The 48,073-nt window shown below is 69.7% G+C and carries 42 protein-coding genes and 1 pseudogene (1 of these 43 running past the window's edge); 15 read left to right on the top strand and 28 right to left on the bottom strand.

Features of this window, described 5'->3' with window-relative positions:
• Positions 1-21: 21 nt before the first annotated feature.
• The 5 genes and pseudogenes from hpaD to FFS15_RS07640 all read right to left on the bottom strand — a co-directional run bounded on the left by hpaD (position 22) and on the right by FFS15_RS07640 (position 6,712).
• Positions 22-1,188, bottom strand: coding sequence for a 3,4-dihydroxyphenylacetate 2,3-dioxygenase (hpaD, locus tag FFS15_RS07660; RefSeq protein ID WP_137844418.1), 1,167 nt, complete (start codon positions 1,186-1,188; stop codon positions 22-24).
• Position 1,189: 1 nt separating this feature from the next.
• Entirely contained in the window at positions 1,190-2,692 is a 1,503-nt protein-coding gene (gene hpaE / locus FFS15_RS07655; protein ID WP_137844417.1) for a 5-carboxymethyl-2-hydroxymuconate semialdehyde dehydrogenase, read from the bottom strand.
• 33 nt (positions 2,693-2,725) lie between these two features.
• On the bottom strand, positions 2,726-3,409 hold the full coding sequence (locus FFS15_RS07650) for a GntR family transcriptional regulator (RefSeq protein ID WP_137844416.1): 684 nt from the start codon (positions 3,407-3,409) through the stop codon (positions 2,726-2,728).
• Positions 3,406-4,955: pseudogene (locus FFS15_RS07645) on the bottom strand (fumarylacetoacetate hydrolase family protein). Before FFS15_RS07645 ends, FFS15_RS07650 begins: the two are co-directional and overlap by 4 nt.
• Before the next feature lie 104 nt (positions 4,956-5,059).
• On the bottom strand, positions 5,060-6,712 hold the full coding sequence (locus FFS15_RS07640; RefSeq protein ID WP_137844415.1) for a thiamine pyrophosphate-binding protein: 1,653 nt from the start codon (positions 6,710-6,712) through the stop codon (positions 5,060-5,062).
• 145 nt (positions 6,713-6,857) lie between these two features.
• Here FFS15_RS07640 and FFS15_RS07635 point away from each other — a divergent pair, with 145 nt between their 5' ends.
• The gene (locus tag FFS15_RS07635; protein WP_137844414.1) at positions 6,858-7,169 is read left to right on the top strand and encodes a hypothetical protein; all 312 of its coding nucleotides are present in this window, start codon (positions 6,858-6,860) and stop codon (positions 7,167-7,169) included.
• 9 nt (positions 7,170-7,178) lie between these two features.
• Here FFS15_RS07635 and FFS15_RS07630 read toward each other — a convergent pair whose 3' ends face one another.
• Positions 7,179-7,880, bottom strand: coding sequence for an IclR family transcriptional regulator (locus FFS15_RS07630; RefSeq protein WP_137844413.1), 702 nt, complete (start codon positions 7,878-7,880; stop codon positions 7,179-7,181).
• 151 nt (positions 7,881-8,031) lie between these two features.
• Between FFS15_RS07630 and FFS15_RS07625 the strand changes: the two genes are divergently transcribed.
• Positions 8,032-9,939 (top strand): FAD-dependent monooxygenase, encoded by a 1,908-nt coding sequence (locus tag FFS15_RS07625; RefSeq protein WP_137844412.1) that lies wholly within the window; start codon positions 8,032-8,034, stop codon positions 9,937-9,939.
• Between the two features lie 234 nt (positions 9,940-10,173).
• Positions 10,174-11,646 (top strand): NAD-dependent succinate-semialdehyde dehydrogenase, encoded by a 1,473-nt coding sequence (locus tag FFS15_RS07620; RefSeq protein WP_137844434.1) that lies wholly within the window; start codon positions 10,174-10,176, stop codon positions 11,644-11,646.
• A 73-nt stretch (positions 11,647-11,719) separates the two neighbouring features.
• Here the strand turns inward: FFS15_RS07620 and FFS15_RS07615 are convergent, their stop codons facing one another.
• Positions 11,720-12,085: a DoxX family protein gene (locus FFS15_RS07615; protein WP_137844411.1), complete on the bottom strand. Its 366-nt coding sequence runs from the start codon at positions 12,083-12,085 to the stop codon at positions 11,720-11,722.
• Positions 12,086-12,209: 124 nt separating this feature from the next.
• On the opposite strand from FFS15_RS07615, the gene FFS15_RS07610 reads away from it, so the two are divergent.
• Together FFS15_RS07610 and FFS15_RS07605 are read left to right on the top strand one after the other, a co-directional pair.
• Positions 12,210-12,626 carry a helix-turn-helix domain-containing protein gene (locus tag FFS15_RS07610; RefSeq protein WP_137844410.1) on the top strand — a complete coding sequence of 139 codons (417 nt, stop codon included), beginning with the start codon at positions 12,210-12,212 and terminating at the stop codon, positions 12,624-12,626.
• Positions 12,627-12,681: 55 nt separating this feature from the next.
• Complete coding sequence (locus FFS15_RS07605; protein WP_137844409.1) at positions 12,682-13,749, top strand: winged helix DNA-binding domain-containing protein; 1,068 nt, start codon at positions 12,682-12,684, stop codon at positions 13,747-13,749.
• 31 nt (positions 13,750-13,780) lie between these two features.
• On the opposite strand, the gene FFS15_RS07600 is transcribed toward FFS15_RS07605, so the two are convergent.
• Positions 13,781-15,217 carry an XRE family transcriptional regulator gene (locus FFS15_RS07600; protein ID WP_137844408.1) on the bottom strand — a complete coding sequence of 479 codons (1,437 nt, stop codon included), beginning with the start codon at positions 15,215-15,217 and terminating at the stop codon, positions 13,781-13,783.
• A gap of 123 nt (positions 15,218-15,340) precedes the next feature.
• Between FFS15_RS07600 and FFS15_RS07595 the strand changes: the two genes are divergently transcribed.
• Complete coding sequence (locus tag FFS15_RS07595) at positions 15,341-17,221, top strand: phosphoenolpyruvate carboxykinase (GTP) (RefSeq protein WP_137844407.1); 1,881 nt, start codon at positions 15,341-15,343, stop codon at positions 17,219-17,221.
• Between the two features lie 246 nt (positions 17,222-17,467).
• Here the strand turns inward: FFS15_RS07595 and FFS15_RS07590 are convergent, their stop codons facing one another.
• Both FFS15_RS07590 and FFS15_RS07585 read right to left on the bottom strand, forming a co-directional pair.
• Complete coding sequence (locus FFS15_RS07590) at positions 17,468-19,453, bottom strand: ABC transporter ATP-binding protein (protein ID WP_137844406.1); 1,986 nt, start codon at positions 19,451-19,453, stop codon at positions 17,468-17,470.
• Positions 19,454-19,480: 27 nt separating this feature from the next.
• Positions 19,481-19,696, bottom strand: coding sequence for an AsnC family protein (locus FFS15_RS07585; protein WP_137844405.1), 216 nt, complete (start codon positions 19,694-19,696; stop codon positions 19,481-19,483).
• Positions 19,697-19,825: 129 nt separating this feature from the next.
• Between FFS15_RS07585 and FFS15_RS07580 the strand changes: the two genes are divergently transcribed.
• Genes FFS15_RS07580 through FFS15_RS07570 form a run of 3 tightly spaced genes read left to right on the top strand, consistent with a single transcriptional unit; the run spans position 19,826 to position 22,520 of the window.
• The gene (locus FFS15_RS07580) at positions 19,826-20,785 is read left to right on the top strand and encodes an ABC transporter ATP-binding protein (protein WP_137844404.1); all 960 of its coding nucleotides are present in this window, start codon (positions 19,826-19,828) and stop codon (positions 20,783-20,785) included.
• The gene (locus FFS15_RS07575; protein ID WP_137844403.1) at positions 20,782-21,681 is read left to right on the top strand and encodes an ABC transporter permease; all 900 of its coding nucleotides are present in this window, start codon (positions 20,782-20,784) and stop codon (positions 21,679-21,681) included. Before FFS15_RS07580 ends, FFS15_RS07575 begins: the two co-directional genes overlap by 4 nt.
• Positions 21,678-22,520 carry an ABC transporter permease gene (locus FFS15_RS07570; protein WP_171013121.1) on the top strand — a complete coding sequence of 281 codons (843 nt, stop codon included), beginning with the start codon at positions 21,678-21,680 and terminating at the stop codon, positions 22,518-22,520. Before FFS15_RS07575 ends, FFS15_RS07570 begins: the two co-directional genes overlap by 4 nt.
• A 21-nt stretch (positions 22,521-22,541) precedes the next feature.
• On the opposite strand, the gene FFS15_RS07565 is transcribed toward FFS15_RS07570, so the two are convergent.
• The 7 genes from FFS15_RS07565 to FFS15_RS07535 all read right to left on the bottom strand — a co-directional run bounded on the left by FFS15_RS07565 (position 22,542) and on the right by FFS15_RS07535 (position 28,181).
• Positions 22,542-22,895 (bottom strand): Fe-S protein, encoded by a 354-nt coding sequence (locus tag FFS15_RS07565; protein WP_137844402.1) that lies wholly within the window; start codon positions 22,893-22,895, stop codon positions 22,542-22,544.
• Positions 22,896-23,068: 173 nt separating this feature from the next.
• Positions 23,069-23,377 carry a hypothetical protein gene (locus FFS15_RS07560; protein WP_137844401.1) on the bottom strand — a complete coding sequence of 103 codons (309 nt, stop codon included), beginning with the start codon at positions 23,375-23,377 and terminating at the stop codon, positions 23,069-23,071.
• Positions 23,378-23,450: 73 nt separating this feature from the next.
• Positions 23,451-23,933: a 6,7-dimethyl-8-ribityllumazine synthase gene (gene ribH, locus FFS15_RS07555; RefSeq protein WP_137844400.1), complete on the bottom strand. Its 483-nt coding sequence runs from the start codon at positions 23,931-23,933 to the stop codon at positions 23,451-23,453.
• Complete coding sequence (ribA, locus tag FFS15_RS07550) at positions 23,930-25,207, bottom strand: GTP cyclohydrolase II (protein ID WP_137844399.1); 1,278 nt, start codon at positions 25,205-25,207, stop codon at positions 23,930-23,932. The genes ribH and ribA overlap by 4 nt, the downstream gene beginning before the upstream one ends.
• Positions 25,204-25,878: a riboflavin synthase gene (locus tag FFS15_RS07545; protein ID WP_137844398.1), complete on the bottom strand. Its 675-nt coding sequence runs from the start codon at positions 25,876-25,878 to the stop codon at positions 25,204-25,206. The genes ribA and FFS15_RS07545 overlap by 4 nt, the downstream gene beginning before the upstream one ends.
• A complete protein-coding gene (ribD, locus tag FFS15_RS07540) occupies positions 25,878-26,915 on the bottom strand; it encodes a bifunctional diaminohydroxyphosphoribosylaminopyrimidine deaminase/5-amino-6-(5-phosphoribosylamino)uracil reductase RibD (RefSeq protein ID WP_137844397.1) in 1,038 nt (345 codons plus the stop codon). Before ribD ends, FFS15_RS07545 begins: the two co-directional genes overlap by 1 nt.
• 273 nt (positions 26,916-27,188) lie before the next feature.
• A complete protein-coding gene (locus FFS15_RS07535; RefSeq protein ID WP_137844396.1) occupies positions 27,189-28,181 on the bottom strand; it encodes a sugar-binding domain-containing protein in 993 nt (330 codons plus the stop codon).
• Positions 28,182-28,272: 91 nt separating this feature from the next.
• On the opposite strand from FFS15_RS07535, the gene FFS15_RS07530 reads away from it, so the two are divergent.
• Both FFS15_RS07530 and glpK read left to right on the top strand, forming a co-directional pair.
• On the top strand, positions 28,273-29,982 hold the full coding sequence (locus FFS15_RS07530; protein ID WP_137844395.1) for a glycerol-3-phosphate dehydrogenase/oxidase: 1,710 nt from the start codon (positions 28,273-28,275) through the stop codon (positions 29,980-29,982).
• A 74-nt stretch (positions 29,983-30,056) separates the two neighbouring features.
• Positions 30,057-31,616, top strand: coding sequence for a glycerol kinase GlpK (gene glpK, locus FFS15_RS07525; protein ID WP_171013120.1), 1,560 nt, complete (start codon positions 30,057-30,059; stop codon positions 31,614-31,616).
• Here the strand turns inward: glpK and FFS15_RS07520 are convergent.
• Positions 31,609-32,469, bottom strand: a complete 861-nt coding sequence (locus FFS15_RS07520; protein WP_137844393.1) for a DNA-formamidopyrimidine glycosylase family protein — start codon at positions 32,467-32,469, stop codon at positions 31,609-31,611. The two genes, glpK and FFS15_RS07520, sit on opposite strands and share 8 nt — an antisense overlap.
• A gap of 4 nt (positions 32,470-32,473) precedes the next feature.
• The gene (locus FFS15_RS07515; protein ID WP_349290455.1) at positions 32,474-33,079 is read right to left on the bottom strand and encodes a GNAT family N-acetyltransferase; all 606 of its coding nucleotides are present in this window, start codon (positions 33,077-33,079) and stop codon (positions 32,474-32,476) included.
• A 250-nt stretch (positions 33,080-33,329) separates the two neighbouring features.
• Here FFS15_RS07515 and FFS15_RS07510 point away from each other — a divergent pair, with 250 nt between their 5' ends.
• Positions 33,330-34,175 carry a DUF559 domain-containing protein gene (locus FFS15_RS07510; protein WP_137844392.1) on the top strand — a complete coding sequence of 282 codons (846 nt, stop codon included), beginning with the start codon at positions 33,330-33,332 and terminating at the stop codon, positions 34,173-34,175.
• Positions 34,176-34,349: 174 nt separating this feature from the next.
• On the opposite strand, the gene trpS is transcribed toward FFS15_RS07510, so the two are convergent.
• The 8 genes from trpS to sdhC are packed head-to-tail and all read right to left on the bottom strand — an operon-like array spanning position 34,350 to position 42,349.
• The gene (gene trpS, locus FFS15_RS07505; RefSeq protein ID WP_137844391.1) at positions 34,350-35,354 is read right to left on the bottom strand and encodes a tryptophan--tRNA ligase; all 1,005 of its coding nucleotides are present in this window, start codon (positions 35,352-35,354) and stop codon (positions 34,350-34,352) included.
• A 55-nt stretch (positions 35,355-35,409) separates the two neighbouring features.
• Positions 35,410-36,258: an exodeoxyribonuclease III gene (locus tag FFS15_RS07500; protein ID WP_137844390.1), complete on the bottom strand. Its 849-nt coding sequence runs from the start codon at positions 36,256-36,258 to the stop codon at positions 35,410-35,412.
• Positions 36,259-36,303: 45 nt separating this feature from the next.
• On the bottom strand, positions 36,304-37,533 hold the full coding sequence (locus tag FFS15_RS07495; protein WP_137844389.1) for a YihY/virulence factor BrkB family protein: 1,230 nt from the start codon (positions 37,531-37,533) through the stop codon (positions 36,304-36,306).
• A gap of 19 nt (positions 37,534-37,552) precedes the next feature.
• A complete protein-coding gene (locus FFS15_RS07490) occupies positions 37,553-38,770 on the bottom strand; it encodes an MFS transporter (protein WP_249353827.1) in 1,218 nt (405 codons plus the stop codon).
• 10 nt (positions 38,771-38,780) lie between these two features.
• Positions 38,781-39,566 (bottom strand): succinate dehydrogenase iron-sulfur subunit, encoded by a 786-nt coding sequence (locus FFS15_RS07485; protein ID WP_137844388.1) that lies wholly within the window; start codon positions 39,564-39,566, stop codon positions 38,781-38,783.
• Positions 39,566-41,395, bottom strand: coding sequence for a succinate dehydrogenase flavoprotein subunit (sdhA, locus tag FFS15_RS07480; RefSeq protein ID WP_137844387.1), 1,830 nt, complete (start codon positions 41,393-41,395; stop codon positions 39,566-39,568). Before sdhA ends, FFS15_RS07485 begins: the two co-directional genes overlap by 1 nt.
• Positions 41,396-41,447: 52 nt before the next feature.
• Complete coding sequence (locus FFS15_RS07475) at positions 41,448-41,915, bottom strand: succinate dehydrogenase hydrophobic membrane anchor subunit (RefSeq protein WP_137844386.1); 468 nt, start codon at positions 41,913-41,915, stop codon at positions 41,448-41,450.
• Positions 41,915-42,349: a succinate dehydrogenase, cytochrome b556 subunit gene (gene sdhC, locus FFS15_RS07470; protein ID WP_137844385.1), complete on the bottom strand. Its 435-nt coding sequence runs from the start codon at positions 42,347-42,349 to the stop codon at positions 41,915-41,917. Before sdhC ends, FFS15_RS07475 begins: the two co-directional genes overlap by 1 nt.
• 263 nt (positions 42,350-42,612) lie before the next feature.
• Between sdhC and FFS15_RS07465 the strand changes: the two genes are divergently transcribed.
• Entirely contained in the window at positions 42,613-44,103 is a 1,491-nt protein-coding gene (locus FFS15_RS07465) for a HAMP domain-containing sensor histidine kinase (protein WP_171013119.1), read from the top strand.
• Here FFS15_RS07465 and FFS15_RS07460 read toward each other — a convergent pair.
• Complete coding sequence (locus FFS15_RS07460) at positions 44,037-44,402, bottom strand: response regulator (protein WP_137844383.1); 366 nt, start codon at positions 44,400-44,402, stop codon at positions 44,037-44,039. The two genes, FFS15_RS07465 and FFS15_RS07460, sit on opposite strands and share 67 nt — an antisense overlap.
• Before the next feature lie 142 nt (positions 44,403-44,544).
• On the opposite strand from FFS15_RS07460, the gene FFS15_RS07455 reads away from it, so the two are divergent.
• Positions 44,545-45,222: a response regulator transcription factor gene (locus FFS15_RS07455; RefSeq protein WP_137844382.1), complete on the top strand. Its 678-nt coding sequence runs from the start codon at positions 44,545-44,547 to the stop codon at positions 45,220-45,222.
• A 260-nt stretch (positions 45,223-45,482) separates the two neighbouring features.
• Positions 45,483-48,073, top strand: the beginning of a protein-coding gene (locus FFS15_RS07450; RefSeq protein WP_171013118.1) for a right-handed parallel beta-helix repeat-containing protein. Its footprint extends 9,196 nt past the window's final position; the window shows 2,591 of its 11,787 coding nt (coding positions 1-2,591); it begins with the start codon at positions 45,483-45,485; its stop codon lies off the right edge, out of view.

Below are 48,073 nucleotides of genomic sequence, written 5' to 3'. Positions count from 1 at the left end.
AGAATGTGTATAAGAGACAAGTCACAGCTGGTGGCCCAGCTTGTACTCGCCCTGCTTCCAGCTCGGGAGGTCTTCGGGGGCGTCGGCTGGCCGCGTGTACGAGAAGCCGTCGGCGCCGATCGTCACCGCCATCTCGCTCGCGTCGGTGCGGGCGACGACCGGCTGCGGGTTGCCGTCGAGGTCGAGCACGAGCGATGCCTCGGTGTACCACGAGGGGACGACGGGGTTGCCCCACCAATCGCGCCGCTGGTTGTCGTGCACGTCCCACGTGATGACCGGGTTGTCGGGGTCGCCCGTGTAGTAGTCCTGCGTGTAGATCTCGACGCGATGCCCGTCGGGGTCGCGCAGGTAGAGGTAGAACGCGTTGCTCACGCCGTGCCGGCCGGGGCCGCGCTCGATCGCGTCGGAGCGACGGAGCGCGCCGAGCTTGTCGCAGATCGCCAGGATGTTGTGCTTCTCGTGCGTCGCGAATGCGACGTGGTGCATGCGGGGTCCGTCGCCGCCGGTCATCGCGGTGTCGTGCACTGTGGGCTTTCGGCGCATCCACGCCGCGTAGACCGTGCCCTCGTCGTCCTGGATGTCTTCGGTCACGCGGAACCCGAGGTCCTGCATGAAGGCGACCGCGCGCGGCACGTCGGGCGTCACCTGGTTGAAGTGGTCGAGACGCACGAGCTCGCCCGGCGTGTGCAGGTCGTACCGCCACGAGAGGCGCTCGACGTGCTCGGTCTGGAAGAAGAACTCGTATGGGAAGCCGAGTGGATCGGTGACGCGCACCGAGTCGCCGATGCCCTTCACGAATCCGTCCGGGCGACGTTCGACGCGGCATCCGAGTTCCTCATAGAACGCGACCGCCTTGTCGAGTTCGGCGGCCGAGCGCACCCGGTACGAGAAGGCCGCGACGGCCGCGACGGGACCTTTGCGGAGAACGAGATTGTGATGGATGAACTCCTCGGTGCTCCGCAGGTAGATCGCCTCGTCGTCCTCTTCGGTGACGTAGAGCCCGAGCACGTCGACATAGAAGACGCGGGATGCCGCGAGGTCGGTGACCACGAGCTCCATGTAGGCGCAGCGAAGAATGTCGGGCGGAGAAGCCAGTGGCGTCGGCACAGGGTCGTCGGTGCGGATCGGCGCTTCCTGGCTCACGTAGTAGCCCGAAGAGGTCAGGGTCATGTCGTCGCGGGTCGTCATCTCAAGCTTCCTTGCCGAAGGTGGGGTTGTGGGGGGCGCCGAGCGTGATGTGCACGGCCTGCTGGTCGGTGTAGAAATCGATCGAGCGGTAGCCGCCCTCGTGACCGAGACCCGAGGCCTTGACGCCGCCGAAGGGCGTGCGGAGGTCGCGCACGTTGTTCGAGTTCAGCCACACCATGCCGGCCTCGACACCCTGCGCGAAGTTGTGGGCGCGGGTCAGGTCGCTCGTCCAGACGTAGGCGGCCAGGCCGTACTTCGTGTCGTTCGCCAGGGCCAGCGCCTCGGCGTCGGAGTCGAAGGGCGTGATCGCGACGACCGGCCCGAAGATCTCCTCCTGGAAGATGCGGGCGTCGGGCGCGACGTCGGCGAACACCGTCGGTGCGACGAAGTTGCCGGTCTCGAAGCCCTGGGGTCGGCCGCCGCCGGCGACGAGCCGAGCCTCGGTCTTGCCGAGCTCGACGTAGCTCATGACCTTGTCGTAGTGCTCGGGGTGCACGAGGGCGCCGACCTCGGTCGCGGGGTCGTGCGGGTAGCCGACTTTCACGCGCGAGGCCTGCGCCGCGTAGCGCTGCACGAACTCCTCGTAGATCGACCGCTCGACGAGGATGCGCGACCCCGCGGTGCAGCGCTCGCCGTTGAGCGAGAACACCCCGAAGATCGTGGCGTCGATGGCCTCGTCGAGGTTCGCGTCGGCGAAGACGATCGCCGGCGACTTGCCCCCGAGCTCCATCGACAGGCCCTTGAGGAAGGGGGCCGCGTTGCCGAAGATGATCTGCCCCGTGCGGCTCTCGCCGGTGAACGAGATGAGGGGGACATCGGGATGCTTGACCAGCGCGTCGCCGGCATCCTCACCCAGTCCGTTGACGAGGTTGAAGACCCCCTGCGGGAGCCCGGCCTCCTCGAAGATGCCGGCCCACAGTGACGCGGACAGGGGTGTGAACTCGGCGGGCTTGAGCACGACCGTGTTGCCGGTCGCGAGCGCGGGGCCGAGCTTCCATGACTCGAGCATGAAGGGCGTGTTCCATGGGGTGATGAGCCCGGCGACGCCGATCGGCTTGCGGTTGACGTAGTTCAGCTGACGGCCTGGCACCTTGTAGGCGTCGTCGGCCTGGGCGACGATGAGGTCGGCGAAGAAGCGGAAGTTCTCGGCCGCACGCCGCGCCTGGCCGAGCGCCTGAGTGATCGGAAGCCCCGAGTCGAACGACTCGAGCTCGGCGAGACGGGCATCCCGCGATTCGACGATGTCGGCGATGCGGTGCAGGACCCGCGACCGCTCGCGGGGCAGCATTCGTGGCCAGGGGCCTTCAGTGAAGGCGCGCCGCGCCGCTGCCACCGCGAGGTCGATGTCGGCCTTCTTGCCGGCTGCGGCGGTGACGTAGGTCTCGTTGGTCACCGGATCGAGCACGTCGAACGTGTCGCCGTCCTGCGAGTCGACGAACGCGCCGTCGATGTAGTGCCGGATGCGGTCGGGCAGGCCGTCGGGGAAGTGCCGGGCGTCGGTCATGGGGTTTCCTCGTCGAAGTCGGAGGGGAGAGGGTCAGAAGTCGGGGAGGCCGAGTGCCTCGTCGGGGTGCTCATGGATCAGGTAGGCGTCGAGGGTCGCCGATCGGTGGCGGCGGGCGGCCGTCTCGATGTCTGCGAGGGGGGCGCTCGTCTCGATGAGCGACAGGATGTTCTCGTGCTCGCGCACCGACTCCGCAGCGCGGCCGGGCACGAAGCTGAAGGTCGAGTCGCGGAGGTGACCGAGGCGCGCCCACTCGGCGTGCACGAGTTCGAGCATCCGCGGGTTCGAGCACTTCTCGAACAGCGTCGAGTGGAACTCCTGGTTGAGCGCCGTGAACGCCCGCGGGTCGAAGTGGTCGAGCGTCTCGACCATGAGGTCGTTGACGGATCGCGCGCGCCGGATGTCGTCGACGGTGAGGCGCCGCGCCGCGAGCGCCGTCGCAGTGCCCTCGAGGATCGACAGCGCCTGCATGCTGTGCCGGTACTGCGTGTCGTCGACCATCGAGACACGCGCGCCGACGTTGCGCTCGAACATCACGAGGCCTTCGGCTTCGAGCTGCCGGATCGCTTCGCGCACGGGCACGACGCTCATGTCGAGTTCGCCCGCGATCGTGCCGAGCACGAGTCGATAGCCGGGGCTGAATTCCTGGCTCGCGATCCGCTCCTTGACCCAGCGGTAGGCCTGCTGCGACTTGCTGAGGCTTGTGGTGGCGGTCACTTCTGGCGCTCCGCGAAGATCGCGCGCCAGTGGGCGTTCATCGGGAAGAGTCCGTCGATCGGATGCCCCGCCCGCACCTGTTCGGCGATCCAGGCGTCCTCCTCCTCCTGCGCGAGCGCAGCGTCGGCGACCTCCTCGGCGAGGGAGGGCGGAATGACGATCACCCCGTCCGCGTCGCCGACGATGACGTCGCCCGGCTGCACGGTGGTGCCGCCGCATCCGATCGTCACATCGTGGTCCCACGGCACGTGGCGCCGGCCGAGGACCGCGGGGTGCGCGCCGGAGGAGAACACCGGGATGCCGATTGCGGCGACGGCGTCGTAATCGCGGACGCCGCCGTCGGTGATGATTCCGGCCGCTCCGCGGGCCTGGGCACGCAGCGCGAGGATGTCGCCGAGCGTGCCAGAGCCGGTCTCGCCCCGGGCCTCGATCACGATGACCTCGCCCTCGCCGACCGCGTCGAACGCGCGCTTCTGCGCGTTGTAGCCGCCGCCGTGACTGGCGAAGAGGTCTTCACGCAGCGGCACGAACCGCAGGGTGCGGGCGGTGCCGACGAGCTTGGCTTCGGGATGCAGCGGCCGTCGAGTCCGCGCTTGCGCAGTTGTGCGGACAGTGCGGCGACGGGGGTCCGCTCGAGCCTTTGCCGGAGTTCGGGCGAGAGGGCCGCGACGAGATCAGGTGCTGTCGCCGGTGATGGAGATTCCGGGGCGGTTCGTCCTGCCCCGGCGACATCACCTGATCCGGTGACAAGGGTCGCGGGCTCCGCGGGAAGCCCCGCAGCCTCGCGGGATCCCCAGGCCTCGGCGCGCTGGGTGTCGTCGACCGCGGGGAGCGACCCCAGGGAGGCATCAAAGGATGCCGCGCCCTGCGTCACGGTCGTCACGAGGCGACCGGTCGACAGCCCGAGCGCGGGGGAGTCGACTTCGACCTCGACGACATCGCCCGTCACGACCACGGAAGAGCCGGCGGGCGTGCCGGTGAGGATCACGTCGCCGACTTCGAGGGTGACGTGCTGCGACAGGTCGGCGACGAGCTGCGCCAGCGGGAAGATGAGGCCGGCGGTCGTGTCGTCCTGCGCGAGCTCGCCGTTCACCCATGTGCGCACGCGGAGCGCGGTGGGGTCGAGGTCGCCGGCCGGGAGGAGGGCGGGGCCGAGAGGCGTGAAGCCGTCGCCGCCCTTGGAGCGCAGGTTCGAGCCCTTGTCGTTCGCGCGCAGGTCGTAGAGGCCGAAGTCGTTGGCCGCGGTGACCGACGCGACGTGGCTCCATGCCTGATCGACGCTGACGCGCCGGGCTGGTGTGCCGATCACCAACGCGATCTCGCCCTCGAAGGCGAGGAGCTCGGTGCCGGCGGGGCGCTCGATCGTGCTGCCGGATGCCGCGACCGAGCTCGACGGCTTCAAGAAGTACGACGGCGCGGCGGGGCGCCGGCCGCGCTGGTCGGCGCGAGAGGCGTAGCTGAGGTGGATCGCGATGATCTTGCCGGGACGGCGCCCGAGCGCGGCGAACCGCGGATCTGCGGCATCCGATGAGCGTTGTTCGGTCATGAGCTCCCTCGCCCTAGCGTCGTATGCGAAATCGTATACGATCACACCCTCCATCGTCTACCCCCCCGGCACTGCGTCGCAACCGCGACGCCCGCGCAGCTGCGTCAGGAATTCACGCGGATGATCTCCTGCTGATAGGGCGCGATCACGGCGCCCGAGATCCGGCAGTCGAGCACGAGGAACGGGCGGGATGCCGCGGGCTCGGCGGTCCACGATTGCAGGCGATCCAGGTCGCCGAGCGTCCGCACGACGACCCCTTCGGCACCGACGCCGGCGGCCAGGGCGGCGAAGTCGACCTCGGGGATGAGCATCGGCCCCTGCGCGAGTCCTTTGAGTCCGTAGAGGTTCACCTCGGCGCCATAGGCTGCGTCGTTCCAGACGACAGCGACACCGCGGCCGCCCGCGACCCGCACCGCCGACTCGAGGTCGGCGAGCGCCATGAGCCCGCCGCCGTCGCCGGTCGTGAGCACCACCGTCGCCTCGGGTCGGGCGCGGGCGGCGCCGGCGACCGACGGCCAGCCGAGTCCGATCGACTGGAACGCCGTGCCGATCATCATCATGCGGTCGGGTGAGGCCACGGGCCAGTACATGTTCGCCCAGCCGATGAAGTGCCCGCCGTCCGAGACGACGACGCGGTCCTCGGGCAGCAGCTCGCCGATCCGCGCGGCGACCGATCGGGGGTCGAGGCGCCCGTCGGGGGCGAGATCGTCGCCCTCGTCGTAGGCCCGCAGCGCCGCGACGTCGACGGTGTCGCGCCAGCCGCTTGCGGCAGCGCCGCCGGCCTGCAGGGCCTCGGCGATCGCGCGCGCCGCCACGGCGGCATCCGCTCGCACGAAACCCGCGATGTGGGGGTGCGTCGCCGCGGGGGCGACGTCGATCTGGAACACGCGCGTCCCCGGGGCGAACAGATCGCCGAAGCGCATCGTGAACTGGTTGAGCGACGCCCCGAACACGACGGCGACGTCTGCCTGGCGCACGAGTTCCATCGCCCCTTCGGCCCCGAAGCCCCCGGTCACACCGAGTTCGAATTCGGCGCGCGGGAAGACACCGCGCCCGAGCGCGGTCGAGGCGGTGACGGCGCCGGTGAGGTCGGCGATCTCGCCGAGCGCGGCGCCCGCGCCCGAGATCCACGCGCCGCGCCCTGCCAGCAGGAGCGGACGCTCGGCGCCCGCGAGTGCGGCCGCGATCTCGCGCACCGCACCCGTGGCGAACGCTCCGCTCGGTGCGAGCGGACCGGGCACCCGTGGCTCGGGTGCCTCGGGAACCGGCCCCGCCTCGAGGGCGGCGACGTCGTACGGGATCGCCAGCACGGTCGGCACGCGATAGGTCAGGGCGTGCTCGATCGCGATGACGGTCGTGGCTGCGGCATCCGTCCGCCCGACCGTGTACGTGCGAGCGCCGACCGCCGACGCCAGCGCGATCTGGTCGACGCCCCAGGGGCGCCGCCCCGACGTCGGCTCGTCGCCGACGACCAGCACGAGCGGAACGTGTGCCTGCACTGCCTCGGCGAGGGCCGTGAGCGTGTTCGTGAAGCCCGCGCCGTACGTCGCGGTCGCCGCGGCCAGGCGTCCCGATGCGCGGTGGAAGGCGTCCGCCGCGACGACACCGCCGGCCTCGTGGCGTACCGCGGTGAAGGCGACCTCGGCGCCGCGCTCGAGCGCATCGAGGAAGTAGGCGTTGCCGTTGCCCATGACCCCGAAGACGTGGTCGATGTGGCGGGCGAGGGTGAGCGCGACGTGCGCCGAGACGGTGGGCATGCGGGAACTCCTGCAAGACGGAACGGATGCTGAGGCCGTATGTGTCTCGCGCGCTCGCGCGGCGTGCCCATTTTTCGAGCACCGACGTGATCGTTCCCGTCGGACGACTTCGAGTATAGGACCGCGCCCACGGCATGATGGAGCGATGAAGACGATCCAGCTGCGCCGGTACACGCTCGTCGATGGGGAGTACGACGCGTTCGTGTCGTGGTGGGAAGGCTGCATGCCGCGCGTACGGCCGGTCGCTGGTTTCGCGATCGAGTTCGCGTACGGACTGCCTGCGACGAACGAGTTCGTCTGGGCCGTGAGCGCCCCCGGCGACCCGGAGGCGTTCCTCGCACTCGAGAAGGAGTACATGGCCTCCGACGCCCGCGCCGAGGCGTTCGCGGGCGTGCCGCAGCGGGTCGCGGAGTACAACATCCGCTTCGTCGACGACGTCGGGGGTTCTCAGCGCTGAGCGGCCGACTCAGCCGCCGATCGCCGACCGGATCGCCGATGCCACGGCCGTGAGCCGCGCAGCGATGTCGGCATCCGGATGCGGATCCGACAGGTAGACGACCGCGATCGCGGCTCGCTCGCCCGTCGGGAGCGTCAGCGGCACGGCGATCGAACGGAGGCCCGCGATCACCTCGTCGTGGCTCGTCGCCCATCCGCGCTCGCGGCCAAGCCGCACTTCTGCACGATGCTCATCGTCCAGGTCGGCCGGCCACGCCGGCTCGGCGACGAGCGAGAGGATCGCCTTGCCGGGCGCCCCGACGGTGACCGGATGCCGCGTGCCCGGCCGTTGGGCGACCGAGGCGACCGCGTGCCGCGGCTCGACGCTCGCGAGCGTGACGCACTCGTCGCGATCGAGGATCGACAGGAAGCACGTCATGCCCAGATCGTTCGCCGCCGCAGTCAGCTCGGGGAGCGCCTCGGCCTGCAGGTCGTGAGCCACGCCGGCCGCGAGTGCCGCCATGCGGGCACCCAGTGCGAGTCGCCCGTTGCCGTCGCGCACCACCAGACCGTGCTCTTCCAGCGTCCGCACCAGGCGATACGCCACCGAGCGGTGCACCCCGAGGTGATGGGCCACGTCATCGATCGACAGCGGCTCGCGGGCATCGGCGAGGGTCTCGAGGATCCGGATGCCGCGGCTGAGCGTCTGCGACGCGGGGGCCTTCTCTTCCAACGGGGGTCCTCTCGAGCGCACTGAGGATTGTGCTGAGCATTCGCGTCGTATACGATCCGTTCAATAGTAGAACAGCATGTTCGAATATAGAACATGCTCGCTGCCTGAGCAAGACCCTCGACGCAGATGTCCGAGGAAGGGATCGACGAACATGCAGTTCCACCACCACGGGTACGTCTCGGGCGATCCGCGGGTGCAGCCCGCCGCCGGGACGGGGATCGACCGGCCCGCCGACCTCCCCGACGAGATGGACGTGCTGATCGTCGGCTCGGGCCCGGCAGGGATGCTCCTCGCAGCCCAGCTGTCGCAGTTCCCGGACGTCACGACGCGCATCGTCGAGCGCCGCGACGGGCGGCTCGTGCTCGGGCAGGCAGACGGCATCCAGCCGCGCAGCGTCGAGACGTTCCAGGCATTCGGGTTCGCCGAGCGCATCGTCGCCGAGGCCTACAACATCGCGTACATGAACTTCTGGGGGCCCGATCCCGAGAATCCCGGCAGTATCCGTCGGACGGCTCGCACCGAGGACTACGCGTTCAAGATCAGCGAATTCCCGCACCTCATCGTCAACCAGGCGCGCGTGCTCGACTACTTCGCCGAGGCCGCCGCGCACGGCCCGTGCCGCATCGTGCCGGACTACGGCATCGAGTTCATCGGGCTCACGGCGCATGACGGCGCGGATCAGGACAGCGGCGAGTATCCCGTCGAGGTGCGCCTGCGGCACACGGCGGGGGAGCGTGCGGGTGAGGAGCGAACCGTCCACGCGAAGTACGTCGTCGGCTGCGACGGCGCCCGGAGTGCGGTGCGCGAGGCGATCGGCCGTCGACACGTCGGCGCGTTCGCGGCGCACGCGTGGGGGGTCATGGACGTGCTCGTGAACACCGACTTCCCCGACTGGCGCACCAAATGCGCGATCAACTCCGAGGCCGGGAACATCCTGCACATCCCGCGCGAGGGTGGATACCTCAGCCGCATGTACATCGATCTCGGCGAGGTCGCCGAAGACGACGATCACCGGGTGCGTCAGACTCCGATCGACGAGATCATCCGCCGGGCGAACGCGATCCTGCATCCGTACTCCCTCGACGTCAAGCAGGTCGCGTGGCACAGCGTGTACGAGGTGGGGCACCGCGTCACCGACAAGTTCGACGACGTGTCGGTGGGTGAGGAGCGTGCGCCCCGCGTGTTCCTCACCGGAGACGCGTGCCACACGCACAGCGCGAAGGCCGGGCAGGGCATGAACGTGTCGATGCAGGACGGCTTCAACCTCGGTTGGAAGCTCGGGCACGTGCTCGCGGGGCTGAGCCCTGCGGCGCTGCTGGAGACCTACTCGGCCGAGCGTCAGCCGGTGGCGCAGCAGCTCATCGACTTCGACCGCGAGTGGTCTGCGCTCATGGCGCGCAAGCCCGAGGAGATCTCCGACCCACAGGATCTCGCGACCTACTACCTCGCCACGGCGGAGTTCCCGTCCGGCTTCATGACTCAGTACGGCCCGTCGATGATCGTGGCGGATGCCGACCACCAGGCCCTCGCGCCGGGCTTCCCGCTCGGCAAACGATTCCAGTCCGTGCAGGTCGTGCGCGTGTGCGACGGCAACGTCGTGCACCTCGGCCATCACGCGAAGGCCGACGGGCGCTGGCGTATCTACGCCTTCGCCGATGCCCCGGCTGCGGGCGAGCCGTCGGCTCTGGGGGAGTGGGCGGCGTGGTTGGGTTCGCCTGAGGGTCCGATCGCTCGGCACACGCCTGTCGGAGCCGACGCCGACGCGGTGTTCGACGTGAAGGTCATCTACCAGCAGTCGTTCGACGACGTCGACATCACCCGGTCGCCGGGCGTCTTCCTGCCGCAGACGGGACCACTCGGCCTCACCGACTGGGAGAAGGTGTACGCGGCCGGGCTGACCGGCTGGAACAGCGCCGACATCTTCGTCGAGCGCGGACTGTCGCGCGACGGCGTCGTGGTCGTCGTGCGGCCCGACCAGTACGTCGCCGCCGTCCTTCCGCTGTCGGCGACGGCCGACCTCTCCGCGTTCTTCGCGCGCTCCCTCGTCGGGAACCCGTGACCGTTTCCGGACGGGACGCGCCGTGTGCGCATCGGGCAGCCGCGGCGTGTTCCGTCCGTAAACGGGTCGAGGACGGGGTGTACGCGAGGGAGAGAGGCAGTGGGGGGATGTACGAGGCGTATATCGGCGGGGTGGGGGGCGGCGCGGCAGAATGGGCGCGCACGCATTGATGGAACGGATGCCGCAGACGGCGGCATCCGATGACGACGAGGGAGTCCCGTGGTGGACAGCACTGTGACCGAAGCCCGCGAGGCCGAGCTGCTGGCGAACGTGCCCGCGGGCCTCTTCATCGGGGGCGAGTGGCGCGAGTCCGAGAGCGGCGGGCGCCTGCGGGTCTTCGACCCCGCGACCGGTCGGGTCGTCAAGGAGATCGCCGACGCCACCCCCGCCGATGGCCAGGCCGCACTCGACGCCGCCGTCGACGCGTTCCCGGCCTGGGCGGCGACGCCCGCGCGCGAGCGGGCCGAGATCCTGCGCCGCGCCTTCGACCTGCTGCAGGAGCGCAAGGAGGACTTCGCCCTCCTCATGACGATCGAGATGGGCAAGCCGCTCGCCGAAGCCCGCGGCGAGGTCGGCTACGGCGGCGAGTTCCTCCGCTGGTTCAGCGAGGAGACCGCGCGCATCCAGGGGCGCTACGGCGCGAACCCCGAGGGCACCGGCCGCATGATCGTGTCGCAGCATCCCGTCGGGCCGTGCTTCCTCATCACGCCGTGGAACTTCCCGCTCGCGATGGCGACCCGCAAGATCGCGCCCGCGCTCGCCGCCGGCTGCACCGTCGTGATCAAGCCCGCCGAACTCACGCCGCTGACGACCCTGTACTTCGCGAAGCTGCTCGAAGACGCCGGGCTCCCGAAGGGCGTCGTGAACGTCTTCACGACGTCGACGTCGGGCGCCGTGTCGGAGCCGATCATCCGTGACCCGCGCCTGCGCAAGCTCTCGTTCACCGGGTCGACCGGCGTCGGTCAGCGCCTCCTCGAGCAGGCGGCGCAGGGCGTGCTGCGCACCTCGATGGAGCTCGGCGGCAACGCGCCGTTCGTCGTCTTCGACGATGCCGATCTCGATAAGGCCGTCGACGGGGCGATGCTCGCGAAGTTCCGCAACATCGGGCAGGCCTGCACAGCGGCGAACCGCTTCATCGTGCACCGCTCGGTCATGGACGAGTTCGCCCGCCGCGTCACCGAGCGCGTGCAGGCGATGAAGATCGGCCGCGGCACCGAGGAGGGCGTGCAGATCGGACCCCTCATCAACGACGCGGCGGTGGCCAAGGCCGAGGAGCTCGTCGGCGACGCCGTTCAGCGCGGCGCCGAGGTGCGGACCGGCGGCCAGCGCGGAGAAGGCGTCGGCACGTTTTACGAGCCGACCGTCGTCGTCGACGTGCAGCCGGGGAGTGCGATCCTCCGCGAAGAGATCTTCGGGCCTGTGCTCGCGATCGTCCCGTTCGACACCGAGGACGAAGCGGTCGCGATCGCGAACGACACCGAGTACGGCCTCGTCTCGTACGTCTTCACCGAGAGCCTCTCGCGTGGTCAGCGCATGATCGAGCGTCTCGAGACCGGAATGATGGGCCTTAACGTCGGCGTCGTCTCCAACGCCGCGGCGCCCTTCGGCGGCTGGAAGATGTCGGGCCTCGGCCGCGAGGGCGGCGCCGAGGGCATCCACGAGTACCTGCAGACGAAGTACACGCTCACGGCCAGCCCGTTCGCCTGATCGGGCGCCGGTCGACGACATGAGAGGAGCGGATGCCGCGGTCTGCGGCATCCGCTCCTCTTTCGTGCCGGGATCAGAGCACGACGAGGAATCCGAGCACGGCGCTCACGGCCGACAGGACGCCGAGGACGATCGAGGGTGCCGCGTTCTCCTTGCGGCGGACGTGAACGACGACCGCTCCGGCCATCACGATGGTGAGCGCGGTCGCGGCGACGGGCGTGAGGATCGGCGCTATGCCCGTGAGCAGCGGCAGGATCAGGCCGATACCGCCCACGATCTCAGCGGCGCCGATGAGCTTGACGGTCGGGTCGGTGAAGTCGTCCGCCCAGGCCATGCCGCTCGCGACGAGGGCGGTCCGGGGGCGGGCGACCTTCATCGTGCCGGCAGCGACGAACGCGAGGGCGAGCAGGCCGTTGAGGATCCAGAGGGCGATGATCATGCAGGGCTCCAGGTAGTGATCGTGGGGTCTGTTACTGTTTGTAAGTAACCCCATGATGCGTCATCTTCGAGACGCGCACAAAAGGCACACGGATGTAAGCAGGTGACAACAGTTGGCACGAGACATGTCTGTCGAGGTGACCGGCGATCCGGCCCCGACCGGCTACGAGCGCTCGTGCGAGGCGGCCGGCGACGTCGATCACGGCCGCGCGATCCGCGACGTGCTCGACCGCGTCGGCGACAAGTGGTCGCTGCTGGTCGTGGCGACGTTGCGCGACGAGCGGCTGCGATTCAGTGAACTGCAGCGACACATCCCCGGCATCTCGCAGCGCATGCTCACGCTCACGGTGCGCCAGCTCGAGCGCGACGGTCTCATCACCCGAACCGTGTACGCCGAGGTGCCGCCGCGGGTCGAATACGAGCTCACCGATCTCGGGGGCACGCTGATCACGCTCGCCATGGCGCTGGCGGACTGGGCCATCGAGAACCACCCGCACATCGAGGAATCCCGCGCCGCCTACGACGCCGCGCATCAACGCTGAGGTCCACGGTCGCCGGCGGACACCGCGTGTCCGCGGGCTTTGCCATGATGGGCGGATGGATGCCGTCGCCCTGCGCTCCGAGCGTCTTCGGTCGCACCGGCTGAGCGCTCCTGCCGCGACGGTCGCCGAGGCGGCGCGGCACATGCTCGCCACTCAGGGGCAGGAGTTCTGGGGCGGGCGCCTCGCGCTCGCGGCGCGCACGCGCGGGAATCCGACGCTGGCGCAGGTCGACGCTGCGTTCGACCGCGGCGAGATCGTGCGGTCGTGGACCATGCGCGGCACCATCCACGTGATCCCTTCCGAGGATCTCGGCTGGGTTCTCGCGCTCACGGGTGAGCGGCAGCATCGGGGTGCGGCATCCGTCCATCGCCGCGAAGGGTTGGATGCCGACCAGCTGTCGCTCGCCGAGCGCCTGGCCCGAATCGCGCTCGCCGGAGGCGGGCGGCTCACCCGCCGCGAGCTCTTCGAGGTCTTCGAGCGGGGCGGGCTGAGCACCGCGAATCAGCGCGGCTACCACCTGCTGGTCGGGCTGTCGCTGCGCGGGCTGCTGTGCCAGGGCCCGGTCGTGCCGCGCGCGGAGGGGCCGACAAGGGAGCAGTACATCGTGCTGGTCGAGGACTGGATCGCGCAGCATACGGTGCCCGCCGATCCGCTCGCCGAGTTCTTCACGCGCTACATCGTCTCGCACGGGCCCGCCGGCACACGCGACTTCGCGTGGTGGTCGGGGCTGCCGCTCGGCACCGCGCGGCGAGCGGCCGAGGCCGCCGATGGCTCGGGGCGGCTGACGCGGATGGCCGAGGACACGTGGGTCGCCGCGGACCGGCCGCGTCGGCATCCGTCCGCACCCGACGTCGTCGCGCTGCCACCCTTCGAGGAGTACTTCCTCTCCTACGCCGATCGCACGGCCGGGTGCGCGCCCGAGCATCTGCGCGCGGTGCTCGACGGCGGTGCGATGCGGCCGATACTGCTGGCGCGCGGTGAGGTCGTGGCGACCTGGACCCACTCGCACGCGCTCGCGCGGCTGCACCTCGCCCCTACCGTGCAGTGGCTCGTCGAGGGTGGGGCGACTGAGGCCGAGTCGCTCGCGGCGCTGGAGCGCTACCGGGCGTTCATGGGGAGATAGCGCGCAGGAACGCACGGAGCCCCGCGCGCCCTCACACGTGGCGGTCGAGGAAGTCGTACACCTCGTTGTCTTCGACCCCCGGGAACGCGCCGCGCGGCAGCGGCGAGAACATCTGCATGTGCACGCGGGCGCTGGGCCAGGCCTTTCCGGCCCAGCGCTCCGCGGCGTCGGCGGGAGCGCGGCGGCAGCAGGCCTCGTCCGGGCAGGTCGACGTTGCGCGCTTCTGCGTCTCGCGGCCGCGGAACCAGCGGGCATCGTCGAACGGGACGCCGACGGTGATCGAGAACTCCCCGTCGGCAGTCGACCCGGTCTGCGACGAGCACCAGAAGGTGCCCGCCGGGGTGTCGGTGTACTGGTAGTGCTCGGTCGTGCGGTTCTGCTCGCTGAAGGCGCTGCGCGCGGCGAACTTGCGGCACGCGATCTGCCCGTCGACCGCGCCGGTGACATCCATCGGGAGCGGCAGATCGTCGTTCTCGTAGACGCGGGTGATCGCGCCCGATCCGTCCACACGGAGGAAGTGCAGACGGATGCCGAGATGCCTCGTCGCGAGATTGGTGAGGCGCAGGCCCGCGGCCTCGTGCGTCACGCCGAACGCGTCGCGGAAGTCCTCCACGGCGAGGTCGCGGTCCTTCTTCGCCTGCTGGAGGAACGCCACCGACGCGGTCTCGGGCATGAGGCAGCACGCGGCGTAGTAGTTGATCTCGAGCCGCTGCTGCAGGAAGTCGGCGTAGTCGGTCGGGCGCCGGTGGCCGAGCAGCCGGTGGGCCATCGCCTGCAGCGCCATCGAGCGCAGCCCGTGCCCGCCGGGGATGGATGCCGGGGGCAGGTAGATGCGGCCGTTCTCGAGGTCGGTGATCGAGCGCGTCGAGTGGGGGAGGTCGCTGACGTAGATGAGCTCGAACCCGAGCTTCTCGGCCATGACGCTGACGGTGCGGTGGGTGAGCGCACCCGAGACATGGCCCGCCGACTTGAGCTGCTTCTCGGCGAGCTTCTCGATGTCGGGAAGGTGGTTGTCGACCTCGCGCATCTTCAGCCGCAGCTCGGTGTTCGCGCGCCGCGCCTCTTCGGGGGTCGCGATGGCCTCTCGCTCGCGCCGCTGCAATTCGCGGTGGAGGCCCAGGATCGACTCGAGCGTGTCGTCGGTCATCCCCTTCGTGATCTTCACGGGTGCGATGCCGAGCTGGCGGAAGACCGATCCCGACTGCGCTCGGGCGAGTTCGATCTCGAGCCCGGCGCGGCGATTGGGGGGTTCGGCAGACAGCAGATCGGCGACCTCGACGCCGGTGGCGGCGGCGATCGCCTGCAGGAGCGACAGCTTCGGCTCGCGCTTGCCGTTCTCGATGAGGCTCAGATGGCTGCCTGCGACGCCGACCAGTTCGCCCAGTTCATCGAGCGTCAATCCATGTGAGACGCGCTGGTGGCGGATGCGATGGCCGAGGGTCGAGAGTTCGAGCGAGGTGGGCGGCATTCCTTGAGCATAGCGAAAGAATCGCAACTCTTGACGGCACGCGCGCCCAGAAGAGCCCGCGTAAGTGGGCGAAAGTGGAGGAAGACACCAGATCTCATCGTCGAATCGAAGAGGAGCGACACCATGGCACTTGCCGACATCTTCACGCGACCCGAAGGCTCCGCGCCCGCTGCGGCCCCCGTCGCGCGTACGTTCGGACACCTGCCTGCGGTCCACGGCACGGGGATGGCGCAGCTCGTCGCATGGGTCGACGAGATCGCGGCGCTGACGCAGCCCGACAGCATCCACTGGGTCGACGGCTCGCGTGCCGAGAGCGAGGCGCTCCTGCGCGAGATGGTCGACGAGGGCAAGCTCATCAAGCTGAACCCCGAGTGGCGCCCGGGCTCGTACCTCGCCCGCTCGCACCCGAGCGACGTCGCCCGCACCGAGGGCCGCACCTTCATCGCGTCGGAGCTCGAAGAAGACGCCGGACCCACGAACAACTGGATCGCGCCGACCGAGATCCGCGCCACCATCACGCCCCTGTTCGAGGGGTCGATGCGCGGCCGCACGATGTACGTCGTGCCGTTCTCGATGGGGGCCGTCGGCGGTCCGCTCTCGCACATCGGCGTGCAGGTGACCGACAGTGCCTACGCCGTCGCCTCGATCGGCATCATGACCCGCGTCGGCACCGAGGTGCTGCGCGAGATCGCCGGGGGTGCACCGTGGGTGAAGACGGTGCACTCCGTCGGCGCGCCGCTCGCCCCGGGTGAGCAGGACGTCGCGTGGCCGTGCAACGACGAGAAGTACATCGTGCACTTCCCCGACACGCTCGAGGTCTGGTCGTTCGGATCGGGCTACGGCGGCAACGCGATCCTCGCGAAGAAGTGCTTCGCGCTGCGCATCGCCTCGGTCATCGGCCGCGACGAGGGCTGGCTCGCCGAGCACATGCTCCTCATCCGCGTCATCGACCCGGCCGGCCGCGCTTACCACCTGGCCGCGGCCTTCCCGTCGGCGTGCGGCAAGACGAACCTCGCGATGCTGCGCCCGACGATTCCGGGCTGGCGCGTCGAGACGCTCGGCGACGACATCGCGTGGCTGCGCCCGGGCGACGACGGGCGCCTGTGGGCGATCAATCCCGAGGCCGGCTTCTTCGGTGTCGCGCCGGGCACCGGCGAGTCGACCAACGTCACCGCCGTCGAGACGCTGTGGGGCAACACGATCTTCACGAACGTCGCGCTCCGCCCCGACGGCGACGTGTGGTGGGAGGGACTCACCGACGAGCCGCCGGCAGAGCTCATCGACTGGGAGGGCAAGCCGTGGACGCCGGATTCCGGTCGTCTTGCAGCCCACCCCAACTCGCGCTTCACCGTGCGCGCCGAGCAGTGCCCCCAGATCGCCGACGACTGGGATGCCCCCGAGGGTGTTCCGCTCGACGCGATCCTGTTCGGCGGCCGCCGCGCGACCAACGTGCCGCTCGTCCTCGAGGCCACCGACTGGACCCACGGCGTGTTCATGGGCTCGAACATCGCCTCTGAGCGCACGGCCGCCGCCGAGGGAACCGTGGGGGAGCTGCGCCGCGACCCGTTCGCGATGCTGCCGTTCTGCGGCTACAACATGGCCGACTACTTCGGGCACTGGCTCAAGGTCGGGCAGAAGCTGCGGTTCGACCGCGCGCCCCGCATCTTCCAGGTGAACTGGTTCCGCAAGGGCGCCGACGGCCGGTTCCTGTGGCCCGGCTTCGGCGACAACGCGCGCGTCATCGACTGGATCGTCCGCCGCCTGGACGGCGAGGTCGGCGCGGTCGAGAGTCCGATCGGGCGCCTGCCCGTCACCGCCGACCTCGACCTCGACGGCATCGAGGTGCCGCAGCAGGACCTCGACGAGCTGTTCGCGGTCGACCCGCAGCTGTGGCTGCACGAGGCCGACCTCACCGAGGAGTTCTACCGCACCTTCGAGGGCCGCATCCCGGCGCCGCTGTGGGCCGAGCTCGCGGCGCTGCGGTACCGCCTGCAGCGCAGCTGACCCGGCGGTCCGGGGGCCGTTGACGCTCGTCTCCTGCGGTTCGGGCTGTCTGACGCTCTCGTTCCTGGGCTTGGGGCGTGATCCGTGCGCGAAACGCCGGGGTGTCCGGCGTGTCGCGCACGGGAGGCGCCCCAAACCCGGAGTGGGTGGGGGCGGCGCGGTTCGAACTCGGCGTGTCGCGCACGCGGGGCGCCCCAAGCGCCGGAGGTGAGCAGCCTCGGCGGCGCTCGACCCAGCGGCCGAGTCTCAGACCAGCAGCTGGTGCTTCGCGAGGTCGCGATACAGCGGGGTCGTGGCGACGAGCTCGGAATGCGTTCCCTGGCCGACGACACGGCCGTGGTCCATCACGACGATGAGGTCGCTGTCTACGACGGTCGACAGGCGGTGCGCGATCACGATCAGCGTGCGCCCCGCGGCGACGGCGTCGATCGCGTCGCGCATACGCTGCTCGTTGAGGCCGTCGAGCGACGACGTCGACTCGTCCAGCAGCAGGATCGGGGGAGCGGCCAGCAGCGCGCGGGCGATCGCGAGGCGCTGGCGCTCGCCGCCCGAGAGCATGACACCCGACTCGCCGACGGGGGCGTCGAGTCCGAGCGGGCTGCGGTCGAGCACCTCGCCGAGGTTGACCGCGCGCAGCACGGCCTCGCACTCGGCATCCGTCGCCTCGGGCGAGGCCAGGCGCAGGTTGTCCCCGATGGTGCCGGCGAGGGTCGGGGCGTCCTGCTCGACGTACCCGAGCTGTGCGCGCAGCTCGGCACGCGGGCGTCGGCGCACGTCGACGCCGTCGAGCAGGATCGCGCCGCCGGTCGGATCGTAGAACCGCTCGATGAGCGCAAGCGTCGTGCTCTTTCCCGCACCCGACGGCCCGACGAGGGCGACGCGCGATCCCCGCGGCACCGAGAACGACACACCGCCCAGCACGTCACCGGCGGCATCCGTCTCGGTCGATGTGATGGGGGAGTCGGATGCCGAGCCCAGCGCGATCGCGGACGTGTCGACGTGCGCGTTCTCGAGCACCGCCTTCGCCTCGGTCTCGGCCTTGCGGCGGGCGGCGACGACCGCCTCGGGGTAGCGGAAGCGCACGTCGCGGAACTCGATCGCGGGCGCGGTGCCGGCCGACGCGACATCGCCGGATGCCGGCACCGCCGCCGCCGCGAGCGCCGCGTCGTCCTGATCCTCGATCGGCAGATCGAGCACCTCCTGGATGCGGCCGAGTGCGCCGAGCGCCTGATTGACCGAGGTGATCGCGCCGAAGAACGACCCGAGCGGCGCGATCAGGAGGAACAGGAACATGATGAAGGTCACGAGGCTCGCGATCGACAGCGCCCCGGTCGCCACGCGGTAGCCGCCGAGGCCGATCACGACGAGCAGCGAGACCTGCAGCGCGATGCCGGCGATCGGCACGACGAGCGCCGACACCTTCGCGATCCGAACGCCCACGCGGTACGCGTCGGTCGCGCGCTCGGTGACGGCGTCGACCTCGCGGTCGGTGGCGCCGGCCGCGCGCACGGTGCGGATCGATCCCACCGCGCGCTCGACGCCGGAGGCGAGCTCGCCGACCTTCTCCTGCTGCTCGGTGGATGCCGTGCGGATGCGTCCGGAAAGCGCCACGACTCCGACCACCGAGACGCCGATCACGATCACGATGATCGCCAGAAGGATCGGGTCGATCACCGCCATCGCGACGAGTGCGCCGACGAAGACGAGTGCGTTGCCGATGGAATCCGAGAGCCCCTGCGTGAGCACGGCGTACAGGAGGGTCGTGTCGCTGCCGACGCGCGAGACGAGGTCGCCCGTGCGGCGCGCATCGAATTCGCTGATCGGCAGGTGCAGGATGCGCGCGATGAGCTTGCGACGGCTTGAATAGACCACCGCGGTGCCGGTGCGCTGCAGCAGGTAGTGCTGGAAGCCCGAGATGAGTGAGCCGACGACCACGAACCCGACGAGCGCCCACAGCAGAAACCCGAGGTCGACTTCGTTCTGCACGCGCTCGATGACCTGGCCGACCAGCAGCGGCTGCACGAGGGTCGCGATCGCGCTGAGCACGCTGAGCACCGCGACGATGACGAGCGTCCGCTTGTGCTCGAAGAGGTAGGGCAGCAGCTGCCCGAAGGTGGCGCGTGGCCCGTCGTCGGCCTTGCCGCGGCGCCCGCGACCGCGGGTGCGGGGCGTGGTGGCCGGGGTGGCCTCGAGATCGGTGCCGCGTTCGGCGTCGAGTTCGGCGGAGGGCATGGGTGTACCTCGTTCGTGCATCGGGGGTTACCTTCGACCGTACTTCTTGTGGACGGCCTGCCGGGTCACGCCGAGGGCTCCGGCGATCGCCTGCCACGAGTACCCGAGGTTGCGCGCGCGGCGCACCTGCACCTCTTCGGCGCGTGCGAGCTCGCGGCGGACGTCGGCGAGGCGGTGGAGCTCGGCGATCGGCTCGCGTTCGGGCGCCGACCCGATGAGGGTGCGCAGATCGTCTCCGCTCATCGGCGTCCTTTCACGATCGGATGCCGAGGCAGCGGCATCCGGCGTCAACCGTAGTTGACACTTCTCTCGCTTGTCAACCGGAGTTGACGCAGCGTGTGCCGTGTCGGCGGGCGGCGTTAGGGTAGTCCGGTGCCAGAGCCCGTCATCGTCGCAGAGAACCTCGTCAAGGCCTACCCGGTGAAGGGCAAGCCTGACTTCCTCGCGGTCGACGGGCTCTCGTTCGAGGTCGCGCCGGGTGAGTCGTTCGGGCTCCTCGGCCCGAACGGGGCGGGCAAATCCACGACGATGAAGATGATCGGGGCGGTGTCGACGCGCACGCGCGGCGAGCTGTCGATCCTGGGCCTGGATCCTGATCGCTACGGCCCCGAGATCCGCTCGCGCCTGGGGGTCGTGCCACAGCAGGACAACCTCGACGGCGAGCTGAATGCGCGTGAGAACCTCTACATCTACGGGCGGTACTTCGGCCTGCCGGGCAAGGTGTGCGCGCAGAAGGCCGACGAGCTCCTCGCCTTCGCGCAGCTCGAGGAGAAGGCCAAGAGCAAGGTCGACCAGCTCTCGGGCGGCATGAAGCGGCGACTCACCATCGCGCGCGGGCTCGTGAACGACCCCCGCATCCTGCTGCTCGACGAGCCGACCACGGGACTTGACCCGCAGGCGCGCCACGTGCTGTGGGATCGCCTCTTCCGGCTGAAGGAGCGCGGTACGACGCTCGTGCTGACGACCCACTACATGGACGAGGCCGAGCAGCTCTGCGACCGGCTGATCGTGGTCGACAAGGGCCGGATCATGGCCGAGGGCACACCCGCGTCGCTCATCCGCGAGCACTCCAGCCGCGAGGTTCTCGAGGTGCGGTTCGGGTCCGACGCGAACGTGGGCGTCGCCGATCGGCTCCGCGGGCCGGACGGGCTCTCGTCGCACGATCGGGTCGAGGTGCTTCCCGACCGCATCCTCATCTACACCGAAGACGGCGAGAAGGCGCTCGCGCACATCGTCGAGACGCTGGGGCTGCATCCGATGACTTCGCTCGTGCGCCGCTCGAGCCTGGAGGACGTGTTCCTGCGCCTCACCGGAAGGTCGCTGATCGAATGAGCCTGCGTCCCGACGGTCCCGACGCGCCCGGCCCCGGCCCGGTCGCCGTCACCGAGACCCCGACCGTCGCGCAGCTGCGCGACGAGGCGATGGAGTGGGGTCGCAAGCCCCGGGCGTTCGGCGCAATCTACGTCGCCGAGCACATGGTGCGCGCGATGCGCGCGTACGGCTGGACCATCATCATCGGCGCCCTCGGGCAGCCGATCCTGTACCTGCTGGGCCTCGCCGTGGGGCTCGCGGCGCTCATCGACGCGCCGATCACCGACGACTCGGGCCGCACCGTCTCGTACGTCGTCTTCGTCGCGCCGGCGCTGCTCATGACCGCCGCGATCCAGGTCGCGAGCGAGGAGTTCACCTACCCCGTCATGGACGGCTTCAAGTGGCGGCGCTTCTTCTTCGGGTTCAACGCCTCGCCGATCGCGTCGGGCCAGATCGCGACCGGCGTGCTGCTGGGCGCGACGGCCCGCATCGCTGCGGCCGCGAGCGGGTACTACCTCTTCATCTGGATGTTCCAGGCGGTGCCGAACCCCGAGACCGGGTGGATCGCGATCTTCGTGTCGATCCTCGGCGGCTGGGCGTTCGGGGCGCCGATCATGGCGTACGCGGCATCCATCGAAGACGACAAGGGGCAGTTCGCGCTCGTGCAGCGATTCGTGTTCATGCCGATGTTCCTGTTCTCGGGCACGTTCTACCCGCTCGAGACGCTCCCCATCTGGCTGCAGCCGATCGGGTGGGTGTCGCCGCTGTGGCATGCGACCGAGCTCGGCCGCAGCCTCATGTACGGCCGGCCGGAAGAGCCGCTGCTCACCGTCGTGCACGTCGTGTACCTCGTGACGCTGGCGGTGGTCGGCTACGCCTTCGCGCGTCGCAACTTCACGAGGAGGCTCGCCAAGTGAGCGCGCTCGAGAACACCCAGGCGTCCCCGGTCGGGGCGCGTGACCTGCGCCGCGGCGGTGTGCGCGCGCTGTACGCCGGCAACCCGGGCTCGGTCGTGCAGCGGGGGCTCATCGCCGCCCGCTCGTCGAGCTGGGTCGTCGTGCTGTCGGGCTTCTTCGAGCCGGTGCTCTACCTCGCCTCGATGGGAATCGGCCTCGGTGCCCTCATCGGCGACGTGCAGACCTCGACCGGCATGGAGATCCCGTACGCGGCCTTCATCGCGCCGGCGCTGCTCGCTGTCTCGGCGATGAACGGCGCGATCTACGACTCGACGTGGAACGTCTTCTTCAAGATGAACTACGCCAAGCTCTACGAGGGGATGCTGGCCACTTCTCTCGGCCCGCTCGATGTCGCCCTCGGCGAGATCATGTACGCGCTCCTGCGAGGCCTGCTGTACGCGAGCGGGTTCATGGTCATCATGCAGGTCTTCGGGCTGAACCTCGCGTGGACCGCGATCCTGGCTCTCCCGGCGGTGCTCCTCATCGCCTTCGGGTTCGCCGCCGTCGGCATGGCCGTCACCAGCTACATGAAGGTCTTCCAGCAGATGGACCTCATCAACTTCGTGCTGCTGCCGATGTTCCTGTTCTCGGCGACGTTCTACCCGATCACCGTCTACCCCGAGTGGGTTCAGGCGATCGTCGTCGCGTTCCCGCTGTGGCACGGCGTCGAGCTGATCCGCGGGCTCACGACCGGGGCGATCGGGCCGATGATGCTCGTTCACGTCGCGTACTTCGTCGTGATGATCGGCATCGGCCTGGTGTTCGCGACGAAGCGGCTGCGGCACCTCTTCCTCGACTGAGGACCGGGTGGCGCGCCGGCGTCAGCGCCAGAGCACCGCGATCGCCGCGTTGGCGAATGTCAGTACGCCGATCGACCAGAAGATCGCCGGCGGTACCGAGCCGCTCTTGCGCTGGCGCCCCGCGCCGATGCCGAGGAGCGCGCCGATCACGAGCAGGATCACGAGCTTGACGCCGATCTTCACGTAGTTGAGGTCGTACTCGATGCCCCAGGGCGCCGCGAGCGCGAGGCCGGCGACGGCGGCGATCGCGAGGCCCCAGTTCATGAGCCGCGTCACCTGCTTGCGCCCGTTCACCGCCTCGACGACCCAGGCTCCGAACAGGATGGCGAAGCCGACGAGGTGGACGAGGACGACGAGGTGGCGCAGGAACTCCATGAAGGTCACGCTAGGCCGATCACGGCATCCGCGCCACCAAGGCGCCCCTCATCCCTTGCGTCTGATGGGCCGCATCCCGGTTCGGGGCGCGCCGCGTGCACGACACGCCGACGGGCCCGGCGTGTCGCGGACGGAAGGCGCCCCAAACCCGGGAGGGAGGACGGATGCTGCCGCTACTCGCCCTCGCCGATGGGCTCGCTCGCGGTGCCGAGGAACGCGCGGCCGGCGGTGAAGTAGATGTACGTGCCGTCCTCGTTGCGGAGGAGATCCAGCACCGGCTGGAACATCGCCGAGGGCAGGTGCATGCGAATGAACCCGTCGGACTCGTAGTCCGTCTCGAAGCTCATCCCGGGGTCGTTGAAGCGGATCCAGGCGACGGACGCGCCCGCCGCATCCGAGAGCTGGATCTGAGCTCGATTGGTCTGGTACCCCGTGGGTCCGCCGTAGACGAGCACGTGATAGGACGCGACTTGCGTGGCCATGATGGTTCCCTTCTCCTGCGTCGGTGGGGGATACCGGCAAGGAGGAGGAACCGACCTCACGTGATACGTCGGGTCAGCGACCGGCGCGCAGCTCCCGCACCACCAGCGCGGTGCGGACGGCGGCATCCGCGGCTTCGAAGCCCTTGTCCTCGATCGACCCCGGCAGACCGGCGCGGGCGATGCCCTGGTCTTCGTCGTCGAGGGTCAGCACGCCGAAGCCGACGGGCTTGCCGGTATCCAGCGCCACCCGCGTGAGGCCGTCGGTCGCGGCCGACGACACGAACTCAAAGTGCGGCGTTCCGCCCCGGATGATGACGCCGAGCGCCACGACCGCGTCGGCTCCCGCCTCGAGGGCCGCCTTCGCCGCGACCGGCAGCTCGAACGATCCGGGCACGCGTACGAGTCGCCACGACGCACCGTACGCGTCGAGGGCGCGCTGCGCGCCGGCGATCAGCCCGTCGGTGATGACGTCATGCCAGGTTCCGGCGATGACGACGACGTCGAGTCCGCTCCCGTCGACGGTTCCGGTGATCTTCGGTGCGCCCGTGCCGCTCACGCGCCTGCTCCTTCGGTCAGCTGCTCGAGGGCGTCCGTCAGGTCGCCGTCGTCGATGATGTGGCCCATGCGGTCGCGCTTGGTGGCCAGGTACTGGTGGTTGTTGGGGCCGACGCCGACCAGCAGCGGCACCTGCTCGATGACCCGGAGGCCGAGCTCGCGCAGCTGGGTCACCTTGTCGGTGTTGTTGGTGAGCAACCGCACCTGGTGCACCCCGAGGTCGGCGAGGATGCCGGCCGCCGCCGCGTAGTCGCGCGCGTCGGCCGGAAGGCCGAGCGCGAGGTTCGCGTCGACGGTGTCGAGGCCCCGCTCCTGCAGGCTGTAGGCGCGGAGCTTGTTGATGAGCCCGATGCCGCGGCCCTCGTGGCCGCGCATGTAGATGACGACGCCGCCGTCCTTCTCGATCGCGTCGAGGGCTGCTTCCAGCTGGGGGCCGCACTCGCACTTGAGCGACCCGAAGGCCTCGCCGGTCAGGCACTCGGAGTGCACGCGAACGAGCGGGGCCTCGTCGGTGAGCTCGCCCGAGACGACGGCGAGGTGGTCGGTGCCGGTCGTGCGGTCCTTGTACGCGAGGAAGCGGAACTCGCCGTGCGATGTGGGCACGAGCGCCTCGGCGCGCAGGCTCACTCGACGCTTGTGCACCGCGTGACCCGGATCGGCGATCGGCTCGTGCTCGTTGAGGTACGCGATCAGCTGCTCGATGGTGATCACGGGCACGCCGTCGCGCGCGCCGAGCTCGATGAGCCCCGGCAGCCGCATCATCGATCCGTCTTCGGCGACGACCTCGGCGATCGCGCCGACCGGCTGCAGGCCCGCGAGGCGCATCAGCTCGACGGCGGCCTCGGTGTGGCCGCCGCGCTCGCGCACGCCGCCGTCGACGGCGCGCAGCGGCAGGATGTGACCGGGGCGGATCACGCTCGTGGGCACCGATGCGGGGTCTGCCAGCACGTTCAGGGTGTGCGCGCGGTCGGCTGCGCTGATGCCGGTCGAGACGCGGTCGGCCGCGTCGACGCTCACGGTGTACGCGGTCGAGCGGGCATCCTGATTGACCTCCACCATCGGTGGCAGGTCGAGCCGGTCGGCCCAGTCGGCGGGCATCGGCGCGCAGATGAACCCGCTGGACCAGCGGACGGTCCACGCGATCCACTCGGGGGTCGCGAGCTGAGCCGAGATGACGACGTCACCCTCGTTCTCACGGTTCTCATCGTCCGCGACGATGACGGGCTTGCCGGCGCGCAGCGCCTCGAGGGCCTCGGGGATGGGGGAAAGGCTCATGCGGAGCCTCCTTCCGTGGGTGCGGCAATCGCCGCGGACGAGTCGGGCGCCGTGACGGCGGCGGTGAAAGAGAGCAGGCGCTGCACGTGGCGCGCCAGGATGTCGGTCTCGAGATTGACGCGGTCGCCGGCGACACGGGTGCCGAGAGTCGTCGCCGCGAGGGTTTCGGGGATGAGCGATACCTCGAACCAGTGGATGCCGCCTGCCGGCGCCGCCTCGCTCGCTGCGCTCACGGTGAGCGAGACCCCGTCCACGGCGATCGACCCCTTGTCGACGACGAGCGGTGCGAGCTCGGCCGGCAGTGCGATGCGCACGACGCTCCACTGCGCGCCCGGGCGCACGTCGAGCACCTCACCGGTGCCGTCGATGTGCCCCTGCACGATGTGGCCGCCGAGTCGCCCGTGCGCCACGGTGGCGCGTTCGAGGTTGACGGCGAGCCCGGGCACCACGCCCGCGAGCGTCGACATCGCGAGCGTCTGGCGCATGACGTCGGCGGTGAACCAATCCGATCCTTGATCGACGACCGTGAGGCACACGCCGCTGACCGCGATCGAGTCGCCGTGCGCGGCATCCGACACGGCTCTCGGCCCCTGCACCGTGAGCCGCACGCCGTCTCCCGCCGTTTCGACGGCGGTGACGGCACCGATCTCTTCGACGATTCCGGTGAACATCAGCGCTCTCCTTCGGGGTGTGCGGACGCGGGGTGGGCGATGACCAGCAGGTCGTCGCCGAGTCGTTCGACGGATGCCGTCACCAGGCGCCGCTGCTCGGCGATGGTCGCGACTCCGAGGTCGGTGAGCGCGAGTCGATCTCCGCCGAGGAGCGTCGGGGCGACGTACACGAGCACGTCGTCGGCGAGGCCCTCGCGCAGGAATGCGCTCGCGACGGTGGGTCCGCCTTCGACGAAGACGCGGTGAACGCCGCGTTCGCGCAGCTCTGCCAGCACGGCCGGCAGGTCGCCGCCGGGCCGGTGGACGAGGGGGAGCGGATGCCGCGTCACCGCCGCACCTGCGGGAATCGCGCGCGACCCGAGGACGACGGGCATCGGCTGGTGGTCGTAGAGGGCGCAGTCCGGGCGGCGAGCCGTGAGCGCCGGGTCGTCGGCCAGCAGTGTGCCGGTCCCGACGACGATGGCATCTGCCTCCGCGCGGCGCCGATGCACATCGGCGCGGGCGTCGGGGCCGGTGATCCACTGGCTCGTGCCGTCGGCGGCAGCAGCGCGCCCGTCGAGGCTCTGCGCCCACTTCACCGTGACGTGCGGGCGCCCGAGGCGCTGAACGGTGAGCCACGAGTCCACGAGTTCGGCGGCTTCGTCCGCGCGAAGCCCCACCTCGACCTCGACACCCGCTGCGCGCAGGCGTTCGCCTCCGCCCGACGATGCCGCGCCCGGGTCGGCGACGGCGTAGACGACGCGTGCGACGCCCGCTTCGATCAGCGCGACCGCGCACGGCCCGGTCCGCCCGGTGTGGTTGCAGGGTTCGAGGGTGACTACGGCGGTCGCGCCGCGGGCGGCGCCCGGTGCGATCTTCGATAGCGCGTCGACTTCGGCGTGGGGGGTGCCGGCGCCGCGATGCCAGCCCTCGGCGAGGATCTCACCGGTGGCGGAAAGCACGACCGCGCCGACCTGGGGGTTCACCCCGCGGGGTCCTTGCGCCGCCAGCGCGAGGGCACGATCCATCGCGCCGCGCTCCGCGTCCGTCACCGTCATCCGTCGTCCTGTCTCACCTTGCGGTGCTCCGGGCAACGGGAAGCGGCGGTGCGCGTGGCACCGCTCGTGCTGCCTCCCATCCGGACTAGCGACGGAGTACTTCTCAGATCTCTGTCGCATCACCGTCGGTTCCGGAATTCCACCGGATCAGCCATGACTGCTTCCCTATCGGGAAGCCGCCTCAGCTCGCGGACTGTCACCGCCGGTTCGGATTCTCACCGACCCCGGAGCACGTTTCTGCTCACGAGTGTAGTCAACGCGCCGACGGGCGGTTCATTCCATGTCGGCGAATGATCCGGCGCCGGCACCGTCGGTGAGGGCGCGTGCGGTCGCCTCGTCGACGACCAGGTCGGTGGCGAGACCCGCCGCGAGGGCACCCCGCAGGCTCGACAGCTTCGATACGCCCGACACGACGCAGAGGCGTCGCGGCACGCGGCGCAGCACGTCGAAGTGCGGGCCGGTCGCACGATCGTTCAGCGCGATGCCGTCGCTCGAGCCGTCGGCTCGGAAGAACACCGTCGCGACGTCGCCGACCACCCCGGCGGTCTCGAGGGCGGCGAGTTCCTGCGCTTCCAGATACCCGCCGGTGTAGACGTGGCTCGGCACGCGAGATCCTGCCGAGCCCGTGCTGAAGACGACGAGATCCATCGCCGCCTGCATCGCGAGGATGCGGCGCATGCTGCGCTCGCGCCACATCGCGACCTTGGTGCGCGGGTCGTCGAAGAACGCCGGCACCGGGAACTGCTGGGCGCTTGCGCCGTACGCCGTCGCGAAGCGGCTGAGGATCTCACTCGCGTAGAGCAGGCCCGTCGTGTGGGTGTTCCCCGACCCGTTCAGCTGCACGAATGTCGCACCGTGGACGGGCTGGGGGATGAGGTGCCGACTGACGGCGGCCGTCGTCGAGCCCCATGCCACCCCGATCGTCATGTCGGCCTGCACGAGCTCGTTCAGCATGTGGGCGGCGGCGACCGCGACGCGCTCGAGGCGTTCGACGTCGCCGGCGTCGTCGGGCACCGGCACCACGTGTGCGGTCACGCCGAACCGGTCGGCGAGTCGGTCCTCGAGAAGCTGCGGGGCGGCGAACGGCGATCGGATGCGGATGTCGACGATCCCGCTCGCTCGTGCGTGGGTGAGCAGGCGAGAGACCGTGGATCGCGACGTCCCGAGCTCGCGCGCGATCGCCTCCATCGTGCGGTCCTGCACGTAGTAGAGGTGCGCGGCGGTCAGGGCTCGCCGCACGGTCTTGGCATCCGTCTGGTCATCCACGAAGTCAGTCTGCACGTATGTGCAGAAGGTCTGCAAGGACGTCCAGCGATGTCATCATGGAGGGACGGCGTACGAGACACCAGGGGGACGCATGACCGGGGCAGGCACGGCACGAGGATTCGACGCACTGGCAGAGCGCCCGTACGCGGATGTGCTCATCATCGGCGGCGGCATCAATGGGCTCGCGACGTTCCGCGATCTCGCCCTGCAGGGCGTCGATGTCGCGCTGGTCGAGAGCGCCGATTTCATCAGCGGCGCCTCTGCCGCCTCGTCGCACATGATCCATGGCGGCATCCGCTATCTCGAGAACGGCGAGTTCCGTCTCGTCCACGAAGCGGTCACCGAGCGCAACGCGCTCCTGCGCATCGCTCCGCACTACGTGCGGCCGCTCCAGACCACCATCCCGATCTTCACCACCTTCGCCGGAATCCTGAGCGCCCCGCTGCGGTTCCTGCGCCACGGCGGCAAGCACCACGGCCGTGGTGCGGTGCTCATCAAGATCGGCCTCGTGATCTACGACTCGTTCTCGCGGAGTGGCGGGCGCGTGCCCCGGCACTCGTTCCAGGGTCGCAAGCGCTCGCTCGCGGAGCTCCCCGAGCTGAACCCCGGCGTGAAGTACACCGCCACCTATTGGGATGCCTCGCTCCACGATCCTGAGCGACTCGCGATCGACGTGCTCCGGGACGGGCGCGCCGCGGGCGCCGATCGCGCGCGCGCGGCCAACTACACCGCCGCGGCCGGGGTGCGGGACGGACGCGTCGTGCTGCGGGACGGCGTCACCGGTGCCGAGACGCTGTTCGCGGCATCCGTCGTCATCAATGCCACCGGGCCCTGGACCGATCTCACCAACCTCGCCCTCGGCGACCCCACCCGCTACATGGGCGGCACGAAGGGCTCGCACATCGTGCTCGACCACCCTGAGCTGCTCGCGGCGACGGGTGGGCGCGAGCTCTTCTTCGAGAACGAGGACGGCCGCATCGTCCTCATCTATCCGCTCAAGGGCCGCGTGCTGGTCGGCACGACAGACCTCGAGCACGAGATGACCGACCCGATCGTGTGCACCGAGGACGAGGTGGACTACTTCTTCGATCTGATCGGGCAGGTCCTTCCCGCTGTCGCCGTGGACCGCTCGCAGATCGTCTACCGCTTCGCGGGTGTTCGTCCGCTGCCGGGCCACGGCGAGACCGCCCCCGGATTCGTCTCGCGCGACTACCGCGTCGAGTCGGCCCCCCTTGTGGGCACCGACGCCACTGTGCTGAGCCTCGTCGGCGGCAAGTGGACGACATTCCGGGCGTCGGCCGAGCATCTCGCAGATCGGGCCATGCACCTCCTCGCGCGGCCTCGCCGGCGCTCGACCAAGGGCGTGCCGATCGGCGGCGGACGCGGGTACCCCACCACTGAGCGCGCGCGCCAGCAGTGGATCGCAGCGCACACCGACGAGCTGCCCGCCGATCGGGTCGCGACCCTGCTCGACCGGTACGGCACGATCGCCACCGCCGTCATCGACGCCATCGCCGAGGACGCCGCAGACGCACCCCTCGTGCACGTCCCGGGCTACAGCACGGGCGAGCTGCGCCACATCGCCGCGACCGAAGACGTCGTCCACCTCGATGATCTGCTCAAGCGCCGCACGAGCCTCGCGTTCGTTGGCGCTGCGGGTCCCGACGCCGTCGCCGAGATCGCCGCCGCCGTCGCGCCCTCACTCGGGTGGGATGCTGCGCGCATCGAGACCGAGATCGCGCGCGGTCTCGCCGGTGTCCATGCCGCCGATCCGACCTGGGCGACCGCCTCCGCGCGATAGCCTGACCGCACCCCGGGCGCAGGCGCGCGGGTCACCGAATGCGGGCACCGCCGCCCACGAGGAAGGAGAGGGCGTTGGCAGATCACGTCCTGGCCATCGATCAGGGAACGACCTCGACACGGGCGATCGTCTTCGACGTCCGCGGTGGGGTCGTCGCCTCCGCACAGCGCGAGCACGAGCAGCATTTCCCGCGCGCCGGATGGGTCGAGCACGATCCTGTCGAGATCTGGACCAACACCGAATGGGTGATCGCCGCGTGCCTGCAGCGGGCCGAGGTCGCAGCATCCGACGTCGCCGCCGTCGGGGTGACGAATCAGCGCGAGACCGCGATGGTGTGGGACAAGCGCACCGGACGCCCTGTCTACAACGCGATCGTGTGGCAGGACACGCGTACGCAGCCCCGCATCGACGCCCTCGCCGCCGAGGGCGGAGAGGCCGGCACGTTCCGCTTCGCGGAGACCACCGGCTTGCCGCTGGCCACCTACTTCTCGGCATCCAAGATCGCGTGGATCCTCGACCAGGTCCCCGGCGCGCGCGAAGCCGCTGCCGCCGGCGACCTCCTCTTCGGCACACCCGACACGTGGGTGATCTGGAATCTCACCGGAGGCGCTCGCGGCGGCATCCACGTCACCGATGTGACGAACGCGAGCCGCACGCTGCTCATGGACCTGCGCACCCTCGACTGGTCGGACGAGCTGCTGGAGGTGTGGGGGATTCCGCGCGCGATGATGCCCGAGATCCGCTCGTCGTCCGAGGTGGTGGGCACATCGCATCTGCCGGATGTTCTGCACGGCGCGCCGATCGCGGGCATCCTCGGCGACCAGCAGGCGGCGACCTTCGGGCAGGCCGCGTTCGACGCGGGGGAGTCGAAGAACACCTACGGCACCGGCAATTTCCTGCTGGTGAACACCGGCACCGAGATCGTGCGGTCGCAGAGCGGCCTCATCACGACGGTCGCGTACCGGTGCACCGGCGAGCCCGCGCGCTATGCGCTCGAGGGCTCGATCGCGGTGACCGGCTCACTCGTGCAGTGGCTGCGCGACAACCTCGGGATCATCCAGCGCTCGGAAGACGTCGAATCGCTCGCCGCGAGCGTCGAAGACAACGGCGGCGCGTACTTCGTGCCCGCGTTCTCGGGACTGTATGCCCCGTACTGGCGGCCCGACGCGCGCGGCGCGCTCGTGGGCATGACCCGATACGTCAACAAGGCGCACATCGCGCGTGCGGCCCTCGAGTCGACGGCATTCCAGACCCGCGACGTGGTCGAGGCGGTCGTCGCCGACACCGGGCGCGCCCTGCCCGAGATGCGGGTCGACGGCGGGATGACCCGCAACGACGGGCTCATGCAGTTCCAGGCCGACATCCTCGGCATCCCGGTGGTGCGACCGCGCGTCGTCGAGACCACGGCGCTCGGCGCGGCCTACGCCGCCGGACTCGCGACAGGCGTGTGGACGAGCCGCGACGAGCTGCGCGAGCACTGGCGCGAGGACGTGCGCTTCGAGCCGCGGATGCCGGCCGAGGAGCGCGAGCGGCGCTATCGGCTGTGGCAGAAGGCGGTGGCGAAGTCGCTCGACTGGGTCGACGACGATGCGCGCGAGATGATGGGGACGACCGGCCGCGCACCGGCTACTTGAGCAGCCGCGACAGGCGCCGGTCGGCGAGGATCTTGCCGCCGGTCTGACACGTCGCGCAGTACTCGAGCGAGTTGTCGGCGAAGAAGACGCTGCGCACCGTGTCACCGCACACCGGGCACGTCTCGCCGCGCCGCCCGTGCACCTGCATGCCGCGGCGCTTGGCGTCTTTCAGCTCGGCGGGGGGCTTGCCGGATGCCGCGGCGACGGCATCCGTCAGCGTCTCGATCATCGCCGCGTGCAGGCGCGCGACGTCGTCTTCGGACAGCGACGACGCGAGCGCGTACGGCGACATCTTCGCTGCGTGCAGGATCTCGTCGGAGTAGGCGTTGCCGACACCGGCGATCGTGGACTGGTCGCGGAGGACCCCCTTGATCTGCGTGCGACGCCCCGCGAGGAGCCCCGCGAAGGTCTCGAGCGGGATCGCGGGGTCGAGCGGATCGGGGCCGAGCCGGGCGATGCCGGGGACGTCAGCGGGTTCGCGCACGACGTAGACCGCCAGCGACTTCTTGGTGCCCGCTTCGGTCAGATCGAACCCCGAGCCGTCGCCGAGCGCCACGCGCAGCGCGATCGGCGTCTTGCCCGGTTTGATGAGGGTGGCGGGGAGCTGCTCGGTGAAGCGCAGCCAGCCCGCCTTGGCGAGGTGGAAGATGAGGTGCGGGCCGGTGGTCGCGAGATCGATGAACTTGCCGTGCCGCGAAGCGCGGGTGATCTCGGAGCCGTTCAGGGCGTCGATGGGCGGGTCGTAGGTCTTCAGCGCGGCGATGTTCGCGACCATCGTGCGCGTGATCGGCACGTCCGTGAGCCGCCCGTCGAGGAAGTCGACGAGCCCCTGCACCTCGGGCATCTCGGGCATGCGCTCATCCTGCCACGCCGGGCGGATGGCGTGTCAGTGGCGTGTTCAGTCGCCCAGCGGAGGCCAGGGCTGCGGCGTCCGGTCGTCGGTCGTGAGAAGGGCTGCGACCCAGCCGTCGTCGCGGCGCTTGGAATCGACGAGGGCGGCGCATGAGCCCTTCGTAGCGGAACCCGAGGGAGCGCGCGACCTTGGCCGATGCGAGGTTGCCGACCACTGCGCGCCACTCGATGCGCGTGAGCCCGAGCCCGTCGGGTGCGAAGCCCCAGCGGATCACCTCGTTCGCGGCCTCGAGCAGGCGGCCGCCGCCGCGCGATTTCGGAGCCATCCAGAAGCCGATCTCGCCGTTGCCGTCGCCGTCCATGCGGTAGAGGCCGATCGTGCCGACGAGCACGTCCGCCTCGTGGATCCCCCACGTGAGGTTGCGTCCGGCCGCCCAGTCGGCGGGGATGCGCGCTATGAAGGCCTCGGCGTGCGACCGCTCGTACGGCACCGGCACAGGGGTGTAGCGCTGGATCCCGGGGTCCTGGCACGCCCGGAAGATCGCGTCGACGTCGGCCTCGGTCGGCAACGACAACTCGAGTCGCTCGGTGCGCAGGGTCACAGGTTCCACCGGCACAGCCTACGGTGCGGGTCGTGGCCCGCGCGGCGGTCTATGTGCCCCGCCACCCGTTCATAACTCCGGATGGTTGCAACAGCCCGGTCCATGAGCCGCGGGATTCTGGGCTTTGTCATCGCGGCGTCGTCAACCATCCGGAGTTATGAACGCTGCCACTCCTCCACAGCGGGGAGTTCGAGCGGCAGCATCCACAATTCGGCGGAAGGCCGCCGTTCGGTGGGGCAGTCGAACGAACCTCTCCTGCATGTGGACGAGTTACCGGACGCGCGCAGACCTGCTGGAGGACGGCATGAGCGGACGCGAGATCACGAGGGCGGTCAGAGCCGGCGTGCTCATTCGGGCGCGCCGCGACCGGTACCTGCACATCGAGACGCCGGATGCTGTCGTGCGAGCCGTGCGTGTGGGCGGGCGCCTGACCTGCCTGTCGCTCCTGCAACTGCTCGGTGTCTTCGTGCTCGCGAACGTGCGTCTGCACGTACACGTCCCGCGAGACGCGACCCGGATGCGCACTCCGCAGAGTCGGAGCAGGAGGCTTCGACCGCGGAGGTCGCTCGGGACCCGGCTGCACTGGCTCGCCGCGCCAGAGGTCGACGTGCGATCCACCTGCGCCGACATCCGCGTCGCCTTGGCTCACGCCGTGCTGTGTCAGCCGCCACGGGCCGCGGTCGCTTCAATCGACAGCGCCCTGAACCTGGGGCTGCTGGGCGCAGATGCCCTGCGGGACGTTTTCGCGATGCTCCCGGCGAAGTATGGCGCGCTCGAGCGTCTGGTCGACGGTCGAGCACAGTCGGGACCCGAGACCTTCGTGCGGCTGATGGCTCGCGGACTGGGATGCGACATCGAGCTGCAGGTCGCGTTCGCCGGCATCGGCTTCGTCGATCTGGTGCTCGACGGCTGGCTGGTGGTCGAGTGCGACAGCAGGCAGTACCACTCGGGCTGGGCGCAGCAGCTGAAGGACTACCGCCGCGACCTGGCGTTGGCGCGGCTGGGCTACTGCGTCCTCCGGCTGACCGCCGAGGACATCATGTACCGCCCGGAGGAGGTGCTGGCCGCGCTCCGCGGGATGCTGTCCAGGCACGCAACGCGCTGACGGTCGTCACGCCACACGCGCCGACTTTCCGCCACCCGCCCTCTGCCGAGTCGCGCGTGTTCATAACTCCGGATGGTTCGCGCGCGAGGCCCGATTCCGACGCGAATCGCGCGGTCATCCGGAGTTATGAACGTCTGCGGTGACGAACCACCGCCCACCACCGCTCGCCGCAACTCAGCGCCGGCGCAGCAGGCCGACCTTGTCGTACACGTCGCCGAGGGTGCGGTCGGCGACGTCGGCGGCGCGCTCGGCGTTCGCACCGAGCACACGGTCGAGCTCGGCGGGGTCGTCGAGCAGCTCGAGCGCGCGAGCGCGCACCGGACCGAACTCGTTCACGACGACGTCGGCGAGGCCCTTCTTGAAGTCGCCGTAGCCGCGGCCCGCGTATTCGTCCTCGATCGCGGGGATCTGCCGGCCGGTGAGGGCGGCGTAGATCACGAGCAGGTTCGAGACGCCCGGCTTGTTCTCGCGGTCGTACCGCACCGAGCCTTCGGAGTCGGTCACAGCCCGCATGACCTTCTTGGCCGACGCCGACGGGTCATCGAGCAACCACAGCACCCCGGCATCCGATTCGGCAGACTTCGACATCTTCGCGACCGGGTTCTGCAGGTCGTAGATGCGCGCGGTGTCCTGCTGGATCACGGGCATCGGCACCCGGAAGGTCTGGCCGTAGCGGGAGTTGAACCGCTCGGCGAGGTCGCGCGTGAGCTCGACGTGCTGCTTCTGGTCGTCGCCGACCGGAACGATGTCGGTCTGGTAGAGCAGGATGTCGGCGGCCATCAGCACCGGGTAGGTGAACAGGCCCACCGAGGTCGCATCGTTGCCGTACCGGGTCGACTTGTCCTTGAACTGCGTCATGCGCCCGGCCTCGCCGAAGCCGGTGATGGTCGAGAGGATCCACGCGAGCTCGGCGTGGGCGTGCACGTGCGACTGCACGTAGAGGGTCGACTTCGACGGCTCGATCCCGGCGGCGATGTACTGCGCGGCGGTGCGGCGCGTCTTCTCGCGGAGCTCGGCCGGATCGTTCGGCTGGGTGAGCGCGTGCAGGTCGACGACCGAGAAGAAGGCGTCGTACGCCTCCTGCAGATCGCGCCACTGCATGAGGGCCCCGATGTAGTTGCCGATCTGCAGGGAGTCGGCCGAGGGCTGCATGCCGGAGTACAGGCGCGGTTTGCTCATCCGACCAGTCTAGAGAGCGGATGCCGCGGCCTCGGCCGAACGCCGCGTCCCGCGCTCAGGCGCCGATCGTGTAATCCGCGACGACCGGGGCGTGGTCGCTCCAGCGCGTGTCCCACGACGGTGCCCGCACCACCTGATAGTCGGTCACGCGCTCGGCGAGGGCGGGGGTGGCGAGGTGATAGTCGATGCGCCAGCCGGCGTCGTTGTCGAACGCGCGCCCCCGCATCGACCACCACGTGTACGGGCCGTCGATGTCGCCGTGGTGGCGGCGCCCGACGTCGACCCAGCCGAGGCCTGGGCCGGTCGAGCCGTCGACGCCTGCGACCTCGGCGCCTGCGGCGCCCAGGAACCGGTCGAAGTACGCGCGCTCGCGGGGAAGGAACCCGGCCTTTTTGACATTGCCCTTCCAGTTGCGGATGTCGAGCTCGCGGTGGCCCACGTTCAGGTCGCCCATGACGATCGCGAGAGGAGACGTGGCGGCGAGCTGCGGCATCCGACGCTCCATCGCATCGAGGAACGCCCACTTCGCATCCTGCCGGGGCGTGTCGGCCTCGCCGGTGTGCACGTAGGCGCTCACGACGGAGAGCTGCTCGCCGTCGATGTCGAAGTCGGCCTCGATCCAGCGTCCGGCCGAATCCAGCGGCTCGGGGCCGAGCACGCGGCGGGCCTCGACCGACGGCAGGCGACTGGCCACTGCCACGCCGGCACGCCCCTTCGCGAGCGCCTCGTCGTTGACGACCTCCCACCCGGGGAGGGCGGCGCGCAGCTCGGCTTCTGTCGCGCGCACCTCTTGCAGTGCCATGACGTCGACATCGGCGGCGTCGAGCCACTCGAGCATGCCCTTGCGCGTCGCCGCGCGGATTCCGTTGACGTTGATCGAGGCGATGCGGATGCTGCGAGACACGACCGCCAGCCTAGCCTCGGCCTCCGACACGCAATGTCGGCCGCGTCACTCCAGCAGAGAGCCGCGCTTCGCCGCCGGCGGGGGCGCGGACGCCTCGACGCGGTCGAGCTCGTCCTGCGCCTCGCGCACCGCGCGGCGCGCGAACGGCATGCGGTACCACGGGGCGCTGTCGCGCTCCTGCTGGGCGGTTCGCAGGCGCACGTGGGCCGCAAGCAGCAGCGCGCTGTGCTCTTCGGCGAGCCGCTCGGCCTCGGTCTGCGGCAGCAGCGGCACATCGTGATCGTGCGCGGCGACGGCGATCCACGCAGCCGCGACCAGCATGATGATGCCGATGATGCGGAACCACAGCAGGAGCCCCACGAAGATCGCGAACGTCGCGAGCAGCGCATTGGAGGGCGTGTAGATGAAGAGCCAGCCCGTGAACAGCTGCAGCACCGTGATCGCTCCGCCGCCGAGGAGCGCGCCCGGCCAGATGCGCCGCCATGCGAGCTTCGTGCCGGTGAGGAAGCGGATGAGGGCGCCGAGGGCGGCGGTGAAGACGACGAACGAGATCAGGATCGTGCCGATGCGGGTCGCGGCGCCGTACCAGCCGGTCGCATCGCTCCAGCCGAACAGGCTGAACACGAGGCTCAGCGCCCACGTGCCGATCGACGTCGCGACGAATCCGATGGCGAGTGCGAGCGCGAACGCGAGGGCGCCGAGGAGGTCTCTCGCCTTCAGGAAGACGTAGCTGCGGAGGTCGGGCGGGAGTCCGAAGATGTCGCGCACCGCGCGGCGCGCGAAGGTGACGAAGCCGATGGCGGTCCAGATGAGGGTGCCGAGGGCGATGATGCCGGTGACGCCGAGGGTGGTCGCGCTGCTCGTGGCGATCGCCGTGACCTGCTCGGGTGTGAAGAGGCCGCCCTCAGGGGCGATGAGGCCGGGGATGTAGCTGTTGATCAGGTTGATGAGGGCGGTGATCGCCTCTTCGCTGCCGCCGAGCCAGAGCCCGGCAGCGGCGAAGGCCACGTAGATGCCCGCGAACGTCGCGAACAGCGCCTGGTAGCTGACGCCCGCGGCGAGCAGGAACCCGTTGTGCTGCAGGAAGTGCCGCCACACACGCACGGGGAACGTCGCCAGCGTCGCCTGCGTCAGCGCAGTCGCCCGGCTGATCGGCACGTCGAAGCGCTCGCGAAGACTGACCTGCGTCGCCTCGAACCGATCCCGCAGGCGTTCCTCTTCGGCGCGAGCGGTGGCCGCCGCATCTCGGTGCTCCCGCGAGGAATCGTCCGTCACGGTGTCAGACTAGCGAGCGTCAGCGGGGCGACGCGGCATCCACGGCCCGAGCCTCGGACGCGGTTCGGAATCGGGGCACCACGAACAGCACCGCCGCGAGGACGACAGCCGGCAGCAGGAACGCGAGGCCGAGCCCGGTGCCTTCGGCGACGACCCCCACGGCCACCGCGCCCAGGATCGCGCCGGCGTAGTTGAAGAGGTTGACGCGCGCGATCACCTGGTCGCTGTGCGCGGGGTCGAGGTCGCCCGCGGCGCCGAAGGCGACCGGCACGAGGACTCCGGTGGCGACGCCGGCGAGGGCGAAGCCGACGACGGCCATGCCGGGTGCGGGCGCCAGCACGACGACGACGCAGCCGACGACCGAGACGACGACCGCGATCGCCACGAGGCGGCGTGGTCCGAGCGGCGGCAGCAGACGGTCGGTGACGAGCCGCGCCACCAGCACCGCCGCCTGGTAGGCCGCGTACCCGAGGGGCGCGAGCCACGGCAGCGCGGCCAGGCCGTCGTAGAGGTAGACGGTGCTCCACGTGCTCACGGCCGAGTCGACCACGAATGCGGCGAGGATCACGAAGCCGAACGCCCAGATGCCGGCACGGGGGAGCGGCACGCGCGCCCGCGGCTCGGAAGCCGCGGGCGCAGCATCCGCCCCATCCGCACCCTCGACCGCGAACAAGCGCGATCCGACGGCGCCGATGACGAGCGCGACGACCCCGGCGGTCGCGAGGGCGACGCCTGCGGCGAGGGCGGATGCCGCCACGAGCGACACCAGGAGGGCGCCTGCGATCGCGGCCGCCGTGAGCGCGGCGAAGAAGCCGCCGAGAAGGGGGCGCCCGTACGCCCGCTGCAGGGCGACGCCCTGCATCGCGGCGGCGGCGTCGACGCAGCCGAGTCCGACGCCGAACAGCGCGAAGGCGACGACGAACAAGGGGAAAGGCGTCGGGATCGCGATGAGGGGGAGTGCGAGGCCCTGCAGGATGAGGCCGAGCGCCAGCGCGGGGCGGCTGCCCGCGCGCACGGCGACGAGGTTCGCGAGCACCGAGCCGCCGGCGGCGAGGATGGCGACGCCGAGAACGAGGATCGTGACGACCGTGTCGTCGACGCTCTGGCGCTCCTTGAGCGCGGGCAGCGACGTCACGATCACGGCGTAGCCGAGGCCCTGGGCGGCGTAGGCGGCGGTCACGGCGCCGCGCGCGCGGCGCATCCCGGCCGTGAGGATGAGGGGAGCGCCGGATGTCACGTGCGGGCCGCTACGAGCGCCCGCGCAGGACGGCCTGCTTGACCTCGGCGATGGCCTTGGTGACCTCGATGCCGCGAGGGCATGCCTCGGTGCAGTTGAAGGTCGTGCGGCAGCGCCACACGCCCTCTTTGTCGTTGAGGATGTCGAGGCGCACGTCGCCGGCATCGTCGCGCGAGTCGAAGATGAAGCGGTGCGCGTTGACGATCGCGGCCGGGCCGAAGTACTGCCCGTCGGTCCAGAAGACGGGGCACGACGAGGTGCATGCCGCGCAGAGAATGCACTTGGTCGTGTCGTCGAAGACCTCGCGATCGACGATCGACTGGATGCGCTCCTTGCCGGCGTCGGGCTTCGAGCTCGAGATGAGGAACGGCTGCACTTCGCGGTAGGAGGCGAAGAACGGCTCCATGTCGACGACGAGGTCCTTCTCGAGCGGCAGGCCCTTGATCGCCTCGACGTAGATCGGCTGCGAGATGTCGAGGTCCTTGATCAGCGTCTTGCAGGCGAGGCGGTTGCGGCCGTTGATGCGCATCGCGTCCGACCCGCAGATCCCGTGGGCGCACGAGCGACGGAACGTCAGCGAGCCGTCGACCTCCCACTTGATCTTGTGGAGGGCATCGAGCACGCGGTCGGTCGAGTACAGCTCGACGTCGTAGTCCACCCAACGCGGCTCTTCGTCGACCTCGGGGTCGAACCGGCGGATGATGAAGGTGATCAGGAAGGACTGGATGCCGGTGTCGGCAGGCGTCTCGGCCTCGATGGTGGCGGAGCCGTCGGGATCCACGAGCGCGGTCGACATCAGTACTTCCTCTCCAACGGCGGGTAGCGCAACTCGCCGGCTTCGTTCTTCGTGAAGACGACGGGCTTCCAGTCGAGCCGGATGTGGTCGTCGGACTGCGAAGAGCCGGCATCCCCCGAGAGGTACGCCATCGTGTGCTGCATGTACTTCTCGTCGTCGCGCTGGGGGAAGTCGTCGCGCATGTGACCGCCGCGACTCTCCTTGCGGTTGCGGGCGGTCACGACGACGACCTCGGCGATGTCGAGGAGGAATCCGAGTTCGACGGCCTCGAGCAGGTCGGTGTTGAACCGCTTGCCCTTGTCGTCGACGTGCACGTTCTTGAAGCGCTCGCGGAGCTCTTCGATAACGTCGAGCACCTCGCCGAGCGACTCGTCGGTGCGGAACACCTGGGCCTTGCGATCCATCTCGTCCTGGAGCTTCTTGCGCAGCACGGCGATCCGCTCGGTGCCCTGGTTGTTGCGCAGGCCCTCGATGAGCGCGCGCACCTCGGCCGCGGGGTCGTCGGGCAGGTCGACGAAGTCGGCGGTCTTGGCATACTCGACCGCGTTCTTGCCGGCGCGCTTGCCGAAGACGTTGATGTCGAGGAGCGAGTTCGTGCCCAGGCGGTTCGAGCCGTGCACCGAGACGCACGCGCACTCGCCGGCGGCATAGAGTCCGGGGACGACGGTGGTGTTGTCGCTCAGCACCTGCGCGTCGTTGTTGGTCGGGATGCCGCCCATCGCGTAGTGCGCGGTCGGCATGACGGGCACGGGCTCGACGACCGGGTCGACGCCGAGGTAGGTGCGGGCGAACTCGGTGATGTCGGGGAGCTTCGTCTCGAGCACCTCGGCACCCAGGTGCGTGCAGTCCAGCAGCACGTAGTCGCGGTGGGGTCCGGCACCGCGACCCTCCGCCACCTCTTGCACCATGCAGCGGCTGACGATGTCGCGGGGCGCCAGGTCTTTGATCGTCGGCGCGTAGCGCTCCATGAAGCGCTCGCCCGAGGCGTTGCGGAGGATGGCGCCCTCGCCGCGCGCGCCTTCGGTGAGCAGGATGCCGAGGCCGGCGAGACCGGTCGGGTGGAACTGGAAGAACTCCATGTCCTCCAGCGGCAGCCCCTTGCGCCAGATGATGCCGACGCCGTCGCCCGTGAGGGTGTGGGCGTTCGAGGTCGTCTTGAAGATCTTGCCGAAGCCGCCGGTCGCGAAGATCACGGCCTTGGACTGGAAGACGTGCAGGTCGCCGGTGGCGAGCTCGTACGCCACGACGCCGGCGATCTGCGTCGAGCCGTCCTCGGCCTTCACGGTGATCAGGTCGAGCACGTAGAACTCGTTGAAGAAGTTGATGCCGAGCTTGACGCAGTTCTGGAAGAGCGTCTGCAGGATCATGTGGCCGGTCCGGTCGGCGGCGTAGCACGCGCGGCGCACCGGGGTCTTGCCGTGGTCGGCGGTGTGGCCGCCGAAGCGGCGCTGGTCGATCTTGCCCTCGGGGGTGCGGTTGAACGGCAGGCCCATGTTCTCGAGATCGATGACGGCGTCGATGGCCTCTTTCGCGAGGATCTCGGCGGCATCCTGGTCGACGAGGTAGTCGCCGCCCTTGACCGTGTCGAACGTGTGCCACTCCCACGAGTCCTCTTCGACGTTCGCGAGGGCGGCGGCCATGCCGCCCTGCGCCGCGCCTGTGTGCGAGCGGGTCGGGTAGAGCTTGGAGATGACCGCGGTCTTCGCGCCCGGCCCTGCCTCGATCGCCGCGCGCATGCCGGCGCCGCCGGCACCCACGATGACGACGTCGAACTGGTGGTAGTGGACGCCGTCCTTGACGGTGGATCCGGATGCTGCTGTCGTGGTCACGGAGGGTGCTTTCTTCGTCTGCTGCGTCGTCGTGGATCGGGGGATGCCGGCCTCAGAGGCGCGGTGCGGGCAGGTTCTGGCACTGCTCCCAGAACACGCTGTCCTGCGTCACGCCGTTGCACGGGTCGAACGCGAACACGACCAGGGTGCCCAGCACGATGAGGAAGCCCGCCGAGAGGCCGAGGGCCCAGTGCAGCACCTTCTGGACGGTGCCGTTGCCGACGTAGTCGTTGACGATCGTGCGCATGCCGTTCGCGCCGTGGATGAGCGCGAGCCAGAGGAGCAGGATGTCCCACCACTGCCAGAACGGGTTGGCGAGCTTGCCGGCGACGAAGCCCCAGTCGATGCCGTGGATGCCGTCGCCGAGGACCAGGTTGAAGAAGAGGTGGCCGAAGATGAGGATGACCAGCAGCACGCCCGAGACGCGCATGTAGATCCAGCCGGCCTTCTCGAGGTTCGGGCCCTTGCGGCGGACGGCGGCACGTGGCGCGCGCGGGTCTGCGATGGTGTCGCCGGACATCAGTGACCGCCTCCGATCTCGGAGAACACGTTCATGAGGTGGCGCGGCGTGAACGCGAGCATCGTCACGAGCCACACGCCGATGACGATCCAGAACAGTTGCCGCTGGTACTTCGCGCCCTTCGACCAGAAGTCAACGAGGATGATGCGCAGGCCGTTGAAGGCGTGGAAGGCGATAGCCCCGACGAGTACCACCTCGCCGATGCCCATGATCGGGTTCTTGTACGAGCTCATCACGATGTCGTACGCCTCGGGCGAGAGGCGGATCAGTGCCGTGTCGAGCACGTGCACCAAGAGGAAGAAGAAGATGGCGACGCCGGTGATGCGGTGCAGCACCCACGACCACATGCCCTCGTTCCCGCGGTAGAGGGTTCCGCGCGGGACTTTGGATGTGGTCTCGGATACCGACGGTGTGACGCGTGCTGGTGCAGACACGGCCGTCCTCCCTGGATCGAACGATGGGGGGCGGATCGAAGCCCCTTGGGGTGGCCCGACGTACCGAATCCGGGCCCTCGGCGTCACGCGGGCGCTTCGACCATCCTATTCCCGCCGGGCGCGGGGGAGCGACGAAGGAGAGCCTTAGCACCCTTCTTCCGAGGGGATGTTCGCCGACGTCAAGATCGGAGGATCTTTCGGATGCTGTGAGGCCGCGGCATCGGCCCCTGCCGCCCGAGGCGCCGCAGGCGTACCATTCGGCCATGCGGGACGGGCGGGGCCCTGGTCGACTCCTCGGAAACATGCGCGTGCGGATCCTGGCGGTCGTGGCGCTCCTTCTCGCGGGCTCGCTCGTCGTCTCGGTCGTACTCCTGCGAAACGTCCTCCGCGAGCGGCTGGACGAGGAGATCGCCCTCGCGATGTCGCGCGAGGTGGAGGAGTTCCGCCTGCTGACGCAGGGCACGAACCCCCAGACGGGCGAACCGTTCGGCGACGACCTCGAGGCGATGTTCGACGTGTACTTCGCACGGGAGGTGCCCGACGAGGGCGAGACGCTGATCGGGTACATCGGGGAGACGCCATATCGCACGGAGGCGGCAGGCGATGCACTTCCCGCCGAGGAGCTGACCGCGCTGGAGGAGGGCTGGCTGTCAGCCGACGCCGAGACGTACGGCGTGGCGCAGGTCGCCAGCGGTGAGGTGCGGTTCTCCGTCGTGCCGGTCGACGTCGGGCGGCGCGGCACCTTCGTCGTGGTCAATCATCCGCTGCCGGAGGAGACCGAGATCGATCGGAGCGTCCTGACGGAGGCGGTCATCCAGCTGGTCACGCTCGTCGTCGCGATCATGATCGCCTTCGCCTTCTCGGGTCGGGTGCTGCGCCCCCTGCGCTCGCTGGCCGAGACAGCGCGAACGATCTCGGAGACCGACTTCACCCGCAGGATCCCGGTGCGCGGGCAGGATGAGGCCTCCGAGATCGCCTCCGCCTTCAACGACATGCTCGCGCGCCTCGAGGCCGCCTTCGCCACGCAGCGGAAGTTCCTCGACGAGGCCAGCCACGAGCTTCGCGCTCCGCTGACGGTGATCCGCGGGCACCTCGAGCTGATGGAGCTCGACGATCCCGCGGAGCGGGAGGCGACTGTCACGGTGATCATCGAGGAGATCGACCGAATGAATCGCATGGTCGAGGATCTCTTGACGCTCGCCCGTGCGGAGCACCCCGATTTCCTCAGCGTCGGCCCGGTGGATCTCCGGCATTGGACCAACGAGACGTATCGCCGCGCGTCGGTGCTGTGCGCACGCGAGTGGAGGTTGGATGCCGTCGCCGACGGCCATGCGGTCGCCGATGCCCAGCGCCTCACCCAGGTCGTCATGCAGCTCGTCGAGAACGTCTGCCATCACACGCCCGACGGCACGCGGGTCGGGCTGGGAACGAAGGTTGTGGACGGACGGATCCGGATCTGGGTGGAGGACGACGGTCCGGGTCTGGACGACGAGGATCGCGCGCGCGCCTTCGACAACTTCCACCGGTCGCGGGCGGGGCATCGGGGCACGGGCCTCGGACTGCCGATCGTCCGGGCGATCGCCGAGGCGCACGACGGGGTCGCGCGTGCCATGCCCGTCGTCCCCCACGGCGCGCGGTTCGAAGTGGAGATCCCGTTCGTCGTTCCGCCCCCCGAGCAGTCGACCGCTCAGGACGAGCCCACGGAATCCACGATCGCGGTGAGCTCCGCCAGCGGGAACGGCTTGACCAGGTAGCGGTCAACGCCCCAGTGGTCGGCGATGGCGCGATCCTTGGGGTCGCTGCGCGATGTCAGGATGACGACCGGCACCTCGTCGCCCCCGAGCCGGATCCGCCGAAGCACCTCGAGCCCGTCGATGTCGGGCAGCGTCAGATCCAGCAGGACGAGGTCGATGTCTCCGGATTCCAGGAACGCCAGCGCCTCCTGCCCCGTCGCTGCGGAGGTCACGGCGTGGCCCAGCCGGATGAGCGCGCGGCGGACGAACGAGGCGATCAGGTCGTCGTCTTCGACGATCAGCACCGATGTGGCCGGCAATGGCGTCCCCGTGTCTTCGCGTCATCCTGCTGTATTCGGGTCGTGACGGTGCGACAATTGTGCTCTCTCGACATGCGGCGTGGTAGGGGACCACGCGGCCGATGCGTTCGCCCCCGAAGGCGGACGCGGACCGGGGCGGATCATGACGCGCATTCTGGTGGCAGAGGACGACCGACTCGTATCGTCGTTCGTCAGCAAGGGCCTGCGCGAAAGCGGATACGGGGTCGAAGCCGCGGCAGACGGCGAGACGGCGCTGGAACTCTGCCGGACCGGCGACTTCGACCTGCTCATCCTCGACATCGGGCTGCCGGTCCTCGACGGGTTCGGAGTGCTTCGTCGCCTCCGCGCGGCCGGACTCATCCTCCCGGTGATCGTGCTGACAGGTCGGCCCGACCGCGATGTGGTCGAGGCGCTCGAGGCGGGTGCCGATGACTTCATGCCCAAGCCCTTCCGGTTCGCAGAGCTCCTCGCCCGTATCCACGCACGACTGCGCTCCTCGAGTTCGGCGAGCCCCATCGTCCTTCGCGTGGGCGATGTCGAGCTCGACATCCACACCCATCGCGCGCGGGTGCGAGGACGCGCCGTCGACCTGACATCACGTGAGTTCGCCCTCCTCGAGACGCTCATGCGGCATCCCGATCATGTCTTGAGTCGAGAGCAGCTGCTGAGCCATGTATGGGGATACGACTTCGATCCGGCGACCAACCTGGTCAACGTGTACGTCAGCTCTCTCCGGCGCAAGCTCGGCGACGGATACATCGAGACCGTTCGCGGATCGGGCTACCGGCTGTGCTGGAGCGGTGCGCCCCTCGCGTCGTGATCCTCGTCGGTCGCCTGCTGCGGGATAAAGATCTCTTCACGCGACCCTTACGCCGCGCTTAACGCTGCGGCGGGACAGTGTTCGCGCAGGCACTGGGAATGCGTCGGGGAGGCGCAGCCTGCAGGGGAGCGAGCATGTCCATGGGTCACTCGCGCAGCCACGGGTCGGATGACGCCCCGGGTGAGCGCAACGGAGCAGGTATCGACGCCGCGCTGCGGCCTCCGAGCCGAGGGTTTCCTTCGGCCCGAACGAGATGGGCTGTGCTTGCGACGCTGGTCCTGACAGCAGCGCTCCTGGTGGTGCCGACATCGCCCGCGGTGTCGGGCGAGACGTTCGTCGTCGACACCACGACGGATGCCGTCGACGAAGTCGTCGACGGCATCTGCGCGACTGCCGCCGACGAGTGTTCGATCCGGGCGGCGATCCAGGAGGCCAACGCCACTCCGAGTGCGGACACCGTCCAGATTCCGGCGGGCACCTACCGGCTCACGATCGAGCCGGTCGCCGACGGCCCGGAGGAGGGCGACCTCGACATCCTCGCGCCGATCACTCTGATGGGTGCGGGCGCTGTCGCGACGATCATCCGGGGCGGGCCCCTTCCCGTCGACGCCGCGCCGGAGCAGACCGGCATGGATCGGCTGGTGGAGATCCATCCCACCGCCGGCAACACCACCCTGAACGGACTCACCCTCACCGAGGGATGGAGTGCAGACAGCGGCGGAGCGCTCGCATCGTTCACTCCGGGCACTGTGCGCCTGACCGAAGTGGTCGTCTCCGCCAGCGTCGCCGGGGCCGAGGGCGGCGGCATCCACCAGGAGACCGGCACGATGATCATCGCCGACTCCACGGTGTCGGGCAACGATGCGCGCGGTGGCGGCGGCGTGCACGCCGCCGGTGTGAGCGACACGGCTCCGGCGTCGCTGACGATTCAGCGTTCGACGATCGCGGGCAACACAGCCCACTCCTCTGGCGGTGGAGTCTCGGCGGGCCACGAGGGCAGCGTCCGCATCGTCGACTCCGTCATCCGTGAGAACTTCGCCGAGAGTCATGGCGGCGGCGTCGACGTCGGGGGCAAGGGTTCCTTCACGCTCGAGGGCGGTGAATTCATCGGCAACACCACTCCCGGCGACGGAGCCGGCCTGTCCACCTCGCTCGAGGGTCCGGCCGAGATCGCCGGCACCGTGTTCCGCGAGAACCGCGCCGGCGTTCCGGTCGAAGGCGAGATCCCCGAGGGCAGCGGTGGTGGTGCCGACCTGGGTGGTTCCGGACCGGTCGAGGTGACCGATGCCACGTTCGAGGCCAACTCCGCCAGTGGCGAGGGCGGCGGCATCCTGCTCAGCAACAACTCGACGATCGACATCGCCGACACGCTCGTCACCGGCAACGCCGCCGGAGCGGGAGCGGGCATCGAGAACGCCGCCATGGACGTGACGCTTGCTCGACTGACGATCACCGGCAATGAGGCCGAACTCGACGGCGGCGGCATCGAGAGCCAGGGCAGCGGGGCTTTCAGCATCGTCGACACGACGATCTCCGACAACACAGCCGAGAACGGCGGCGGGTTCGCCAACGCGGCTGACGGAGCCCTGCACATCCAGCGAACCACGATCTGGAACAACAGAGCGCTCCAGCGCTTCGAAGACGACTCCGGCCTCGGCGGCGGCATCTACAGCCTCGGCGACGCTGAGGCGCTCTACGAGAACGTCACGATCTCGGGCAACATCGCGGCCATCCGCGGCGGTGGGGTCTACATCGACGCCGATGCCCCGGTGCACATCACGAGTTCCACGATCGCGCACAACAGTGCGCCGATCGCGTCGGGCATCGGCGGCGAGATCGGCTCGCCGAACCTGCCGATCCAGCCGTCCGCCGGGGTGATCCTGCGCAACACGATCGTCGCCGCCAACGTGCTCGGCCCCAGCTGCTCGTTCGCCATGGGCTCCGAGGGCGGCAACATCGACGACGGCGATTCGTGCTCCTTCCGCGGCAGCTTCGACCGCTCCCACGCCACCGACATCGGCATCGATGCCATCGCCGACAACGGCGGGCACACCATGACGATGGCGCTGCATCCCGAGAGCCTCGCGGTGGACGGCGGAGTGACACCGTGTCCCGACACCGACCAGCGCGGCATCGACCGACCCCTGAACGTGCGTTGCGACAGCGGAGCCTTCGAGTTCGAGGGACCCTTCGCTCCGCCCGACGGCGACGCACCCGACACCGCCTACATCTCCGGTCCGACGCAAGACACCGAGGCGACCTCGCTCTTCCGCTTCACCGGCATCGACGACGTGACGGATGCCGATGACCTTCGGTTCGAGTGCCGCCTCATCGAGCACGATCCCACCGAGCCGCCGGAACCCGTCGACCCGACCCAGCCCACGCCGCCCGAGTTCGCCTTCGTCGGCTGCGCGAATCCGTGGCAGGTGCCGATCATCGAGGAGGGGTATTTCACGTTCGAGGTGCGCGCCATCGACCGCGCGGGCAACGTCGACGCCACCGCAGCCAGCCACTCCTTCGAAGCCACACTCGATCTCACCCCGCCGCAGACGATCCTCACGTCGCACCCCGATGATGACGAGGGCAGTCAGCACGCGGTGTTCACGTTCGACGCGACCGACAACGCCACGCCGACGCAGTTCCTCGAGTTCGAGTGCCGCATCGACAGCTTCGATCCGGAAGCCTGGCTGGAGTGCACGAACCCGGCGGTCTACTCCAACCTCACTCAGGGATCGCACACGTTCCAGGTGCGGGCCGCGGACGGATCCGACAACATCGACCCGTCTCCCGCGTCGTGGACGTGGACCGTCGGCCCGGCGCAGACCTGTGAGGACGCGAACATCACGCTGCT

Source organism: Microbacterium sp. 2FI, assembly GCF_005502885.1.
GTDB lineage: Bacteria > Actinomycetota > Actinomycetes > Actinomycetales > Microbacteriaceae > Microbacterium.
The sequence above is the reverse complement of the archived record's forward strand: the minus strand, read 5'-3'. Positions and strand labels throughout refer to the sequence as shown.

Bases quoted from the DNA above. Each gene is read 5' to 3' on its own strand.
- hpaD (WP_137844418.1), bottom strand. From the start codon at position 1,188: ATGACGACCCGCGACGACATGACCCTGACCTCTTCGGGCTACTACGTG.
- hpaE (WP_137844417.1), bottom strand. From the start codon at position 2,692: ATGACCGACGCCCGGCACTTCCCCGACGGCCTGCCCGACCGCATCCGG.
- FFS15_RS07640 (WP_137844415.1), bottom strand. From the start codon at position 6,712: ATGCCCACCGTCTCGGCGCACGTCGCGCTCACCCTCGCCCGCCACATC.
- FFS15_RS07635 (WP_137844414.1), top strand. From the start codon at position 6,858: ATGAAGACGATCCAGCTGCGCCGGTACACGCTCGTCGATGGGGAGTAC.
- FFS15_RS07625 (WP_137844412.1), top strand. From the start codon at position 8,032: ATGCAGTTCCACCACCACGGGTACGTCTCGGGCGATCCGCGGGTGCAG.
- FFS15_RS07615 (WP_137844411.1), bottom strand. From the start codon at position 12,085: ATGATCATCGCCCTCTGGATCCTCAACGGCCTGCTCGCCCTCGCGTTC.
- FFS15_RS07610 (WP_137844410.1), top strand. From the start codon at position 12,210: ATGTCTGTCGAGGTGACCGGCGATCCGGCCCCGACCGGCTACGAGCGC.
- FFS15_RS07605 (WP_137844409.1), top strand. From the start codon at position 12,682: ATGGATGCCGTCGCCCTGCGCTCCGAGCGTCTTCGGTCGCACCGGCTG.
- FFS15_RS07600 (WP_137844408.1), bottom strand. From the start codon at position 15,217: ATGCCGCCCACCTCGCTCGAACTCTCGACCCTCGGCCATCGCATCCGC.
- FFS15_RS07595 (WP_137844407.1), top strand. From the start codon at position 15,341: ATGGCACTTGCCGACATCTTCACGCGACCCGAAGGCTCCGCGCCCGCT.
- FFS15_RS07590 (WP_137844406.1), bottom strand. From the start codon at position 19,453: ATGCCCTCCGCCGAACTCGACGCCGAACGCGGCACCGATCTCGAGGCC.
- FFS15_RS07585 (WP_137844405.1), bottom strand. From the start codon at position 19,696: ATGAGCGGAGACGATCTGCGCACCCTCATCGGGTCGGCGCCCGAACGC.
- FFS15_RS07575 (WP_137844403.1), top strand. From the start codon at position 20,782: ATGAGCCTGCGTCCCGACGGTCCCGACGCGCCCGGCCCCGGCCCGGTC.
- FFS15_RS07565 (WP_137844402.1), bottom strand. From the start codon at position 22,895: ATGGAGTTCCTGCGCCACCTCGTCGTCCTCGTCCACCTCGTCGGCTTC.
- FFS15_RS07560 (WP_137844401.1), bottom strand. From the start codon at position 23,377: ATGGCCACGCAAGTCGCGTCCTATCACGTGCTCGTCTACGGCGGACCC.
- ribA (WP_137844399.1), bottom strand. From the start codon at position 25,207: ATGAGCCTTTCCCCCATCCCCGAGGCCCTCGAGGCGCTGCGCGCCGGC.
- FFS15_RS07545 (WP_137844398.1), bottom strand. From the start codon at position 25,878: ATGTTCACCGGAATCGTCGAAGAGATCGGTGCCGTCACCGCCGTCGAA.
- ribD (WP_137844397.1), bottom strand. From the start codon at position 26,915: ATGACGGTGACGGACGCGGAGCGCGGCGCGATGGATCGTGCCCTCGCG.
- FFS15_RS07530 (WP_137844395.1), top strand. From the start codon at position 28,273: ATGACCGGGGCAGGCACGGCACGAGGATTCGACGCACTGGCAGAGCGC.
- FFS15_RS07520 (WP_137844393.1), bottom strand. From the start codon at position 32,469: ATGCCCGAGATGCCCGAGGTGCAGGGGCTCGTCGACTTCCTCGACGGG.
- FFS15_RS07510 (WP_137844392.1), top strand. From the start codon at position 33,330: ATGTGGACGAGTTACCGGACGCGCGCAGACCTGCTGGAGGACGGCATG.
- trpS (WP_137844391.1), bottom strand. From the start codon at position 35,354: ATGAGCAAACCGCGCCTGTACTCCGGCATGCAGCCCTCGGCCGACTCC.
- FFS15_RS07485 (WP_137844388.1), bottom strand. From the start codon at position 39,566: ATGTCGACCGCGCTCGTGGATCCCGACGGCTCCGCCACCATCGAGGCC.
- FFS15_RS07475 (WP_137844386.1), bottom strand. From the start codon at position 41,915: ATGTCCGGCGACACCATCGCAGACCCGCGCGCGCCACGTGCCGCCGTC.
- FFS15_RS07465 (WP_171013119.1), top strand. From the start codon at position 42,613: ATGCGGGACGGGCGGGGCCCTGGTCGACTCCTCGGAAACATGCGCGTG.
- FFS15_RS07455 (WP_137844382.1), top strand. From the start codon at position 44,545: ATGACGCGCATTCTGGTGGCAGAGGACGACCGACTCGTATCGTCGTTC.